Here is a 56,053-nt window from a genome sequence, read left to right as displayed (position 1 = left end):
CACGCGCTCGATCACGGTACCGCTGTCCGGTGCCGTGGCGGTGGCGCAAAAGGTGGCAGCCGGCGAGCTGACATCGCGCGTGGTGGTCGAGGGCAAGGATGAAACGAGCGCGTTGCAGCAAGCGCTCAAGGACATGAACGAGAGCCTGGTGCAGACGGTCAGCGACGTGCGCAATGGGACCGACACCATCACCGTGGCGTCGCGCGAGATCGCCAGCGGTAATGCGGACCTGTCGGCGCGCACGGAAACGCAGGCCAGTTCGCTCGAAGAGACGGCGTCGTCGATGGAAGAGCTGACGTCGACCGTGAAGCAGAACGCGGACAACGCGCGCCAGGCCAACCAGCTGGCCGTGTCGGCATCGTCGGTGGCGGAGCAGGGCGGCAAGGTGGTGGCGCAAGTGGTCGATACCATGGGTTCCATCAAGGACAGTTCGCGCAAGATCGTCGATATTATCGGTGTCATTGACGGCATTGCGTTCCAGACGAATATCCTGGCCTTGAATGCGGCCGTCGAAGCGGCGCGCGCAGGCGAACAGGGACGCGGTTTTGCGGTGGTGGCGTCCGAAGTGCGTAATCTGGCCCAAAGATCCGCTGGCGCAGCGAAAGAGATCAAGGGCCTGATCGGCGACTCGGTCGACAAGGTCGATGCCGGCAGCCGCCTGGTGGACGAGGCGGGGCAGACCATGGGCCTGATCGTCACGTCGATCCGGCAGGTGGCCGATATCATGGGCGAAATCACGGCGGCAACCCAGGAACAGAGCCATGGCATCGAGGAAGTAAACCAGGCCATCGCGCAGATGGACCAGATGACGCAGCAAAATGCGGCGCTGGTCGAGGAAGCGGCGGCGGCCGCCGAGAGCATGCAGGAGCAGGCGCAGAAACTGGCAGACGCCGTCAGCATCTTCAAGCTGGACGGCGAGAGTGCCGCGCAGGCGGCCATGCCCGCGCCCGTGCCTGTGAACGCGGCGGCACGGCCTGCGCCCGCAGTGGCGGCAACTACACGGCGGTTGGCAAAGACGGCGCAGGCCGGCGCGCCACCGCCCGCGAAAAAGCTGGCGGCGGCCGGCGGCGACGATTGGGAAGAGTTCTGACGCCAACCCGATCCCGCTAGTTATACTTGCAAAGGCATTGGTCAGAGTAGTCATAGAGAGGTAAAAACAAAATGCCGCAAACTAAAACGGATTCGGTCAAGGAATTTGATTTCACTGGCAAGGACTTCGAACGGGTCCGCGCCATGATTTACAAGCGGGCCGGCATCGCGCTGGCCGACAGCAAGCAGGAGATGGTTTACAGCCGCCTGGCCAGGCGCCTGCGCGCGACGGGCATCTCTTCGTTCGTCCGCTACCTGGACGACCTGGAGGGTGGCCGCATGGGCGACGAATGGGAAGCGTTCACGAATGCGCTGACGACCAACCTGACATCGTTCTTCCGCGAGGCGCATCACTTCCCGCTGCTGGCCGAGCATGTGAAAAAACTGAGCGGACCGATCACCATCTGGTGTTCGGCCAGTTCCACCGGCGAGGAGCCGTACTCGATCGCCATGACGGTGTGCGAGGCGTTCAATACGCTCACGCCGCCCGTCACCATCATCGCCACGGACATCGACACGAATGTGCTGGCCACGGCCGCCAATGGCGTCTACAACCTGGACCGGCTCGAGAAGATGCCGGCCGACCGTGCGCGGCGCTTTTTCTTGCGCGGCAAGGGCGACCGCGAGGGGCAGGTGCGGGTGCGCCCGGAACTGCGCCAGATGATCACCTTCAAGCCGCTCAACCTGCTGGCCGACAGCTGGCCATTGACGGGCCAGTTCGACGTCATCTTTTGCCGTAACGTGATGATTTATTTTGACAAGGCGACGCAGCGCAAGATCCTGTCGCGCTTTGTGCCGTTGATGAAGCCCGATGCCCTGCTGTTTGCGGGCCATTCGGAGAATTTCCTGTACGTGTCGGATTCATTGAAACTGCGCGGTAAAACAGTCTATGAGCTCGACCAGCCGCGGGGCGCCGCGCCCAAGGCTTCGTCGCATCGTACATGAGAGTGAAATATGAGCCTGGAATCCAAAGAGCAATTTGCCACTAACGTCTATTACGACAGGACGTTCAATTGTGACGCCGCCAAGATTTTGCCTGGTGAGTATTACTTTACCAACAAGGATATGCTGATCGTCACCGTGCTGGGCTCCTGTGTCTCGGCCTGCATCCGCGACCGTGTCACGGGCCTGGGCGGCATGAACCATTTCATGCTGCCCGACGGCGGCAGCGATCCGAATAGCCCGATTTCAGCATCGATGCGCTATGGTACTTACGCCATGGAGATCCTGATCAACGATTTGCTGAAGGCAGGCGCGCGGCGCGAGAACATGGAAGCGAAAGTGTTTGGCGGCGGCGCCGTGCTGCGCGGCTTCACGGCGATCAACGTCGGTGAACGCAATGCGGCCTTCGTCATCAATTACCTGAAGGCGGAAAAGATGCGCGTCGTGGCCGAGGACTTGAATGACATCCACCCGCGCAAGGTGTATTTTTTCCCCCGCAGCGGCAAGGTGCTGGTGAAAAAGCTGATGCAGACGCATAACGACACCCTGGTGCGCCGCGAACTCGATTACGCAAGTCGTCTCAAGGTTGCTCCCGTGGGTGGCGAGATCGAGCTGTTCTAGTAACACCAGACCAAACCTGCTGCGCGTCGTGCTTTGCGGCCTGCGACGGTTTTGATGGACGTGCTAATTTGACAAAGAATAAGGGCCGCAAGGCCTGGAAGGGTATTTTATGAAGATCAAAGTATTGATCGTGGATGATTCGGCGCTGATTCGCAGCGTCATGACGGAAATCGTGAATAGCCAGCCCGACATGGAAGTGGTGGGGGCGGCGCCCGACCCGCTGGTGGCGCGCGAGATGATCAAGCAGACCAACCCCGACGTGCTGACCCTCGATGTCGAGATGCCGAAGATGGATGGCCTCGACTTCCTGGAAAAATTGATGCGCTTGCGTCCGATGCCGGTGCTGATGGTGTCGTCGCTGACCGAGCGCGGGTCGGAAATCACCATGCGCGCGCTGGAACTGGGCGCCGTCGATTTCGTCACCAAGCCAAAGATTTCCATCCAGAGCGGCATGCGTGAGTACACCGATATGATCGCCGACAAGATTCGCGCCGCCTCGAAGGCGCGCATCCGCGCGCGCACCCTGCCGTCGGCTGGCGACAGGGTGGCCGCACCGTTGCCTGCGCTGCGCAGCCCCTTGACGTCGAGCGAAAAGCTGATCATCGTGGGTGCCTCCACGGGCGGCACGGAAGCGATCCGCGAATTTTTGATGCAGATGCCGTCCGATTGCCCCGGCATCCTGATCACGCAGCACATGCCGGAAGGCTTTACGCGCTCGTTTGCGCGTCGCCTCGATTCGCTGTGCAAAATCTCGGTGCAGGAAGCGGCAGGCGGCGAACGCGTGCTGCCCGGCCACGCCTACATCGCGCCCGGCCATTCGCACCTGACCCTGACGCGCAGCGGCGCCAACTACATGACCAAGATCGACCAGGGCGAACCGGTCAACCGCCACCGCCCTTCGGTCGATGTGCTGTTCCGTTCGGCAGCGCAATCGGCGGGCAAGAATGCCGTCGGCGTGATCCTCACCGGCATGGGCAAGGATGGCGCACAAGGCATGTTGGAGATGAAGGCCGCAGGAGCGTATAATTTTGCGCAGGATGAAGCCAGTTGCGTGGTGTTCGGCATGCCGCGCGAGGCGATTGCCGTGGGCGCGACGCATGAGGTCGGGGCGCTGACCGCCTTGCCTGGCATGGTGCTGGGCCACCTGGCTGCGCATGGCATGCGTGCTTTGCGCGTGTAAGCCACGTTTTGTATGATCTGGGGCAAGTTTGTTCGCCTAAAAGCAACGAAAATGCTATCCTACAACTTGCTGCCGTAGTGTCGACCATAATGTCGGCATTCATGTCGATATTATTAACAAACCGCTACAGAAACAACGGAGTTATTCATGGCTGATCCAAAGATGAAATTTTTAGTCGTTGACGATTTTTCGACAATGCGCCGCATTGTCCGGAATCTGTTGAAGGAACTGGGTTATGCCAACGTCGATGAGGCGGAAGACGGCGTGATGGGCCTGGCCAAGCTGCGCGCGGAATCCTATGATTTCGTCGTCTCGGACTGGAACATGCCTAACATGGACGGCCTGACGATGCTGCAGCATATCCGCGCCGATCCCGCACTGGCCAAGCTGCCCGTGCTGATGGTCACCGCCGAAGCGAAAAAAGAAAACATCATCGCCGCCGCGCAAGCTGGCGCCAGCGGTTATGTTGTCAAGCCGTTCACGGCCGCGACCCTCGATGAAAAGCTGAACAAGATTTTCGAGAAGCTGGAAAAAGCCGGCGCCTGATCACGGTTTGAACCGCTTCAAAAAAAACGCTGCCAGTGCGAACTGGCAGCGTTTTTTTTCGTCGGCTCGCACCTTGCTTACACCAGGCCGCCGTTGGCGCGTAAAGTTTGTCCATTCACCCAGCGGCCATCCGGCCCCGCCAGGAAAGCCACGGCGGCGGCGATGTCGTCTGGCGTGCCCAGACGCTCCAGGGGCGCCATCTTGCTCATGCGTTCTATCGTTTCTGCCGTCTTGCCGTTCAAGAACAGTGCCGTGGCCGTGGGGCCGGGGGCAATGGCGTTGACGGTGATGTTCTTGCCGCGCAATTCCTTGGCGAAGATATTCGTCATCGTCTCGATGGCTGCTTTGCTGGCGCCGTAGACGGAATAGCCGGGCAGGGCCAGGCCAATCACGCTGGTCGAAAAGTTGACCACGCTGCCGCCGTGGCGCAAGCGCGTCGCCGCCTGGCGCATGGTGTTGAAGCTGCCCTTGACGTTGACGGCGAACAGGCTGTCGAAGGTGGCGTCATCCGTGTCGGCCAAGGCAGGCAGCACGGGCGGCATGATGCCGGCGTTGTTGATCAGCACGTCGATGCCGCCGAAGGCCGCTTCGGCGGCATCGAACAGCGCTTGCACGTCGCGCGTATTGGCGACGTTGGCCTTGACCGCAATGGCGCTGCCGCCGTCGGCAAAAATGCTTGCCACCAACTGTTCCGCCGCCGCCTTGTCGCTGGCGTAATTGACGACGACCTGCATGCCGTCGCGCGCCAGGCGGCGGGCGATGGCCGCACCGATACCGCGCGAGGCGCCCGTGACGATGGCGACCCTGGCTGGGGTGAGTGTGGTATTCATCATGCTTCTCCTGTCGGGTGGGAGGCCCCTGCGGTGTTTCTGCGAGCCGGTATGGCGATTGTGATCTTTATTCTTGCGTGGATAAAGGTGGCTGGAATGGTTTTAGTGTGCAATCCAGATTAACAATCCTGTTCCAGCCACTGTGCCGGTGGTCTGGCAAAAGCTGCCATGCAGCCAGTTGCGAAGTGGAATGAAACATTTCCCAAAGTTAACTTTACACGTCAACTAAAGTGGCTCATGATCGCTGCACTATTACACCTCTGTCCCCGACCCCGACAAGAAGGAGCGCAACATGCGCCGAGCACCCGTATTATTCTTTGCCCTGAGCACGGCCTTGCTGGCAGCTTGCGGCGTGAGCCTTGAGCAAACCAGCGTTGCACCCCTCGTCGTCGAGGTGCAACTTGGCGACGTCCAGGAGCCTGCCATACGGCCGGCAGCCGACGGCGATGGCCGGCATGCCTATCTGCACCGCGTAGGTGGCCATGATTATGTCAGCCTGAGCCAGAATGGCCCGCAGGGCGGCTTGCCGATACTCACGGGCGCGCAGCGCGGTGAGCACGCCATCCGCCTGCTGGCAGCCGATCCGGCCCAGGCACGGGCCATCCTGCGCAGCCTGAGGCTGCCGGCGAACCAGCGCAAGCTGTGGGCGGGAGAGGAAATCGTGCTCGATGCAGCCAGCTATGACATGCTGCAAGCGGCACGCGGCCGCAACAAGCCGCTGTTTGCCGAACTCAAGCTGGTTGGAATGGAGAAGTAAGGGGAAGAAACGGGGCCGAACGGCCCCGTTGTGACAATGCTTAAATTTCCAGGTTGTCGATCAATCTGGTTTGTCCCAGCTTGGTGGCGGCCAGCACCACCAGCGGTTCCCCGGCGGCCAGTTCAGCGGCGCTTGGCGCTTGCAGGTTGGCGCGCTTGCGCACGGCGATATAGTCCGATTTCCAGCCGCGGCCATCGAGCAGCTGCATCGCTGTCTGTTCCAGTTCGCCCACGGCCAGGTTGCCCTTGCGCACTTCCTCGGCGACAAAATTGAGACCCTTGAACAGCTCCGGCGCTTCCGCCCGTTCGCTTTCCGACAGATACATATTGCGCGAGGACAAAGCCAGGCCATCGTCGGCCCGGTACGTTTCGGCGGCGATGATTTCCGTCGGCAGCGCGAATTGGCGCGCCATGTTGCGGATGATCATCAGTTGCTGGTAATCCTTCTTGCCGAACACGGCCACTCTTGGCCCCACGCAGGAAAACAGCTTGGTGACGACGGTGCACACGCCTTCGAAGAAGCCGGGGCGAAATTCCCCTTCCAGGGTATTGCCCAGGTCATCGGGCGGGCGCACGCGGTATTCCTGCGGCTCCGGATACAGTTCCTTTTCCGTCGGCGCGAACAGCACGTATACGCCTTCCTTTTCCAGCTTGGCGATGTCGGCCGCCATGGTGCGCGGATATTTTTCGAAGTCTTCGTTCGGCCCGAATTGCAGGCGGTTCACGAAGATCGAGGCGACGACGGGGTCGCCATGCTTGCGCGCCAGGCGCATCAGCGACAGATGGCCTTCGTGCAGGTTGCCCATGGTAGGGACGAACGCCGTGCGCAGCTGTCCGCTGAGCTGGTCGCGCAATTCTTCGATGTCGGAAATAATTTTCATGGATTGCTTTCGCTAAAACCCCGTTGTACGGTGGTCAGTGACAAAGGGAGGGGATCAGGCGGGCGAATACGCCAGCCGGACGTAGATGGGGGCAAACGGTTCTGCTTGCGTGATTTCGATCAGGGTTTCCTTGGCCAGTTCCAGCAGGGCCACGAAGTTGACCACCACCACGGGCACGCCGCCGGCAATGTCGAACAGCTCGCTGAACTCGACAAAGCGCGACGATTGCAAGTGGCGCAGGATGCTCGACATGTGCTCGCGCACGGACAGTTCCTGGCGGCTGATGCGGTGATGCTGGGTCAGCTTGGCGCGTTTCAGTACGTCGAGCCAGGCCTGTTGCAGGTCCACCGGCTCCACGTCGGGCCAGGTGGGCGTCAGGCTTTGCTCGATGAAAATCTGCGTGCGCACGAAATCGCGCTCGAACTGGGGAATGGCGTTCAGGTCGTAGGCGGCCAGCTTGATCTGCTCGTATTCGAGCAGGCGGCGCACCAGTTCGGCTCGCGGATCGCCGCCATCTTCCTCGACATCGCTCTTGCGCGATGGCAAGAGCATGCGCGACTTGATCTCGATCAGCATGGCCGCCATCAACAGGTACTCGGCGGCCAGTTCCAGGTTGCGCACGCGGATCTGGTCGACATATTTCAGATATTGCAGGGTCACCTGCGCCATCGGAATATCGAGAATGTTGAAGTTTTGCTTGCGGATCAGGTAGAGCAGCAAGTCGAGCGGGCCTTCGAAGGCTTCGAGGAAGATTTCCAGCGCGTCTGGCGGAATGTACAAGTCCGTCGGCATGCGCAGCATCGGCTCGCCATACAGGCGGGCGATGCCCAGCGGGTCGGCGGCGGGCGCCGTGTCCGTGCTTGCAGATGCTGCAGGGTCGCCGCTGCCGTCGCCGTCAGCGACAGGTTCGGGCGACTCGATGACTGCGCCGGCACCGGAAGCGTCGGCTTCCGGCGTGACTGCAGACTCTTCAGGCAACATCGTGCCGGTTCCAGATCTTAGTTCTTGTTCTGGTAAACGTAAGCCTGTTGCTTGACAGCCGATGCCAGCTGGCGTTCCTGCTCATCGATGCTGACGGCCGGCTTGTCCCACAGCAGGGCGCGGCCTGCTTGCTGGCCCGCTTCCATGCCAGGATTCTTGGCCTTCAGTTCGGCGATGAACAAGGTGTGGTCGGATACGTAGTTATTGTGTTTTGCAGGCAGTTTCATATTCTCTTCTGAGTGTCTTATAAGTAAGGTCAGCCGGCCGTATTTTACCGCGCCGTGCGGCTTGGCGGGTTGTCGTATCGGCAAGTCCGGGGCGAAATTGCTAAAAATCAATAACGCAACAAACGCCGCATCACCATCGGTGCTGGTTCGGCGGGGTTGGCGTGCGAATATTCCAGTTCTTCGGCCAGGTCGAATTCAAAGGCCGCATAAAAATCGATCAGTTTGCGCTGGTCGCGCCGCACGGCCAGGCGCAATTCCTCTGCCTGGCACGACAGGCCGTGGTGAATGATGGCTTCCAGCAAGTGCTGCGAGACGTGGCTGCCCCGGTAGGCGGGCAGCACGCCCATGCGTGAAATCTTCCAGATGGCGGGGTCGCTGTCGAGTGGCATCCAGCGCAGCGAGCCGGCTGGAATGTCGTCGATCAGCAACACAAAACCGCCGCCGTGGCGCAGTTGCTCTTCCACCTGCTGCGCCGTTTCGTGGTGTCCACTGGACGAGGCTGCTACCTTGCCGGCCCACGCAGCGCGGGTCAGTTCGGCCATCAGCTGTGCATCGGCATTTGTTGCTTCGCGCACCACGATATTCATCATCGGTCCTTAGCGGATGCGCATGCCAGGTTCGGCGCCCGGCCATGGGTTCAGGATGTAGATGCCCGGATTCGCCTTCTCATCGGCGGCGGACGCGGCCATGACCATGCCTTCGGAAATACCGAACTTCATCTTGCGCGGCGCCAGGTTGGCCACCAGCACCGTCAGCTTGCCGATCAGTTCTTCCGGTTGATACGCCGAACGGATGCCGGAAAACACATTGCGCAGGCGGCCTTCGCCCGCATCCAGGGTCAGGCGCAGCAGCTTGTCGGAGCCGTCCACCAGTTCGCAGTTGACGATTTTCGCGATGCGCAAGTCGACCTTGAGGAAGTCGTCGATCTTGATCTCTGGCGCCAGTTCCTCGATGGCGGCAGCGGCAATGGCTGGCGCGGCAGCGTCGTTGGCGGCATCGCCAGCCGGTGCGGCGATGGCGGCGGCAGCTTGCGGTGCGTCAAACAGCGCTTCGATCATCTTCGCATCCATGCGCGTCATCAAATGGCTGTAGGCGCCGATGGTACGGCCCAGCATGCTGTTCGAGACGGCGTCGCCGAACACTTGCGTGTCGGCCCAGGTAAATTGCTCGTCGTTGAGGAACGAGGCCACGTTCTTGGCCACGCCCGGCAGTACCGGCGACAGCAGGATCGTCAGCTGGCGGAACAGGATCAGGGCCGTGGTGCACACGTCGTGCAACTCGGCTGTCTTTTCGACGTCCTTGGCCAGGATCCACGGCTTGTTTTCATCGACATACTGGTTGGTGATGTCGGCGATTTCCATGATTTCGCGCAAGGCCTTGCCGAATTCGCGGTTCTCGAAGTGCGCGGCGATGCTGGCCTGGCGCTCGACGATGACGCCATTCATGTCCACCGTCAGTGCGCGGTTGATCCAGCTCTGCGCCCCTTCCGACAGCATTGATGCCAGCTTGCCGTCGAAACGCTTGGCGATGAAGCCGGCGCAGCGGCTGGCGATGTTCACATACTTGCCGATCAGGTCGCTGTTCACGCGGGCAACGAAGTCGTCGCCGTTGAAGTCCAGGTCTTCCACTTTCGAGTTCAGCTTGAAAGCGATGTAGTAGCGCAGCCATTCCGGGTTCATGCCCAGGTCCAGGTAGCGCAGCGGCGAGATGCCCGTGCCGCGCGACTTCGACATCTTTTCGTTGTTGACCGTCAGGAAGCCGTGGACATTGACTTTCAGTTTGTCGATGACGGGGTGGCCGGCAAATTTCAGCATGGCGGGCCAGAACAGCAAATGGAAAGAGACGATGTCCTTGCCGATGAAGTGAATTTGTTCCGTGGCAGGATCGTTCAGCAGGGCGTCGAAATCGAGGCCTTTCTTGTCGCAATAGTTTTTCAGGCTGGCCAGGTAGCCGACGGGCGCGTCCATCCACACATAGAAGAACTTGCCCGGCGCATCGGGAATCGGGATGCCGAAGTAGGGCGCGTCGCGCGAGATATCCCAGTCAGCCAGCTTTTCGCCCGCTTCGCCCAGCCATTCGCTGACCTTGTTGACCATTTCCGGCTGCAAGCGGCCTGGCGTGTTGAGCCAATCCTTGAGGAATTCGAAGCAGCGCGGGTCGGACAGCTTGAAGAAATACTGTTCCGACGGCTTCATCACGGGCGTCGCGTTGGTGAACACGGAGAATGGGTTGACCAGGTCGGTTGGCTGGTAAGCGGCGCCGCACACTTCGCAATTGTCGCCGTACTGGTTCTTGGCGCCGCATTTCGGGCATTCGCCCTTGATGTTGCGGTCGGCCAGGAACATGCCTTTCACGGGGTCGAAGAAGCGGTCGACGGTTTTCGTGACGATCAGGCCCGTATCGCGCAGCTTGCGGTAGATCGATTGCGACAGGTCGACGTTTTCCGGCGAATCGGTCGAATACCAGTTGTCAAAGGCGATATGGAAACCATCGAGGTACTGGGCGCGGCCGGCGGCGATGTTGGCGACGAATTGCTGCGGCGTGATGCCTTCCTTTTCGGCGGCAATCATGATGGGCGTGCCATGCGTATCGTCGGCGCCCACAAAGTGCACTTCACGGCCAGCTGCGCCATCGCGTTGCATTCGCTGGAACCGGACCCAGATATCAGCCTGGATGTATTCCATGATGTGGCCAATGTGAAAAGCGGCGTTTGCGTAAGGCAGGGCAGTGGTGACGAACAGCTTGCGAGTCATGATTGATGCACTTTTGGGATGGATAATAGGACATTTTAACAGCGGAAAGGCAATATGAGCAGATGCAGCGCCGTCAAGTGATGCTTTTGCCGCCATCGCGCCATGCAAATTTGCGCTAGACTGCGCGTATTGCACATATGTAGTACACACGGAGATTTACATGAGCATCACAGTAGAAGACGTCAAGGCCGCGCTGGCCCAGGTTATTGATCCAAATACACATAAAGATTTCGTTTCCAGCAAAACCGTCAAGAATCTGACAGTCGACGGCAATGATATTTCGCTCGACATCGAGCTGGGCTACCCCGCCAAAAGCCAGATCGACCTGATCCGCAAATCCGTGCTGGCCGCCCTGCGCGTGCTGCCGGGCGTGGGCAATGTCAGCGTGGGCGTCTCGTCGAAAATCATTTCGCACACGGTGCAGCGCGGCTTGAAGCCGATGAGCAACGTGAAAAACATCATTGCGGTGGCTTCCGGCAAGGGTGGCGTGGGCAAATCGACCACGGCCGTCAACCTGGCCCTGGCCCTGGCCGCCGAAGGCGCCACCGTCGGCATGTTGGATGCCGACATCTATGGCCCGTCGCAGCCGATGATGCTGGGCATCAGCGGCCAGCCGAAGACCCTGGACGGCAAAAGCATGGAGCCGATGGAAAACCACGGCCTGCAAGTGTCGTCGATCGGCTTCATGATCGATCCGGACGAACCGATGGTGTGGCGCGGCCCCATGGTTACGCAAGCGTTGCAGCAGTTGCTGGACCAGACCAACTGGCGCGACCTCGACTACCTGATCGTCGACATGCCGCCAGGCACGGGCGACATTCAATTGACCCTGTCGCAGAAAGTCCCTGTCACGGGCGCCGTGATTGTCACCACGCCGCAGGACATCGCGCTGCTGGACGCGCGCAAGGGCCTCAAAATGTTCGAGAAGGTCGGCATCCCGATCCTCGGCGTGGTGGAAAACATGAGCACGCACATCTGCTCGAACTGCGGCCATGCGGAAGAAATCTTCGGCGCGGGCGGCGGCGCGAAGATGTGCGCCGACTTTGGCGTGGAATTCCTTGGCGCCTTGCCGCTGACCATGGCGATTCGCCAGCAGACCGATTCCGGCACGCCCACCGTCGTGGCCGAGTCGGATGGCCCCGTCGCCGTCATCTACAAGCAGATCGCCCGCACCATCGCGATTAAAGTGGCGGAAAAGGCGAAGGATATGACGAGCAAGTTCCCGTCGATCGTCATCAAGAACGATTGATTTAACCCAAGGCAGAGACTGGGGTCGAACCCTCAGGGTTCGACCCCGGCCCTTCATGGCTTAATAATCCTGCGCCAGTGTCGGCAGGGGATGGTTTCATGCAGTCCGTGTTGTTATTAAACAAGAGGAGACATCATGCAATTGACCACCGTATTCCTGCGCCAAGCCGCAGCCGTGATTGTTGGCAGCCTGCTGGCCGCCAGCGCTTTCGCCCAATCCGTCTCGTTCGTGGAGCCGGCTGACGGCGCCACCGTCAGCAGCCCGTTCAAGGTCAAGTTTGCCGTCAGCGGCATGGACATCAAGCCAGCCGGCGACATGACGGCGAAGACGGGCCACCATCATCTGCTCATCAATATGGGGCCGATGAAAGCGGGCGAAATGATACCCATGGATGACAAACATTTGCATTTCGGCAAAGGCCAGACGGAAACGGACCTCACCTTGCCGCCGGGCCAGTACACGCTCACCATGCAGTTCGCCAACGGCGCGCACCAGTCTTATGGGCCGGAGTTGAGTAAAAGCATCAAGGTGACGGTCAAGTAATCGCGCATATTGATTCATGTCGGCATCAGGCCGGGTTCCAGCGAAGGTGCCCGGCCTTTTTCATGGCCGCGCTTCTTGTCATCATTGCGTCATATAGTTTGCGTATGCTGCCCGGTGGCCTAACTTTGGATGAGTGCATATGAGCAAGAATTTCTCCCTTTCCCGGCAACTGGCGCAGGCGTTGCTGCTGGTGGCCAGCGTGGCGGCGTGCCAGGCGCATGCGGCCAAGGCACTTCCTGCGGCTTCTGCCACTGCGGCGCAGCCGAAGCTGGTGGTGGTGCTGGTGGTGGACGGCTTGCCGCAAGAGCAGGTGACGCGCTACCGCGACCAGTTTGGCCAGGGCGGTTTCCGCCGCCTGCTGGAACAGGGCGCGTGGTTCAGCGACGCGCACCAGGCACATGGCATCACGGTCACGGCCATCGGCCACTCGGCCGTGCTGTCGGGCGCTTATCCGTACCAGCATGGCGTGATCGGCAATAACTGGATCGATCCCGTGACGAAAAAATCCGTGTACTGCACCGAGGATGGCAATTTCCATTACATCGGCGAAGAAACGAAACCGGACGACGGCACGGCGCCGACCAAGCTGCGCGTGAGCACCCTGGGCGACGAGTTGCGCTATTCTACGGGCGACAAGGCCAAGGTTGTCACGGTGTCGGGCAAGGACCGGGGCGCCATCCTGCTGGCGGGGAAAACGGGCACGGCCTATATGTACATGGAAAAGACGGGCAATTTCGCCAGCAGCACCTACTATATGCAGCAGCATCCGCAATGGGTGCAGCGTTACCAGGCGGCCAGGCCGCAGGACCGTTATTACGGCAAGAGCTGGACGCCGCTGCTGGCCGATTCTGCCTATGCGCGCGACGCCCGTGATGATCTGGTGCCGGCCAAGCCTGGCACGCGCAACACCTTCCCGTTTGCCTACTACAGCGACAGCGGCAAGCTCGATGGCGAGTACTACAGCCGTTTGAAGTCCGGTCCCTTCCTCGATGAATTGACGCTGGAATTCGCGCGCGCCGCCATCGATGGCGAAAACCTGGGCCGCAACCCCGCCGGCGTGCCCGACATCCTGGGCGTGAGCCTGTCCGCGCACGACTATGTGAACCACGCCTACGGCCCGGAAAGCAAGATGTCGCACGACCACCTGCAGCGCCTGGACCGCATGCTGGCCGGCTTCTTTGCCGACCTGGATAAAAAAGTCGGCATGGACAACGTGCTGGTGGTGCTGACGGCCGACCATGGCTTTGCCAACGTACCGGAATTTACGGAAGCGCGCGGCGGTTTTTCCGCCAAGCGCATCGACGGCGACAAGCTGGTCGCAAGCCTGAACCAACACCTGGCCACGACCCTGGGCATCGACAAGCTGGTGACGACGTCGTCGCTGCCGAATATCTACCTCGATTACGCGCTGGCGGAAAAGAGCGGCGTCAATCGCGCCGCCCTGGAAGACGCGGCGGCCCGCTTCCTGCTGGAGCAAGATGGCCTGGCGCAGGTCTACACGCGCACGCAGATGGAAACGGGAGCCGTCGCCACGCGCATGGACACCTTGATGCGCCGCGCCTGGAACCGCCAGGTATCGGGCGACCTGATGGTAGTTACAAAGCCGGCCTGGTACTTTGGCAAGGGCGTTGGCGGCACCTCGCATGGCACGCCGTACACGTATGACACCAACGTGCCGCTGATGGTCTTCGGCCCTCGCTGGATCAAGCCTGGCGCCTATGGCCAGTACGCGGAAGTGGTCGACATCGCACCTACGCTTGCCCATTTGCTGCGCATACGCCAGCCGTCCGCGTCGGAAGGGCGGATTTTGACGGAAACGGTGCGCTAGGTCGGTTACAGCAGCCAGTCGATCGGCAGCACCGACAGAATCGCCACTCCCATGCGCTTCCACACGCTGGTGCCCGGTTCCGTGTCGTAGCGCGTGGTGATGCCGCTGGCGTCGCGGGCGATCCAGTACAGCGCGCCGTCGTCGCCAAGCAGCACCTGGTAGGCGCGCTGCGGGATCGTGGTGCGCATGGCTAGGCCCAGCTGGCTGGCCAGCGCGGGGCTGTCGATGACCAGGCCCATTTCCGTGTTCAATGCGATCGAGCGCGGGTCGAAATTGAACGAGCCGACAAAGATGCGCTGGTCATCGACGGCAAAGGTCTTCGCATGCAGGCTCGATGCGGAACTGCCGAGGTGGCCAGGCTGCGCGCGCGCATCGTTTGCTTCCCACGAGCGGCGCGATTCATACAGCAACACGCCCGCTTCCAGCAGCGGTTTCCTCCACTTCGCATAGCCCGCATGCACGGCCGCCACGTCGGTCGCTTCCAGCGCATTCGTCAGGATGCGCACGCCCACGCCTTTTTTTGCCAGGTCGGCAAAGGCCTGCGTGCCGGCTTTGCCGGGCACGAAATACGGCGACACCAGATCCACTTCCTTTTCCGGCACGCCCAGCAGGTTTTGCAGGTTTTCCGCCACGCCCGTGCCTGGCCGTGCCTTGTCCAGTACCTTGGCCGGGTCGTCGCTGACCATGCGCGTGTTTGCCCATTCGAAGGGCAGGGTGCGTTCCATCATCTGCTTGACGAAGGGCGAGGTGCGCAGCGCCTGCACGTATTCCTCGGCTGCCTGGGTGTCGTCGATGCGGTCCGCCTCGGCGGCGATGGTGGCCGCGTCGCCGTCGACAGGGCTGGTCAGCAGCAAGCTGGCCGGGTAGGCCGAGGCGCTGTTCCAGTAGCGGTCGAATTCGTGCGAGACGTCGTCGACGACGGGGCCGACCGCCAGCACGTCAAGGTCGGCAAACAGCACGTCGCCGGCCGCGCCGAAGTATTCATCGCCCACATTGCGCCCGCCGACGATGGTGGCCTGGTTATCGGCCGTGAACGATTTGTTGTGCATGCGCCGGTTGAGGCGCGAAAAATCCATGGCAAAGGCCAGCGCGCGCGGCGCGCGGGGCACGAAGGGGTTGAACAGGCGGATTTCCAGGTTCTGCTGCTTGCCCAGCATGGTCAAGGTCTGGTCCAGGCCCGCCGTGTTGTTATCGTCGAGCAGCAGGCGCACGCGCACGCCCCGTTCAGCCGCCTGGCGCAGAGCGTCGAACAGCAGGGTGCCGGTGATGTCCTTGTGCCAGATGTAGTACTGCACGTCCAGGCTGCGCTGGGCGGCGGCGGCCAACAGGGCGCGCGCGGCAAAGGCGTCGCGCCCGTCGACCAGCGGGTAAATGCCGGACACGCCGGGATGCTGCGCCACCATGGGCGCTATGGCCGTAGCCAGTTGGGTATGCTTTGTGTCGGCGATGACGGTCGACGTGCTGCGTCCGTCCAGCGAGGGCAGCGCGGCGCAGCCGGCAAGGATGGCGGACAGCAGCAGGGGCAGCAGCAAGCTGGTGCTGCGGCGGGCAAGGGTGGTGGCGGACATGGTGCACTTTCATCGAGTTGCCCCGATGTTAGCAGATGCGCATGCCCGCACGCGGGCGCGGTTTAGAGTTGTTCCAGCGCGATCAGCTCGGCCACCGTCTGGCGGCGGCGGATCAGCCGTGAAGCATCGCCATCGACCAGGTATTCGGCTGCATGCGGGCGGCTGTTGTAGTTCGACGACATCGACGCGCCATACGCGCCCGCGCCTTCGAAGACGACATAGTCGCCCACCTGCGCTGCGGGCAACAAGCGGGTTTCCACCACGCCGCCATCGCGCTGGGTAAATACGTCGCCCGATTCGCACAGGGGACCGCCGACCACGGTGGCGCGCTGCACATCGAGAACGCGGCCGTCATGCGCAATCACCGACATTTCATGGTAGCTGCCGTACATGGCAGGGCGCATCAGTTCATTGAAGCCCGTGTCGAGCAGGGTGAAGTGGTTGCCGCCCATTTGCTTGGTGGCGCGTACTTCGGCCACCAGCAGGCCCGCGTCGGCCACCAGGAAGCGGCCCGGTTCGATTTCCAGGTGCACGGCGTGGCCCAGGTGCGCCTCGATCTGCTTGCGCGCCGCATCCCACAGCTGGAAGTAGTGGTCCGTGTCGACGGGCTGCTCGCCCTCGCGGTAGGGCACGGACAGGCCGCCGCCCGTGGAAATGGCTTCCAGGTCGTGGCCCATGTTTTTCACCAGGTCGACCATGGTGCCGCAGACGGTTTCCAGGTGGCTGTAGTCGACGCCCGAGCCGATGTGCATGTGCAGGCCCACCAGGTGCAGTCCATGTGCGCGGATGACGGCCAGTGCCTCTGGCAGCTCTTCATGCCAGATGCCGTGCTTGCTGTTTTCGCCGCCCGTATTGGTCTTGTTGCTGTGGCCATGGCCATACCCGGGATTGATGCGCAGCCAGACGCGGTGGCCGGGTGACACTGGGCCCAGCTGGCGCAGCATGTCGACGGAGCCGCAATTGACTTCGATCTTCGCCGCCGCCACGCGCGCCAGGGTGGCGCGGTCGAACAGGTCGCAGGTGAACACCAGGCCGGCGGCGCCGTTTGTTTGCGCCGGCGTAAAGCCTGCCTGCAGGGCGCGTTCGATCTCGCCCAGCGAGACGGCATCCACGTGCACGCCCGCCTCGCGCATCAGCGTGAGCAGATGGATGTTCGAATTGGCCTTTTGCGCGAAGCGCACGGTGTCGAACTGCGCCAGCTGCGCCACGCGCGCGCGGATGGTGGCCGCGTCATACACCCACAGGGGCGTGCCGTGTTCCTGGGCGAGTTGGGCGAGGGTCTGGTCGGTGACGGGCTGCATCGTGTGCTTTCGGTGAAATGAGGAGATAGCGCATGATGGCTGATTGTGCTTCGAATATAAAATATCCATTTAGGCCTACCTTATTCATTTATGATATGGCCATGACTATCTCCTTACGCCATATCGAAGTGTTTCGCGCCATCATGACGACGGGCAGCGTGACGGCCGCTGCCGCCATGCTGCACACGTCGCAGCCCACCGTCAGCCGCGAGCTGGCGCGCCTCGAGCATTTGACGGGCTTGACCCTGTTCGAACGGGAGCGGGGGCGGCTGCGCCCCACGGCCCAGGCGCTTCAGCTGTTCGAGGAAGTGCAGCGCGCGTATTTCGGCCTGGAACGCATCGTCAGCACGGCGGCGGCCTTGCGCCAGTTCGACCAGGGGCAGCTGTCGATTGCCTGCCTGCCCGTATTTTCCCAGTCGCTGCTGCCGCAGGCGTGCAAGCGCTTCGTCGCCGATTTTCCGAACGTGAGTATCAGCATCACGCCGCAGGAGTCGCCGCTGCTGGAAGAGTGGCTGTCGGCGCAGCGCCACGACATCGGCCTGACGGAAGTGGGCAATGCGCCGCCTGGCACCGCGCTCGATACCTTGATGTCCGTCGATGAAGTGTGCGTGCTGCCCGACGGCCATGCGCTCGCAAGCAAAACCGTGCTGGCGCCGGCGGACTTCGCGGGCCAGCCTTTCATCAGCCTGGCCGCCGTCGACCCCTACCGCCAGCAGATCGATGCCATCTTCGCGCAGGCCGGAGTGGAGCGGCGCATGGCGCTCGACACGCACAGCGCCGCCTCCGTGTGCGCCATGGTGCGCGAAGGCGTGGGGCTGGCCATCGTCAATCCGCTCACGGCGCTGGACTACGCGGGGCAGGGCTTGCAGATCCGCCGCTTTGCAGTGTCCTTGCCGTTCACGGTGAATCTGGTCAAGCCCCTGCACCGGCCCTTGTCGCAACTGGTCGCCCTGTTCGAGCAGGCGCTGCATGCGCAGGCGGACGAGGTGAAAAGGCGCTTGCTGCAGCTGTGACGGCGCTTGTGGAGCGGTGGCGGTCAACAGAGTAAAATGGCGTTTTACTTCAAAGCCTGATTACTTCGATGACCACAACCGCTACTCCCGTCCGTACCCGCTTCGCTCCCAGCCCGACCGGCTATCTGCACCTGGGCGGTGCCCGCACCGCTTTATATAGCTGGGCGTATGCCCGCCACTTCGGCGGCACCTTCGTGCTGCGCATCGAAGACACGGATGTGGAGCGTTCCACGCCGGAAGCCGTGCAAGCCATCATCGAAGGCATGAAGTGGCTGGGCCTGGACCACGACGAAGGCCCGTTCTACCAGATGCAGCGCATGGACCGCTACCGCGAAGTCGTGGCGCAGATGCTGGCTGAAGGCACGGCGTATCATTGCTATTCCTCGCCGGAAGAAGTCGAAGCGATGCGCGAGCGCATGCGCGCCGCCGGCGAAAAGCCGCGCTACGACGGCACCTGGCGCCCGGAGCCGGGCAAGACCCTGCCGGCCATTCCTGCCGACCGCAAGCCCGTCGTGCGCTTCAAGAATCCGCTCGATGGCGACGTGACCTGGGATGATGTGGTCAAGGGCACGATCACGATTTCCAACCGCGAACTGGACGACCTGGTGATCGCCCGCCCGGACGGCACGCCGACGTATAACTTCTGCGTGGCAGTCGATGACTGGGACATGCAGATCACGCACGTTATCCGCGGCGACGACCATGTCAACAACACCCCGCGCCAGATCAACATCCTGCGCGCCATCGGCGCACCGCTGCCGCTGTACGGTCACCTGCCGATGATTTTGGGTGCGGACGGCGAGAAGCTGTCGAAGCGCCACGGCGCCGTCAGCGTGATGGATTACCCGGCGCAGGGCTTCCTGCCGGAAGCGATGCTGAACTACCTGGCGCGCCTGGGCTGGAGCCATGGCGACGATGAAGTGTTCTCGACCGAGCAGTTCTGCGAGTGGTTTAACCTGAACCACCTGTCGAAATCGGCGGCCCAGTTCAACAATGAAAAACTGGCCTGGCTGAATAACCACTATATCAAGCAGGCCGACAATACCCGCCTGGCGGACCTGGCGCGCCCGCAAATGCTGGCCGCCGGCGCCGTCTTCGAAGGCGCGCCGGACCTGGCGCAAGTGCTGGGCATGATGAAAGAGCGCGCCAACACGGTCAACGAACTGGCTGCCGCCTCGATGCTGTTCTTCCGTGAGCCGCAGCCGGAAGCGGCACTGGTGGCGCAGCACATCACGGACGCTATCAAGCCCGTGCTGGCGCAGTTCGCCGAACGTATCGCCACGGTGGAGTGGAGCAAGGAAGCCGTGGCCGCCATGATCAAGGAAGTGCTGGCCGCCAACACCATCAAGATGCCGCTGCTGGCCATGCCTTTGCGTTTGATTTTGACGGGCCAGTTGCAGACGCCGGCCATCGATCAGGTGGTGGTGATTTTCGGCCGCGACACCGTGCTGGCGCGCCTGGCAAAGTGGCTGTAATCGCCGTGATGAAATACGCGTAGAAATACGGTGCGGAAACCGTCCCTATGAAAAGTTGCTCATAGACGAAAAAGGGTATTTGCAGAGTGAAACTTCTTTGCTATACTCTTGTTTCTGCACCAACGGGGGTATAGCTCAGCTGGGAGAGCGCTTGCATGGCATGCAAGAGGTCAGCGGTTCGATCCCGCTTACCTCCACCAGCAGCAAAATCGCAGTCAGGTTTTGTTAGTCGTTGAAGTGGTGCAGTTGTTGTTTGGAAGTTCCGCGGTCCCCATCGTCTAGAGGCCTAGGACATCACCCTTTCACGGTGAGTACAGGGGTTCGAATCCCCTTGGGGACGCCAGGTAGTTGTGGTATAGTAGTGGCAGTTGTTTGTACTGATTGTTGTAAGTTCAGGCCCGTAAAAAGCGGAATCTGGATGGAAAGCAAGTAGTGGAACAAAGTCGCCAAGTGCGGCTTTTATTATTTCTGCGCCCGGGGGGTATAGCTCAGCTGGGAGAGCGCTTGCATGGCATGCAAGAGGTCAGCGGTTCGATCCCGCTTACCTCCACCAACAGCGCAGAAGTAAAATGTAGTACCAAGGTCCCCATCGTCTAGAGGCCTAGGACATCACCCTTTCACGGTGAGTACAGGGGTTCGAATCCCCTTGGGGACGCCAGTTTAGTCTGGTGTTGTGGTTGTAAAGAAGTAGCAGTGTTTCTGCGCCCGGGGGGTATAGCTCAGCTGGGAGAGCGCTTGCATGGCATGCAAGAGGTCAGCGGTTCGATCCCGCTTACCTCCACCAATAGCGCAGAAACAGGTAGTGAATAAATCAAAGTCGCCTTGAGCGGCTTTTTTTATTTGCGTCAGCGATTTCTTCGCTCGGGGGAATATGGCTAAGCTGTTAGCGCGCTTGTATGGCATGCAAGAGGTCAGCGGTTAGCTCCCGCCAACCTCCACCAATAGCGCAGAAACAGGTAGTGAATAAATCAAAGTCGCCTTGAGCGGCTTTTTTTATTTCCGCGACACTTTCCGCCATACCCCTCGGGGGAATATGGCTAAGCTGTTAGCGCGCTTGCATGGCATGCAAGAGGTCAGCGCTTAGCTCCCGCCAACCTCCACCAATAGCGCAGAAACAGGTAGTGAATAAATCAAAGTCGCCTTGAGCGGCTTTTTTTATTTCCGCGACACTTTCCTCCATACCCCTCGAGGGAATGTGGCTAAGCTGTTAGCGCGCTTGCATGGCATGCAAGAGGTCAGCGCTTAGCTTCCGCCAACCTCCACCAATAGCGCAGAATTCACATGATAATTAAAGTCGCCTTGAGCGGCTTTTTTCTCGTCATTACTTTCTGCTTTCCTTGTTGCTTGCGCGCGGCATGTCCGCATCATTTGCGTTTCGGAATGCCATTTTTACCATTCATCGCTTTTGGGTGGAGATTGTAGTGCCGGGTGTTTAAGATTTCTGGCGTTGAAGCTGCCGATGGTCAGGTTTGCGCATGCGGCAGTTTTTGCGCCTGTCAGTTTTCATGGAATTGCTTAACTCCGGAGGTGGAATGTCCCGCTTATTTGCCAGCATTTTGTTTGCTGCTTTCGTTCCCGCTCTGGCTTTCGCTGCTGCGGCACCCGTCACTCCCTTCGATCCTGCTGCCTACAAGTTGCAATCGGGGCGTCTCAATGAGGTGATGGTGCTGGGCACGCCGCACCTGTCGCAGTTGCCGAAGTCGTTTGATCCCGCGCATCTGAGTACCTTGAACGCCCGCTTGCTGGGCTGGAAGCCGCAAGCCATTGCCATCGAGGCCTTGTCCGGTCTGCAATGTGCGTACCTGCGCAGCTACCCGCAGCGCTATGTGGACACGATCAAGTCTTATTGTTGGGACCCCGCTGCCGCGCAAGCGGCGACGGGCCTGGATGTGGTGGCGGCCACCGTGCAGGCGCAGCGCTTGCTGGCCGCTTGGCCGGCGGCGCCATCCGCCGCGCAGCGGCGCACCCTGGCGTCGCTGTTCCTGGCTGGCGGCGAGCGGGCATCCGCGCTGGTGCAATGGCTGCGCCTGCCGGAGGCGGAGCGACGGGCGGGCGACGGGCTTGATGTAAAGCTGGTGGACATGCTCAATGACCGGTTGCAGCGGCGCGGCGAGGATGTGCTGATCGCAGCCGTGGTGGCGGCGAAGAGCGGGCACGAGAAGGTGTATGCCATGGACGACCATACAGCGGACGCGCCCGCCGACAATGCGCAGGACGAAAAGGCTTCCGGCGAGGCGATCATGAAGGCGTGGGATAACCCGCATACGGCGCAGCGCAAGCGTATCAGTGCAGCGCTGGAAGCGGCATTGGCGACGCCGGCAGGCGTGCTGGCCATGTACCGTGCCTATAACGAGCCTGGGCGGGCCGAGCTAGTCTTTCGCAGCGATTTCGGCGCGGCGCTGGAGGAGTCGTCGCCACAGCATTTCGGCCGCAATTACGTGGCCTATTGGGGAGCGCGCAATTTGCGCATGGCATCGAATATCCGCGAAGTCATGATGGCGCGACCCGGCATGCGCGTCCTGGTGGTGGTGGGGGCGTCGCACAAGGCTTACCTGGAAGCCTATTTGAACCAGATGCATGACGTGCGCATCGTTGGCACGGACGTTATCCTGCACCAGGAAAACTGATCGCCCGTTTGCTTGCCTTTCTATTATCATCGCGTTCCCATGGGAGCGGGAAGTGCAATAAGAAGGAAAATAAGAGGCCAGCAGTTGATTTCGTGAATCGCTTCGTGTTAAACTTCGCGCACGCTTTTTTGAGGGGCTAAGCAAGGCCTTCAACGAAGAGTTTGCTGAGAGTAAAGCCAGCACAGGTCCCCATCGTCTAGAGGCCTAGGACATCACCCTTTCACGGTGAGTACAGGGGTTCGAATCCCCTTGGGGACGCCAGGATTCAGTTGTAAAGTAAGTGCAGCGCTGAACGGGCCTGACAAGTCAGGCTTTTTTTGTTTCTGCGATTGCTGCAGTACCGGGTCAGGATGCGAAGTAGTGCATTCAGGACAGATTTCTGTCCCCATCGTCTAGAGGCCTAGGACATCACCCTTTCACGGTGAGTACAGGGGTTCGAATCCCCTTGGGGACGCCAGATTCGCGTAGTAAAAAGGTCGGGATGCAGGGTAGCGCATCCAGGACAGATTTTCTGTCCCCATCGTCTAGAGGCCTAGGACATCACCCTTTCACGGTGAGTACAGGGGTTCGAATCCCCTTGGGGACGCCAGACCGGCTGAATCAGCCAACAAAAAAGCCGCCTGGTAACAGCGCGGCTTTTTTGTTATTTGCCGGCATGCCAACGCTTCCCCCTTCATTTTTTTGCCTGCTCATGCCATTACCTAGCGATCGTGCACCATCTCTGGCTATCTTCTGCAAAGTCGTCGACAACTACGGCGATATCGGCATTTGCTGGCGCCTGGCGCGGCAGTTGAGCGGCGAGCATGGTGTCGCTGTCACCCTGTGGGTCGACGATTTGCTGAGTTTTCAGCGCATCTGCCCCGGCATCGACGTGGCAGTGGAAACGCAGCAGGCCAGCGGCGTGACGGTGCGCCACTGGCGCGGCCAGGAGGGCGTGTTTGCACCTGCCGATATCGCCGATATCGTCATCGAGTTTTTTGCCTGCGACATTCCGCCTGACTACATCGCCGCCATGGCGCAGTGCGCGCCGCACCCGGTGTGGCTGAACCTGGAAGGCTTGACGGCGGAAGAGTGGGTCGAAGGCTGCCATGCATTGACGTCGCCGCGCCATGGCATGATCAAGCATTTCTTCTTCCCCGGTTTCACGCATAAGACGGGCGGCTTGCTGCGCGAAACGGCGCTCGACGAAAAAAGGTTGGCGTTCCAGGCCGATGCCGGTGCCATGGCGGCATTTTTGGAGCAGTTCGGCGTAACGGCGGCGGAAATGTCTGCTTTGAAAGTATCGCTGTTCTGCTACCCGTCCGCCCCCGTCGCCCAGTTGTTTGGTGTTTGGCAGGCGGGTAGCGAGCCCGTGACGTGCCTGGTGCCGGAAGGCGTCGCGTTCGATGCCGTTCAAGCGTTTATCGGCGACGATGCGGCGGTGGCTGGTGCGGTGCACACGCGCGGCGCGCTTACCGTGCGCGTGCTGCCTTTCGTGCCGCAAGACGATTACGACCGCCTGCTGTGGGCCTGCGACGTCAATCTCGTGCGCGGTGAGGATTCCTTCGTGCGCGCGCAATGGGCAGGCCGGCCATTTCTCTGGCATATCTACTTGCAAGATGAAAACTTGCATCACGTGAAATTGCGCGCCTTCTTGCAGCGCTATGCGGCGGATGCGGATGGGCCGATAGCCAGCCTGGTGCAGGCAGCGCTGGCCTGGAATGGCGCCAGCGCGGACGCCTTGCCCTGGACGCAGTTGTGGCCCGCCTTGCAGGCCGATCTGCCGCGCATCAGCGCGCGCGCGCAGGCCTGGCAGCTGCAGATGCAGTCCAATGGCGATCTGGCAAGTAACTTGCTGGCATTCGCCGGCGCGACGAGATAGGCGCTTGCCAAAAATTAAGGTAAAATGCCCGGTTATTTCTAACGTATTTTTAACCGATCAAACGCAAGCTTGCGGCGCTGATGGCGCACAGGCGGCAGATGGTCTTCATGCAACCCACTTTTTACGTACATTCCTATGAAACCCGCAAAAGAAATTCGTGTTGGCAATATCATCATGGTCGACAGCAAGCCAATGATCGTGTTGCGTTCTGATGTCAACGGTTCGAGCCGCACGGGCTTCACCTACAAATGGAAGATGAAAAATCTTCTGACGAACACCCCGATGGAAAACGTGTTCCGCGGCGACGACAAGTTTGATGTTGTTGTTCTGGATAAAAAACCAGTGACGTATTCGTACTTCGCCGACCCGCTGTTCGTCTTCATGGACACCGAGTACAACCAGTATGAAATCGAAGAAGAAAACCTGGGCGATGCACTGCATTACCTGAAGGATGGCATGGAATGCGAAGCCATTTTCTACGACGGCAAAGCCATCTCCGTTGAACTGCCTACGACCATCGCCCGTCAAGTGGTGTACTCGGAGCCTGCAGTCAAGGGCAACACTTCGGGCAACGTCCTGAAAGAAGCCAAGATCGAAAACGCCATCGACGCGCACCGCCACATCGTGCAAGTGCCGCTGTTCGTGGCACAAGACGACGTCATCGAAATCGACACCCGTACCAACGAATACAAGCGTGTCGTACGCAACTGATAGATCGTCACGCTGCGCTGCTCGCAGGGCCCGGCAAACGCCGGCCTGGCTTGCCCCAGTGCTTGACCATCAAGAAACGCTGCCTTCGGGCGGCGTTTTTTTTTGCTTAAAAAATAATTCCCTTCAACAACAATTGTGTTGCAAGGACTGCTATGCTATGGCTAGAACATTATTGCGGTAGAAACATTGAAGTTTCCTGGAGATACCATGCAGCGCAGTCAGATGTTACGCAATGGCGCGTCCCGGGGCGTGGCGCGTCCCGTATTGGCCCGTGCCACGGCGCCCGCCAGCCCCATGGCCCATCTGCTCGATGCGGGCGTCTTGCCGCAACAGCAGATGATGCAGGCAGGCAAACTCAGTTCGCATGCGCTGACATCGCAGTACCTGGGGCGCATCCGTTCCCTGTGCAGCATCGGCGCGCGTGCTTATCCCGGCATTGAAATCAATCCCGATGCGCTGAAAATTGCCCTGGAAATGGATCGCGAAAGGCAGGTGCACAAGGTGCGCGGCCCCTTGCATGGCATCCCCATCGTCTTGCGCGACAATATTGCCACGGGCGACCGCATGAAGACGCGCACGCAGGCACCCCTGGCCACGCATGCCAGCTGCGATTCTTTTGTGGCGGCGCGCTTGCGCGCGGCCGGCGCCGTCATCATCGGCAAAAGCAATTTGCGCCAGTGGGCCGCCGTCAGCGTGCCGCATGCCAGTGCCAGCTGGGCCGGCCTGACCATCCTGGCCGTGGACAGCGCTGCGGATGGATCCATTGTCGCGCCCGCATCAACGTGCGGCCTGGTTGCCATCAAGCCCACGGGCAGGGCTGCCAGCGGGCAGGGCGGCGAGTTCGCCACGGCAGGACCGATGGCGCCCAGCGTGCGCGAGGCGGCCTGGCTGCTCGCCGCCCTGACCGGCGAGCGCCTGGCCGATGGCATGGTGTTCGATGCCGCCGGTTTGCAGGGGCGCCGCATCGGCGTGGCGCGCCACCTGTTCGGCCTGTGTGCCGGGACCGATGCCGTGATCGAGCAGGCACTGCTGGTGCTGCGCGAACAGGGGGCGGAACTGATCGAGCCGCCGCCCGCGTCCGAGCCTGGCGGCATCGCAGCGTTGCTGTGCTCGCATGGGCTCGATGCGCTGGTTGGGCCCACATGCCATGGGGTAGCGCAGGCGCAGTCCGCCTTGCCCCATATCACGGTGCCGGCCGGCGTGGTAAAGGGCTTGCCCATCGGTTTGTCCTTCATCGGCCCTGCCCACGCCGAAATGCCGCTCATTGCGATGGCATATGCCTACGAGCAGGCGACGTTGCACCGGCGCACGCCCGCATTGCCATCCAGCATCACGCAGGCGCTGCGTTGACCATGATGATACTTTTCGCTTTCTTTCGATAAACTATGCTTGCAACCTTGCTGCTGAGTGCGGCCGTGGCCGCCACCCCGACTCCTTTTGATGCCGCGCAACTGTCTGGCAGCTGGTCCGACAGCGTGAATACCAGTAGTGTTTGCGAAGAAGCGCGGCACTTTACGCGCATGCAGTTGTCTGACGACCATCAGCGGCTGGCGATTTTCAACGACCGCACCTGGAAAAGCAAGCTGGGTGAAACCAACCGCTTTGCCGCGATCGTGGTGGCAGAGACGGAGCGCAGTCTGACTTTGCGCTATGACAATGAAACCCGCCTCAATGCCGCTGGCAAGCTGGTGGAATGGCAGTTGATCATCGTCGCGCCCGGCGTTTACCGCTGGCGCGAGACGGGCTGGCCCGATGGCAAGGTCAACGGGGTCGTCGGCATCCGCTGCTCTCCCTGATGCCGGTGTGCAAGCATGGCATTCTGCTATGCTGCCAGCATTAACCGATGTTTTTAGGAGATTGCATGTCCGCACGTTTGCTGTTCCCCCTGTTCCTGGCCGCCGCCGTGGCGCTGGCCGCCATGCCGGTGCAAGCGCGAACGCCCAAGCTGTCGCTCATTGAGCAAGCGCAAAGCTGCGATGGTGGCCACACCTGCCCGTATTTCCCCGACGTCTACAAGGCGGACTACGCCTTTCGCAAGGCCTTCAATGTGGGCTTGAAAAAGGCCGGCCTGAAGCGCCAACGCTGGGTGCCGGACGGCGTTGCCAGCCCGCTCAAGCCCGTCGAGATCGACGGCAAGGCGCGCCTGCTCAGCAGTGTCTGCGAACCGCACAATTGCGGCCACCACTACACCATCCTGTACGACCCGGTCGAGCGCAGCATGACGGGCGTGTATATGGGCAGCGATGCCAAGGGCGGCTTGCGCACCGTGTACTTCGGCGAGCCCAGCATCGCCGAAGCCGACCTGCTGTTCAAGAACTGATGTACGCGCCACTGCATATTTCCAGCGAGCGCGACGAACTGGACGTGCCCATGATCCACCGCTACCTGAGCGAGCAGTCGTACTGGAAGCGCGGCGTGGCGATTGAAATGGTGCGCAAGGGGATCGCCAACGCGCTGTGTTTCGGCGGCTATGTGGATGGTCAGCAAGTAGCGTTCGCCAGGGTCATCACCGATTACACGGATTTTGCCTATCTGCGCGACGTGTTCGTGCTGCCCGCTTTCCAGGGGCGCGGATATGGCAAGCAGATGGTGGCTGCCGTGCTCGGCGATGCACGCTTGCGCGATGTCGCCTGGATGCTGGGGACCGATGATGCGCATGGCCTGTATGCGGGTTTTGGTTTTGCGCCGCTGGAGGCGCCGCAAAAATACATGCGCCGCCCGGTGTTGTAAAAAATTATCAAAAAACCTTTTGATGTCAAGAGAACTATTAACATTATTGTACGCAATAATGTTGCATTGATAATGACGTCATGTCATTATGCGCGCTCTGCAGCGTGCGCAGCGGTGCGTTGCTGGTGCTGTGCTTTGCCGTCGCCTCCGGGCGCAGGCAATGGTGGTGAGCGGTCCGATCGGTCGTCCCTGGCACGTTTTCTCTTTACTTTAAAGGAATACATCATGAAACAATATGGAGCCGAGTTCCTCGGCACGTTCTGGCTGGTGCTGGGCGGTTGCGGCAGCGCCGTGCTTGCCGCTGCCTTTCCCGGTCTTGGCATCGGTTTTGCCGGCGTGGCGCTGGCGTTTGGCCTGACGGTGCTGACCATGGCCTACGTCATCGGCCACATCTCGGGTTGCCATTTGAATCCTGCCGTGTCGATCGGCCTGTGGGCCGGTGGCCGCTTTCCCGCCAATCAACTGTTGCCATACATCATCGCGCAAGTGCTGGGCGCCATCGTGGCCGGCGGCGTGCTGTACGTGATCGCCAGCGGGCAGGCCGGCTTCGATGTCAGCAAGGGCTTTGCCTCGAACGGCTATGGCGCCCATTCGCCGGGCGGCTATTCGATGCTGTCGGCGCTGGTGATTGAAATCGTGCTGACGATGTTCTTCCTGATCGTCATCCTGGGCGCCACCGACAAGCGCGCCCCGTCCGGTTTTGCCCCGCTGCCGATCGGCCTGGCGCTGACCCTGATCCACCTGATCAGCATCCCCGTCACGAATACCTCCGTCAACCCGGCCCGCAGCACGGGCGTGGCCCTGTACGTGGGCGATTGGGCTACCAGTCAGCTGTGGTTGTTCTGGCTGGCACCCATCATCGGCGCCTTGCTGGGCGCGCTGGCCTATCGCTTGATTGCGGGCGAAAAAGAGTAAGTTTGAGCATGTAGAAGAAGCAGCCTGCGGGCTGCTTTCTTCGTTTACTCGGCGGCGCGCCACTCGCTCAGGTAGTGCTGCGGCGTGCGGCCCAGGATGCGGCGGAACATGGCGCTGAAGGCGCTGGGGCTGGCGTAGCCCAGCGCATAGGCGATGGCCGCCACGCCTTCGCCCCGGTCCAGGCGGCAGAATGCCTCGGCCAGGTGGACTTGCTGCAGCCATTGGCGGTAGTGCAAGCCCGTTTCCTTGGGAAATAAACGGATCAGGGTGCGCGCGCTGGCACCCGCGTCCTGTGCCCACTCCTCGATGCTGCGCCGGCTGCCGGGCGCGCTCATGATGGCCGAGCAAACGGCCACCAGGCGGCGGTCGCGGGGCCAAGGTATGGCGATGGGCACGGTATCGGCCGCCGTCAGTTCCGACAGGATCAGGTGCGCCAGCCAGTCGCCACGCCCCGCCAGCGCATATTCGATCGGTTCGGCCAGCAAGGCCAGGATCAGCTCGCGCAGCAGCCGGCTTACTTCCAGCACCTTGCAATCTGCCCCATACGGGGCCGCCACCTGCGCATCGATGTACACGGTGCGCATGCTCAGTTCGCTCAAGATGTGGACTTCATGCACGACGCCCACGGGGATCAGCAGGGCGCGCCGGGGTGGCAAGATCCACACGCCATGTTCGGTGGAGACGCGCATCACGCCTTCCGTCGCATACAGCAGTTGCGCCCGCACATGGCTGTGCGGCGCCGTGTAGTCGCCTGCCGCATATTGCCTGGACATGGCCGTCACGGGCCGCGGCACATGCTGGTAATCGTGCGAGCTGGTGCTGCGGCTGAACGGCACGCCGTCGGGGTGGGTCTGGGCGGGGTGGTGGGTGTACATGTGGGGCGTTGGATTGTCGCTTAATTGTCACTCGGTTGTCACTTGGGCGACGATTATTGGAAGTTATCAGTTCAGTGACCATACTATACTGGCTTCTTTGCCGGGCCGCCCGCCGTGCCCGATTATTGCGGATGACACATGCACACAACCACACCTGCCCCAGCATTGGCCAAGTCCGTGCCGGCGGCCCCCTCGCTTCATAGTTCCCAACAACAACAATCTGGCCTGGCCATGCACATCCTGGGCGCCGTTGCCTTCGTGCATTTGCTCAATGACCTGATCCAGGCATTATTGCCGTCGATTTATCCGATGCTGAAAGCCGAGTTTTCACTCAGTTTTACCCAGGTCGGCCTTATAACCCTGACGTTCCAGTGCACGGCATCGTTGCTGCAACCCTGGATCGGCTTGTACACGGACCGCCGTCCGCTGCCATTCCTGCTGCCCATCGGCATGTGCTTTACCCTGGCCGGCGTGCTGATGTTGTCCATCGTCTCGACCTTCCCGACCCTCTTGATCGCCTCGGGCCTGATCGGTGTCGGTTCCTCGACTTTCCACCCGGAAGCGTCGCGCGTGGCGCGCATGGCCTCGGGCGGGCGCTACGGCTTTGCGCAATCGCTGTTCCAGGTGGGCGGCAATGTGGGTTCCGCGCTGGGGCCGCTGCTGGCGGCGGCCGTCATCGTGAACCGTGGCCAGGGCAATATCGCCTGGTTCAGTTTGCTGGCCGTGCTGGCCATCGGCGTGCTGTACAAGGTCAGCCACTGGTACAGCGGCCACCTGGCCAGCTTCAAGCCGAAAGCGGGCGGTCATGGGCCGAACTTGTCGCGCAACAAGGTGATGGGTGCGCTGGGCGTGCTGGCCCTGCTGGTATTCTCGAAGTACATCTACATGGCCAGCTTGTCGAGCTACTACACGTTTTACCTGATCGACAAGTTCCACCTGTCCATCGGCGCAGCGCAGCTGTACCTGTTCCTGTTTCTCGCCGCCGTGGCCGCCGGCACCTTCATGGGCGGCCCCATCGGTGACCGTATCGGCCGCAAGCGCGTGATCTGGATTTCCATCCTGGGCGCGGCACCGTTCACCCTGCTGCTGCCGTATGTCGACCTGTTCTGGACGGCCGTATTGACGGTCATCATCGGTTTCGTGATTTCCTCCGCTTTTTCCGCCATCGTCGTCTTTGCGCAGGAATTGGTGCCGGGCAAGGTGGGCATGATCGCGGGGATCTTCTTTGGCCTGATGTTCGGCGTGTCCGGCATCGCGGCGGCCGCCATGGGCCACCTGGCCGACGTGTCGGGCATCGCCTATGTGTATAAAATCTGCTCCTACCTGCCGTTGCTGGGCATCCTGACGGTGCTGCTGCCGCATATCGAGCAGGCGAAAAAATAAGCCAGCGTCGCGGGAGGGCTTGACGGCCCGCCCGCGCGCATGCGATATTTGTTGCATGATCAATTTCATCCTCCCTCCAGTTCTTGCATCCGGCGCCGCTGCTGCGCTGTGTCCGTGTACCTGGCTTCGTGAGGATGCGGCCCGGCGCCGTTAAACTTTTTACTCCTCATTCCGATGGCCACAGTGTTGAAAAACCTGTGGCTATTTTCTTTTTCCGCAGCGCTAATGAAAGTCCCGCATGACACTCCATTTGTACGACACGTATAGCCGCAGCCTGCGGCCGTTTGAACCCATCGCTCCGGGCCAGGCTGGCCTGTACGCCTGCGGTCCCACCGTCTACGATTACGCGCATATCGGCAATCTGCGCACCTATCTGTTCGTCGACGGCTTGCGCCGCGCGCTCGCGTTCAACGGCTTGCAGGTGCGCCATGTGATGAATATCACGGACGTGGGCCATTTGACGTCCGATGCGGACAGCGGCGACGACAAGGTCGAAGCGCGCAGCCGGCGCAGCGGCGAGTCGGCCTGGGACATCGCCGCCGCATTCACGCGCGCGTTTGAAGACGATTTGCGCCAGCTCAATATCCTGCCGCCCACGGTCTGGTGCCGCGCCACCGACCATATCGCGGAACAGATCGCGTTCATCGCCGACCTGGAGGCCAAGGGCTATACCTACCGCACCGACGACGGCATCTATTTCGACACCACGCGCCAGGACGATTATGGCAAGCTGGCGCGCCTGAAGCGCGATGGCCTGCAGGCGGGCAAGCGGGTGGATCTGGGAGAGAAGCGCGATATCTGCGACTTCGCGCTGTGGAAATTCAGCGGCGTGCCGGGCCAGCGCCAGATGGAGTGGGACAGCCCCTGGGGCCTGGGTTTTCCGGGCTGGCATATCGAATGCTCGGCCATGGCGGAAAAGCACCTGGGCACGTATTTCGACATCCATTGCGGCGGCGAAGACCACGTGGCTGTCCACCACAGCAACGAAATCGCGCAAACGCAGGCACGCCACGGCACGCGCCTGGCCAATTTCTGGCTGCATGGCGCGTTCCTCAAGACGCAGGATGCGAAGATGTCGAAATCCACGGGTGACTTTTTGCGCCTGCAAAGCCTGCTGGAGCAGGGCGTCGATCCGCTCGCCTACCGCTACCTGTGCCTGGGCGCCCATTACCGCAGCAGCCTCAATTTTACGGATGACGCCCTGCGCGCCGCCGCCAGCGGCCTGGCGCGCCTGCGCGTGGCCGTGCATGGCCTGGGTGATGCGGACGGCGATGCCGATCCCGCGTGGCTGGCGCGTTTTACGGCGTGCATCAACGATGACCTGAATTATCCGCGCGCGCTGGCCGTGGCCTGGGAACTGCTGAAAAGTGATATACCCGATAACGCCAAAAAAGCGACCTTGCTGCGCTTCGACGAGGCCTTGGGCTTGGATTTGTTGCACTGGCAGCCGGCGCAGGTGGACGTGCCGCAGCAGGTGCAGGCATGGATGGCAGAAAGGGCGGCTGCCCGCATGGGGCGGCGCTGGGCCGAGGCTGACCGTTTGCGCGCACTGGCGCGTGCGGCCGGTTATGACATCGACGATACGCCGCAGGGCCAGCAGGCGCGCGCCTTGTGAGCGCCTTATGCGAGCCGGCGGGGCATAATGTCCGCCTGATGAACGCGGGAGATGCCGTGAAGCGTAGCGTGCTGTTATTGAGTTCTTGTCTTGCCTTCTCGTCCGCGCAGGCGGCCAGCGAGTGTCCCGGCTTTCCCGTCCTGGCCATGTCGGGCGAGGCGCTGCTGGCGCAAGTGCGCGCGCTGCCGCCCGTCGGCATCGACCGCGAACGGCAGGCGTGCGCGCCGGCGACCATCATCGATTTCGCCTACAGCGGCGGCACTTTGTGCCGCTTTGGCGGCGAGGTCGATGCCGCGACGGCGGCCATCACGCGCCTGGTCGATGGCGGTGAGCTGGTCGAATATCTGTACCTGTTCCCGTATGCGCCGGACTCGCACGCGCGCCTGCTGGCGCTGCTGGCCGCGCATTTTAGCCAGGTCGACAAGGCGGCTTATCCGGCCTTCCTGCAGGCCGCCAGGCCGGGCAAGGAAACCACGGCCCTGTTTGCGTATGGCGGCTACTATATCTCGCTGGGCAAGCCCACCGAAGGCGATTCCGCCGAATGGTACTCGAATGTGATCTTTGAAAAAATGGATAAGCCTGCGCTGGGCGTGCGCAAAGTCTGCCAGGAGGGGAGCGATGGTTGAAGCCGACGCCTTTCCGGCAGCATTGGCGGACACGCTGGCCGGGCTGCTGCCCGCGCTGTCCACAGGCCAGTTGCACGCACCTTCGGTGCCGTTTGACGTGCATCAGGATGGCCGCCTGCTGCGCATTCCCATGCGCACCTATTACCACCGCGAGCAGCTGCTGGCCTGCACCCGGCTGGCGGGCGACGCGGGCGTGATCGCCCTGTGCCTTGGCACGCGCCATCATGACGGTCATCTGCGCGAAGCCTGTTCAAGACAGTTGTTGCTGCAGGAGCGGGCGTGGACGGTGCCGTTCGTCGTGCACCTGTGCGGCGAGTATGTGCTGGAGATCGTGCAGAGAATCGTAGCGGTGCTGGGGGCCTGGAATGGGGATGCGCTGGCGCGCTATCTGCGGGAGAACCCCGCGTATGTGGCCACGCTGGAGCGGCGCGCCGTCAGCTACTGGAACTGCTACTACCGCAGGCGCTTTCCCGAATGGGAAGACTATCCGGGATGCAGGGCCATGGCGGCCCTGCGTGCCTTGCAGGCGCTTACGCCTCGATAAAGCGCATCTTGAAGCTGCGGCCCTTGATGTTGCCGAAGTCGCGGCCCAAGGAGTTACCGGCGTTGAGGCGCTTGAAGGCTGCTTCTGCGACCTTGCGATCGAGTGCCACGTAGGTCATGAACTCGAAAACGTTGATCTTGCCCACTTGCTCCTTGGTCAGGCCCGCATCGCCCGTCAGCGCGCCCAGCAAGTCGCCCGGACGCAGCTTGTCCTTCTTGCCGCCCATGATGCACAGGGTGACCATCGGCGCCGGCAGCGCCTCGATCCCGTCATCTTCAGCCAGTTCTTTCAGGTCGTGCCATTCGGCGGCGCTGTTCTGGTACTGCTCGATCAGTTTGACCCATTTTTTCTCGTTTGGCGCGCACAGCGACAGGGCCAGGCCCTTCTTGCTGCCGCGGCCCGTGCGGCCGATGCGGTGGATATGCACTTCCGTGTCTTTCGAGACGTCGACGTTGATCACGGCGCCCAGGTCGGAAATATCGAGCCCGCGCGCGGCGACGTCGGTGGCGACCAGCACGGAGCAGCTGCGATTGGCAAACAGTACCAGGATTTCATCGCGCTCGCGCTGTTCCAGCTCGCCGTACAGGGCCAGCGCGGAAAAGCCTTGCTGGCGCAGTTCCTCGGCCAGTTCGCGGCAATGCACCTTGGTGTTGCAGAAGGCCAGGGTGGATTCCGGTTTGAAGTGTTTGAGCAGCTTGCCGACGGCGCCATTGCGTTCGTCAAAGCCGATTTCATAGAAACGCTGTTCGATCTTGTCGTTGTCGTGCTGTGCCTCGACCGTCACTTCCAGCGGATTGACGAGGAACGATGCCGTGGCGCGGCGGATGTCTTCCGGATACGTGGCCGAGAACAGCAGGGTCTGGCGGCGTGCGGGGCAGGCGCTGACGATGCCGGCGATTTCCTCGTAAAAGCCCATGTCCGTCATGCGGTCCGCTTCATCGAGCACCAAGGTTTGCACGTGGTTCAGGTTGATGGTGCCGCGGCCCAGATGGTCGCGCATGCGGCCGGGCGTGCCGACGACGATGTGGGCGCCATGTTCCAGCGAGGCGATCTGCGGGCGCATCGGCGCGCCGCCCGTCAGGGTCAGGATCTTGATGTTGCCGGCCGCGCGCGCCAGGCGGCGCAATTCATTGGCCACCTGGTCGGCCAGTTCGCGCGTGGGGCACAGCACCAGGCCCTGCACGGCAAACCAGGCCGGATTGAGCTTGTGCAGGATGCCGATGCCGAAGGCGGCTGTCTTGCCGCTGCCCGTCTTGGCCTGGGCGATCAGGTCGCGGCCATCGAGCACCGCCGGCAGGCTTTGCGCCTGGATGGTGGTCATCTCGTGGTAGCCGAGCGAGTCCAGATTGGCCAGGAAGGCGGGCGTCAGCGGCAGGCTGGAAAAAGAATTGGTGGTGGCGGTGGTGGTGTTCATAGGGGCGGAGCCGGTAAAAAGCGGGTGGGTGGGCACAGTCTACAGGCTTACGCCCTTGTGCGGTGGTGTGGAAGCTGGCGGCAAACGGCCGCCCGCGTGGTGTATTAATTGTCAGGCGCCCAGATGGGCAGGCCGGTCAGATCGAGGCCGGCGTCGCGTGTCCACACGGGCAGGCCCGTGGCATCGGTCGGCTCCAGCAATTCGAGCTGCACCTGCTTCAAAGCCACCTTGCGCGCACGCGCGCGGCGCTGTGGCTCCGGCGCCGGCTCTGGTGCTTCGTGCGCTGGCAGCTGGCCGAAACCGGGCAAGTCGATGGTGGCGTTGTCTTTTTTATCTCTCATTTGCTAACCTCTGTCCTTGGCCTGCGAAAGCCAAGGGGCGGGCAACGTGCCCCGCCTATGTCTATACGCTTTAACTTCATCCACAAAACAAAAGCCCGGCTACTGGAGTCGGGCTCATTGTGAATATCCTCGGCAGGAAAAGCAGACCTGCGGATTTAAGTGCGGCACGCAGTGTATCACAGGCGTGCCGCATTGTGGGAGGCTTAGCGGAAGCTCAAGGCGCCCGTCAAGTCGCCCGGCGGCAGCGCGCCGCGCGCCGCGAATGCGTCGTTGCGCACTTTCAGGCCTTCGAGCAGCGGCAGGTCGTGCAGGCGCGTGATCAGGCGCAGGATCGACGTCGTGTCGTAGAAACTGTGGTCGACGGCGCCTTTTTTCGCGTACGGCGAGATGACGATGGCGGGAATGCGCGTGCCCGGACCCCAGCGGTCGCCTTTTGGCGGTGCCACGTGGTCCCACCAGCCGCCGTTTTCGTCAAACGTGATCACCACGATCATGTCTTTCCACTGCGGCGATTCCTTCAGATGCTGGATGATGTTGGCCACGTGCTGGTCGCCCGACTCGATATCCGAGTAGCCGGCGTGCAGGTTCAGGTTCCCTTGCGGCTTGTAGAAGGTCACGGCCGGCAGCTTGCCTGCCACGGCGGCGGCGAGGAATTTGTTCGAAATCGGGCTGTCGCCCGTGCCGCCATCGCGCAGGTGCTCGGCGCGCGCGGCAGTGCCGGGGGCGAACTGCTTGAAGTAGTTCAGCGGCTGGTGGTGGAACTGGAAGTTAGGCTTGCTGCCGCCACCCTTCTGGTCGAGCGCAGCTTGCCAGCCGCCGCCATACCACGCCCAGCTGACGCCCTTGCGCGACAGCAGGTCGCCGATGGTGTCATAGGTTTGCGGCGGCAGGGTATTCGCGTCGGCCGGGTCGGCATGCAGCGGGTCGCCGTCAAAGGCGGGGCGGACATAGCTGGGCTGGTACGGCGGCGCCATGGTGTTGACGGCATAGCCGTCCGGCGTGAGGGCGCCGTCGTTCACGTACTTCGGCTTGCCATCGAGCGCGGAGGCGGGGCACTCGGGCGAGATCGCCAGGCGCACGCCTTGCGGGCCGTCGGACAGCACGGCGATCTTTTTCTTTGCTGCCGTCTTGGCCGCATTGAAATATTCGTTGGCGCGCCCCGTGACGAGGAACTGGTGGTTCATGTAGGAGCCGCCGAAGGCCGCCATGAAGAAGTTGTCGCACAAGGTGTATTGCTCGGCGATCTGCCACAGGTTCAGGTTTTTCGACGTTTCGCCGTAATGGCCCATCACCAGGCCGCCGCTGTCGGCCCACGCGGCAAAACCGTCGTTCTTGCCGCCGTTGATCTGCATCTGGTTGTTATAGAAGCGGTGCACCAGGTCGCGCGTGATGATGCTCTCGGGCAGGGGCTTGCCGGCCGCGTCGCTTAATTTGTAGGGCGCGTTGGGCAGGCCGGAAATCTGCTCTTCCTTGATCAGGTAATCGATGCCGCCGATATTTTGCTGGTTCGGCACCAGGCCGCCCCAGATCTTTGGCAGGGTGGCCAGCGGCTTGCCGTCGCGATCCAGTTGTTGCGCCTGTTCTGCCGTGACGGCGGACAGGGGCGCGCTGGTGCCGGGGAAATTGGCAAACAGGTTGTTGAAGCTGCGGTTTTCCAGGTAGATCACGACCACGTTCTTGACGTGCGCCTTGAGTTTCGCGTCGAGCGAACCTTTGGCGATGGTCTTCCTGGCTGGCGCGGCGTCGGCCAGCGCCGGCAGGCTGGCGGCCAGGCCGACTGCGGACGCGGCCTGGAAAATGCGCCGGCGCGAGGGATTGGCGGGTTGGTCGGCCGGATCGGCTGGCAGGGCGGGGGCGAGGTCCTTCACACATTCTCCTTGGGTGTCTCTATGGGCACGGGCGTTGGCGGCAATGGCCGGCAACGCCCGTGAAGCGGGAAAATTGTATCACCGGCCTTGCGCCGGTGTGAACTATTCAGCCGCTCCTAGAACTGATACCGCACGGTCAACGCCACCTTGCGCGCCGGGCCATACATGCCCGAGTACCACCAGTCCGACACGGAAGCCGTGTACTGCTTGTCGAACAGGTTGGCTACGTTCACGGTAGCAGACAGCTTGTCGTTGACGTCGTAGCGCGCCATTAGGCTGGCTACCGAGTACGCCTTCTGTTCCCAGTGCAGGGTGCTGTTGATCTGCCACGCATCGATGTCGGAATACACGCGGCTTTGCCAGTTCATGCCGCCGCCCACCGTCAGGCGATGCAGTTCGCCAGGCAGCCGATAAGTGGTCCACAGTTTCACCAGGTGGCGCGGGAAGGTGGTCTGGATCGCCTTGCCGGCATTGTTTTCCGTCTGGCTGTACGACCACGAGGCCGATATGTTCCAGCTTGTGGTGATGGCGCCCGTCGCTTCCAGGTCGAGGCCCTTGGTATCGGCGCCCTTGATGGTGCGGAACGCCGGATCGTTGGAGCCGGGCAGGGTGTGGCCGGGGTCCGATTCGGCAAGGTTTTTCTGGCGGATCAGATATAGCGCGGCGGCCGTGTTCAGGCGGCCATCGAACCAGCCGCTCTTGATGCCCGCTTCAAAAGTCTTGCCCTCGCGCGGCGCCAGCAGCTTGCCGTAGCGGTCTTGCGAGGCTTGCGGCTGGTAGATGGTGGAGTAACTGGCGTAGGCGCTGTGCGTGGCGTCGATGTCATACACCAGGCCGCCGTACGGCGTGAAGACGCTGCTGTCCGATGCCGGGGATGCGCTATAAAATGGCACGGTGGGTGCGTCCGAGATGTAATTCTCGCTGTAGCGCAGCACCTTGGCGCCGGCGATCAGTTTCAGGCGCTCTGAAAGATTGAGGCGCGTGGCGGCATACGCGCTCGCCTGGCGGCGCGTGCTGTCGTAGGTGACGAAGGTATCGCCAAACACGGGTGTTGCCATGCGATTCCAGCGGTACAGGTTGACGGGCTGGCCCTGGATGTTCTTGTCGAAGCGGCCATCTGTCGTGCTTTGAAATTCGTTGTAGTCCATGCCCAGCACCAGTTCGTGCTGGCGGCCGAATGCGCTGAACGGTCCGCGCACGTTGACGTCCACACTGTTGACCTGGAGCTGGTAATCGCGGTAGTCGGCGCTCATGCGCAGGCCATCGCCCGTGACCTGGTCGGGAAAGGCGCTACTCACGTTCATGAACGCCGAGCGTTCTTCCTGCGAGGACTGCACGCGGTTGGCCGAGATCTTCAGCTTCCAGTCGTTTGCCAACGCGTGTTCCAGGGTGGCGAAGAGGTCGGTCGAATAGCTGCCGAAGCGGTTCGACGTGGCGGCCGGGCTGAAGGAGCGCGGCAACTGCGTCATAACGCCATTGCTGTAAAAGAGGGGGAAGCCCAGGTAGGACAGCGAGCCCTTCGAACGCTTGCGCTGGTGCGTGACGCCGGCCGTCAGCTTCGTGTCGCGCGTGAGATCCGCCTCGATTACGCCATACACGACTTTTTTATCGTGGCTGTAGTTGTCGATGATGCTGTCGGCTTCTTCGTACAGCGCCACCAGGCGGCCGCGCACGGTGCCTGCCTCGTTGAGCGGGCCGGCAATGTCGGCCATGCCGCGCCGTTCGTTGCGGGAAGCCAGTTCGCCCTCGACGGACGCCTGGAACTGCGCCGTCGGCTTCTTGCGCACCATGTTGATGGCACCCGAGGCATCGCCCGCGCCCGTCATCAGGCCCGAGGCGCCGCGCAGCACTTCGATGCGGTCGTACAGCGCCATGTCGGCCAGGCTTTGCGACGGTATCGCGTTGAGGCCCAGGTTTTCCGAATGCGTGCTGACGCCGTCGAGCTGGTAATTGGTGATCGCATAGCCGCGCGAGGTAAAGCCGGAGCGCTCGCTGCCCAGCGAGAACAGGGTGATGCCCGGCGTTTGCGCCATCACTTGCGCAATCGTGTTCAAGCCCTGGTCCTGCATGCGCTGCTGCGTGATGACGCTGACCGATTGCGGCGTTTCCCGGATCGACAGGCCCAGTGGCGTGGCCGTGGCGATCGGCAGGGTGGAAACATACGCGCCAGTGCCTTCCGTCGCGTCCCGCTGCGCCTTGACCGACACTTCTGGCATCATGGACAGCGCCTCGCCGCCCGCCGCCGTATCGGCCGGTCGCAGCACATAGCTGCCGTTGGCGCTGCGCTCGGCCTTCAGGCCCGTGCCGCGCAGTACGCCGTTCAGGGCGGCCAGCACGTCGTGGCGGCCCGTGAGGCCAGAGGATGTTTTGCCGCGCGTCTGTTCCGGCGTGAAGCTGAGGATGACTCTGGACTGGCCGGCGACCTGGCGCAGCGCCGCTGCCAGGTCGCCGGCCGGCACCTGGAAGTCGAGGCTGGCCTCTGGCGCTGCCGTGCTTTCCTGTGCCAGGGCCGGCGCCTGGGCGTTCAGCAGCAGGGCCGAACCGATGAAGACGAGTTGGATGGCATACGCCATGCGCTTGATGCGTGGCCGTGACCGGGACCTGGAAGACATAGCTTGGGACATGGTTACCTTGTGGTGTAGTCGTCAAAAAGAACGTTGCCTACACAGGTCACGCGAAAAGCGAAAGCGGGTACTGTTTTTTTTGCGCTGGCGTCAAAAAAAATCTTCAGCGCTGCTGGCGCGCTTCCAGCTGCACCCAGTAGCGCGTGCGCAGGCGCACGTCCACCGGCAGGGAGTCGGGCAGCGACAGCAGCACGGCGTCGAGGTCGGCCAGCGGGAAGACGCCGGAAATGCGCAGGCCGGCGACGGCATCGTCGCAGCCCAGCAAGCCGTGGCGGTAGCGGCTCAGTTCATTCAGGAAGTCGCGCAGCGGCATGGCGTCGGCCAGCAGCAAGCCCCGGCGCCAGGCCCAGATGTCAGGGGAGACGGCGTGCGCGGGCAGGATGTGTTGCGCCGTCATGCCGCCGCCCTGGCCCGCGTGGATCACGCGGTTGCCGTCGGCATGGCGGGGCGTCAGCCGCACGGCGCCTTCCTGGACGGCGACCATGGTGTTGCCGTCCGCCTGGCGTACCGAGTAGCGCGTGCCTAGCGCCTGCGCGTGGCCGTGCACGGTCTCGACGAGGAAGGGGCGGTAGGGCAGGCCCGTTTCGCGGGCCGTGGCAATAAACACTTCGCCCCGCACCAGTTGCAGCAGGCGCTGCGTGCCGCTGTAGCGGATGTTCACGGCGCTGCCGCTATTCAGGTGCAGACGGCTGCCGTCTGGCAGGGTCAGCTCGCGGCGTTCGCCCACGCCGGTGGACAGGTCGGCCAGCGCGGCGCGGGCAAAGCCGGGCGCATATTCCGAGCGCGCGCCGAACCAGCCAGTGATGCCGATGGTCGATACCCACGCCAGCAACTGCAGGCTGTTGCGCCGCGAGATAGAACGCGAGATGGGACTCTGCAGCAGCGCCTTGCGGCTGGCCTGGGCATCGAGTTGCCGCAAGCCGCCGCTGGCGCTTTCGATGTGTTTCCACGCCCGTTCATGGTCGGGATGCGCCTGGCGCCACTCTTGCCAGGCCGTCTTTTCCGCCGCGGTCGTTTCGCCGCTCATCAGGGTGGCCAGCCATTCGGCTGCCTGCATGGCGATGGCCAGGTCGATGGGCTGGCCCTGCGCGTAGACGGTGGCGGTGCGCATCTCAGGGGCCGGCAAAATCGGGCACGGCAAAAAAGCACAGCAGGTTGGCCTTGCTCAGGTATTTTTTGACGGAATGCGTGGTGGTGCCCAGTTCGGCGGCGATCTCGGCGTAGCTCATGCCGTCCAGGTGGGCCAGCAGGAAGGCCGCCTTGGCCTTGGCGGAGAGCTGGTCCAGCGCGCGGTCGATCAGTTGCAGCGATTCGAGCAGGATGGACATCGCTTCCGGCGAGGGCGCGCAGGCTTGCGGCTGATGCCGCAGGGCGTCGAGGTAGGCCCGTTCGAGCTCTTCGCGGCGGCAGTGATTGGCCAGCAGGCGCTTGGCGATGGTGGCCAGGAAGGGGCGCGGCTGCGCGATCCCGGCACTGCTGCGTGCAACGAAGATCTTGATGAAGGTATCCTGCGCCAGGTCGCCCGCCAGCCCCGCATCGTGCAGGCGGCGCTTCAGCCAGTGCAGCAGCCAGGAATGGTGCTCGGCATACAGGGCCTGGAAGTCGGACGACGGGGAAGAGGTGGACAGCATGCGGACAGGATGGGATATCTTAATCTAAATGAGAATTGTTCTCATAATAACGCAGCGGCGCACGCCATGCAATCAGGAAAACGCGGCGTTGCTGAAATGCGACTGTGCGCCCGGGCCGCGCGCGGTGGTAGCTTTGCGCTGCCGCACGGCAGATATAAAAGTTTCCTTGGCGCAAGCTTTCATGTGAGAAAATGCGGTCTGTCGATGTGGTGCGGAGCGCAAAATGATGTGGATGGTTGGCGGTGTCCTGGTTCTTTTGGTCGCCAGATTTTTATGGTTGGCCTTTTTTCATCGGGTCAACGCGATGTCGCGCCAGGCGGAACTGATGAACTGGCTCGACATCGGCCGGGTGTCGAATGCCGATGGGGGCAAGGATATTTTGTTGGCGAGAAATGAGCGTGGCGCCCGGATCGACTGGCGCACGGGCGAGGTCTGGTTGATGAATCCCAAGGTCGCCGAGCCCTTTGCCGACTTTCTCGCCGTCGAGCGCTGGCTCACCCTGCGTGACATACCGACGGTGGACAAGCCGGCGCATGCCGCTCCTGCGCCAGCGGAGCCGGAACCGGAGGCGGCGCCTGAACCCGGACCCGTGCGCGATACGCTGCCGGCCTTCCAGCAAAAGGTTGACGATTGCCTGGTCAAGGCGCAGGGTGGCCAGGAATTGCTGGAAACGAAGCAGGCCTTCGAGGCGGGCAGCGAGCCTTACCTCGAGGCGTCGACGGAACTGAGCAAGACTGCGCTGGAGCTCGATGTCTCGCCGGCGATGGTGGCCACCTTTCATATCAGCGCGTTTGCCGCCCTGGCTGAAACGGCGGGAGCCGACAAGCTGGAAAGAGTGGCGGCCAGCCTGCATGCGGCGGCCAAGCAGATCCGGGCCAGCGTCACCGCCTAAGTGCGGGTCCGGCCCGGAATGAAAAAACCGCTGAATCCTTTGCAGGAGTCAGCGGTTTTTATGTATTGGTTGCGGGGACAGGATTTGAACCTGTGACCTTCGGGTTATGAGCCCGACGAGCTGCCAGACTGCTCCACCCCGCAGGCGAATTATATATGAGTTTGTTGCATTGCGAAAGAGCGGATGGCATTTGGTTTGCATGATGGTCGCGGGCATAGCGCGACGCAATGGAAAAAGCCGCTGATCCCTTTGCAAGAATCAGCGGCTTTCATGTATCTGGTTGCGGGGACAGGATTTGAACCTGTGACCTTCGGGTTATGAGCCCGACGAGCTGCCAGACTGCTCCACCCCGCAGGCGAATTATAGCGGGGTTTGCTGCAATGCGCAATGGCCTTGCAGCAGATATGGAATCAGGCAGCCGCGAGGCGCCACAGCGACGTGATTTCCTTCGAACGGGCCGCGTGCAGGCTGTCCGTGGCATCTTGCGCGCGCGGGTGCGTGGGTTTCACGTCCAGGCGGTCGACCACTTTCAAGCCCGCTTGCGCTATCCACTCGAGCAATTGCGCGCGCGGGCGCAGGCCCAGGTGCTCGGCCAGGTCGGACAGGATCAGCCAGCCTTCGCCGTTTGGTTCCAGATGATCGGCCAGGCCGGCGAGGAAACCGCGCAGCATGCGGCTGTCCGGATCGTAGACGGCGTATTCGATGGGCGAGCTTGGGCGGGCCGGCAGCCATGGCGGATTGCACACGACCAGCGGCGCGCGTCCCGCAGGGAACAGGTCGGCCTGCACCACGTCGACCTTGTGGAGCAAATCGAGGCGGGCCAGGTTTTCGCGCGCGCAGGACAGGGCGCGCGGGTCCTGGTCGGTCGCGACGATGCGTTGGACGCCGCGCTGGGCCAGCACGGCGGCCAGCACGCCCGTGCCGGTGCCGATGTCGAAGGCCAGGCTGGCGCGCGGGGGCAGCGGCGCGTCGGCCACCAGGCCCACGTATTCGCCGCGGATCGGCGCGAACACGCCGTAATGCGGGTGGATGCGCTGGCCCAGGGCCGGCAGTTCCACGCCCGTGCGGCGCCATTCGTGCGCGCCGATCAGGCCCAGCAGCTCGCGCAGCGAGGCGACGAACGGCTCTTCGCCGCGGCCATACGCTTCATTGCACGCCAGTTTCACGTCCGGCGCGCGGCGCAGCGGGATCGTGTAGTCGGCATCGAAGGGCAGCAGCAGCATCGCCAGGGTGCGGGCGCGTTGCGACTGGGCCTGGCGGTGCAGATGGAAGGCTTCCGTGGCGGATGGTTCGGGTTGCGCCAGCTTGGCGGCCTTGGCCTTTTTGCTGGGTTTGTCGTTTTTGTGGTCGGCGCGCCGCGCCAGCGCCTGCAGCAGCTGGCGCGCGTTCTGGAAGTCGCCGCGCCAAATCATGGCCGTGCCTTCGCAGGCCAGGCGGTAAGCCTGGTCGGCCGTCGTGCGGTCATCGGCGATGACGACGCGCTTGGGCGGCGGCATGCCGCTTTCCGAGCGCCAGCGGGCCGAATGCTCGGCGCCGTTTTCGCTCCAGTGGATCTGCGGATGAACGGTAGGTGAAGAGGTGTCGGACATGGGATTCAATCGATAGAAGGGGGCGCGCGGCATGGTCGCCTGCGCAGGCCGTCTTCCATTATACGTCCCTGGCCGTGCTGTCAGCGGTGTCCGTGCCATAGGCGATTGCCAGTGCGCGGGCGCGCGCCTGCTCTTCCGGCGTGGATTCAGCAGCTTTCTTGTCAGCTTTGGCGGCCTCGACGGTATTGTCAGGCTGCACCAGCTTGAGCAAACGCAAGCTCAGCCTGCCCGCCAGGTCGCCATCCTTGTCGCTGGCGCTGGCGCCATCGGATTGCTGATTGAAGATGCTGCTTTGCAATTGCTGGCCCAGCAGCTTGAACAGGTCGTGCAGATTGCCCGCGAAGTGCGTCGCGGGCAACTCTTTGGCGGGCAGGGCGGCGTCATCGGATGGCGCGACTTCCTGCGCATCGTCTTGCGTTTGCGTCAATGCACCCGCGCTGATGTTCGATTGATATTGCACTTCAAGTTCGAAGTCGAAAGTCTGGCCATCGGCCGTGGTGATCTTGCCCTTGCCGATGAAATGGGCGTTTTCATCGAGGCTGAAGGCGGCCGCGCTGCTGCTGCCGCCAGCGCCCGAGACGCTGGCGCTACCGCTGCTGTAGCTGGAGCCGGCCTGCAGGTCGACCGAATCGAAGGCGATGCTGGCGCCGTCGCCAAACAGCTGGCGCGTCATGTTGCCAAGAAAATCTTGCGCCACATCGACAGTGGCGTTGCCCAGCGCATCGGTCTGTTGCGAGAGTCCCTTGGCCGACAGGTCCAGGCCATTTTTCGACAGGGCCACCACGTCTTGCGCGGTACGCTGCAACAAGGGCGAAGCGGCCAACCCCGTGGCGCCGCTGCCCGTGCGGGACGGCTGCTGGCCAGCCAGCGTATTCGCTGCGGGTTGACGGCTGGCAAGGGCGGGAAGCTGGGACATGGTCGGTTCAAATGGGGAAGATATACGAATTAACGGCAATATCTCCCCGTACTTTAACCATTAGTGGTGGTGCGACCAGCTACCGTCCGCCGATGCCAGGTAGGACTGGACGGCATCGGCCTGGCCCGTGGCGTGGCGCTTGAGTTCGCCACATGCGCAAATGCCCTGGTAAGGCTGGATATGCGAGCAGGCGGAGACTTTTTGCAGATAGACCTGCATGGATTTGTGACATTTTACGCACTTGAAGGTGAGGCTGCGGGCGGCTTTCATGGGTTTCCTTGAACTGTTGCGGGGCGTAGGCGGTGCCTGCGCGAAGGCGGCGATTTTAACGCACTCCGGCCATCGTTACACGTTGTTGCATCTGCGCCACGCGCAGGTCAACTGAATCCGCGCCGTGACGTTGAGCGTATATAGGAGGTCGTCTGACCGCCGTTGAAGAGGTAGCACCATGGACAAGCATGACAAGGAAAAGCCTGTACAGCCCGCCAAGGAGCTGGTCAGGAAGTGGTTGAAAGCGGAGTTGGAACAGCGCCGGCCCCCGCCCGACCCCGAGCAGATCCGCCGCGAACTGGGCTGGGATTTGCTCAGGCTGGGCCCCGAGCCCCTGGCTCGATGATGCGCAAGCAACTGCGCTAGCGCACCGTCACCACGCTCTTGCCGCCGGACCCCGGCTGCACGAGGATACGGGTGGCGATGCGCTCCGTCATTTCCTGGACGTGCGAGATGACGCCCACCTTGCGTCCCATCGCTTGCAGGCCGTCGAGCGCATCCATGGCCACGCGCAGGGTTTCCGTGTCCAGGCTGCCGAAGCCCTCGTCGATGAACAGCGATTCCACGCGCACCCGGTTCGAGGACAGCGAGGCCAGGCCCAGCGCCAAGGCCAGCGAGACGAGGAACGATTCGCCGCCCGACAGCGAGTGCACGGAGCGCAGCTCGCCGCCCATGTCCTGGTCGCGCACCATCAGGCCCAGCGACGGATTGTTCGGGTTGTCGATGCGTTCCAGCTGATAGCGGCGCGCCAGGTGGTTCAAATGCGCGTTGGCATAGCCGAGCAGCACTTCCAGCGTGAATTGCTGCGCATAGTTGCGAAATTTCTTGCCGTCGGCCGAACCGATCAATTCATTCAGGCTGGCCCAGCGCCGCTCGATGACGGCTTGCGCCTCGATTTGCGCCAGCATCGATTGCGCGCTGTGGCGCCTGGCGTCGTCCTGCGCGATGGCCAGGCGTAACCGCGTCGCTTCCTGGTTGGCCGCCTGGCGTTCCGCGCCAAGCGCGTCGAGCGCGGCCTGCAGCGCGGCCACGTCCGTTTCCAGTGCTTCCGGTGGCCGCTCCAGGTGGTCCGCATGCTGCTGCCGTCGCTCGGCCAGTACGGAGAGCGCCGCCGTGTGGCGGTCGGCGATCACTTGCAGGGCATCCCGTTCGGCGCGCATGGCTTCCGGCGCGATGGCCAGATGCGCGCGCAAGCCGGCCATGTCGGCGGGCGCATGGACCGGATGGGCAAGCCGGAAGCGGTGCAGCCAATCCTCCAGCGCTGCCGCGGCAGCGCTGTCTTGCTGGCGCAAGGTATCCAGGCGCAGGGCCGTTTGCGCACACGCTTCATCGAGCCGCGCGCGCGCCTGGCTGGCCGATTGCGCCGCCGCTTGCTGCTGCGCCAGCTGATCTTTTGCATGTGCGACGGCGCCTGCCAGCGCAGCTTCCACCTCGGTCACGGGTTGGCCATCCCACAGCGCCGCGCGCTGCGCTTGCAGCGCCTTCAGCTGCGCGTCCAGGGCGGCGTATGCCGCATGCGCTTCCAGTGCCAGCTGCTGCGTCGTGCGCGCGGCAGCATTGGCCGCGTCCAGCTGCGCGGCCAGGGTCGCCAGCGCGTGGAGGCGGCTGTCCTGGTCCGCCTGCTGTTTCAGCCATTGCCGGCTTTCCGCTTCGCGCGCCGCGCGGAAGGCGGCAGGGCCGGCGCGCCAGCCATCCTTCCAGTCTTCGGCGCCATCCGTGTCGGCAAAGGTCGCATCGAGCTGTGTCAGCAAGCCATCGAGGGAGCTGCGCGACGTCTCCGCCTTGTCCTTGCTGGCCGCCTGCTGCGCCTGCAACTGCGCCAGCCGTGTTTGCGTTTCGGCGACGGCGGCCGTCAGGCGCGCGTGTTCGGCGCCGGCCAGTTCGTGCACCGCCTGCGCCTGCTCGCGCCGCGCGCTGGCCTGGTGCAGCGCCGCCTCCTGCTGCGCCAGCGCCTGCAAGCCGGCCGCATTGGCTGTCAATTGTTGCGTGAACCAGTCCGCGCGCTGGTTTTCCGGCGGCAGTTGCAGCTTGTCGCCATGCGGCCGCCACTGCGTCTCCAGGATGGCGATGGCGGGCGGGAGGGCCGCCAGTTCGGCTTCTATTTGTGTCTGTTCGCGCGCATAGCCGGCCAGCGCCGCCCTGTGCGTGGCCAGCTGCTCCAGATTACTGCGCGCCTGCGTGCGGCAGGCCAGCACTTCATCCTGCAAGCTGGCCAGCATCGCCTGCAAGGCGTTGTCGGCGTGGCCAGCGTGGGTATATGGGTGCTCGAGCGCGCCGCAGACGGGGCAGGGCTGCTCGTCCTGCAAGGTCGCGCGCAGCTGTTCGACGCTGGCCGCGCATGCCGCTTCCGCACCCTTCAAGGATTTTTCCGCCTGCGCCAGGCTGGCCTCCAGCAGCGCCGTCCGGGCGGCTTGCGCCGCCAGCACCGTGTTTTCCGCCAGCGCGGCCTGGGCCAGTTGCGCGGCCCGTGCTTGACCATGCGTCAGCTCCTGCTGCTTGCGCGCCAGCTCCGTCCACGTTTTTTCCGCCGCATTCAACTGGCGCGCATGCTCTTCCAGCTGGCCGCGCTGTTCCTGCAACAGCTGCCCATCGATGGCTTGCACGGCGCCAGCCGCTGCGCGCCGCTCGGCATCGCGCGCGGCCAGCGCCAATGCGGCAGCGGCCAGCGCGGCGTGCTCTTCACGCGCCGAATCGCTGGCGTGGCGTACCAGTTGCGCCGATGCGGCCACGCTGGCGTCGGCCGCATCGGCTTGCGCGGCAGCCTGGCCTGCCTGGGCAAACAGCTGGTCCGACAATTGCCACGATTGCGCCAGCGCCTGCCAGTGCTGGCGCGACGCCAGCCACAGGCGGCCCGTTTCCTGTTCCAGCTGCACGGCGTGCTGGCGCTGCTGCAGTGCCTGCAGCGCGCTGCGCGCCGACTCGTTGGCCTGGTCGGCGCCTTGCGCGGCTTGCCTTGCCTGGCCATGCGCAGGCAGTTGCGCGAGGATGCCGGCGTCGAGCGCCTTGGCGGTATCGAGCAGGGGTGCCGCATCGCGCTGCGCCGCCTCCCTGGCATGCAAGGACGCTGCCGCCAGCTGCACGGCTTGCGCCAGTTGCGCCTCGCTGGCGACGGCGTGCGCCGCCTGCACGCGCGACGCTTCCAGCGCTGCGCCGTTGCCGGCGATCTCGCCCGCCAGGCGCGCCACGTCGTCGATGAGGGGGCGCGCCGGCTGCAGCAATTCCCACTGCGCCAGCGCCGTGCGGCGTTCTTCTGCGGCGGCGCGCTCAAAGGCCGCGCTGCCCAGCGCCTCTTGCGCGGCGCTCACCTGGCTTTGCAGCTTGTGCGTCTCCTGGTGCCAGCGCTGCTGCAGTTCCAGCACCGCCTTGCGCAAGTCGATGTGTTGCAGCGTGGTCTCGGCCGCGTTGCACAGCGCCTCGGTGTCGGTGCGCTCTTGCGGCGACAAGGGCCGCTGGTCGGCCAGTTTTTCGCCCAGGCGTTCGAGGGCCTGTTTTTCCTTTTTCGCCCGCTCGAAGGCGCGCACGGAAATATCGGTATAGATGCTGCTGCCCGTCAGGGTTTCCAGCAATTCTCCCCGTTCATTGTCTTCCGTCTTGAGGAAAGTGGAAAACTCGTTTTGCGCCAGCAGCACGGCGCGCGTAAACTGGTCAAACGACAGGCCGATGCGTTTTTCGATCTCGTCCTTGACTTCCGTCTTGGTGCCGCCGATGGGTTGCAGCGCGGGCAGCTGGTGCAAGCTCATGGCGGTCGCCTGCAGCGCCCCTTCGGCACGGGTGCGCGAGCGGCGCACGCTCCAGCGCGCGCGGTAGCTTGCACCATCGTTGCCGACGAAATCGACTTGCGCGTAACCGTCCGGCGTGCCGCGGCGCAGCAGGGTGCGCGTATCCTGGGCGTTGACGGTTTCTTTGCCCACGTCGGGCAGGGCGCTGCCCCGGCCCAGCACCTTCAGCAGGCGCGGCGTGGCGTCGTACAGGGCCAGGCACAGTGCGTCGAGCAGGGTGCTCTTGCCCGCGCCCGTGGGGCCGCTGATGGCAAACAGGCCGGCGGACGCCAGCGGCTCCTGCTGGAAGTCGACTTCAAATTCGCCGGCCAGCGAGGCCAGGTTCTTACCGCTGATTTTCAGGATTTTCATGCTGTTCTTTTATGCTGATGCAGTCGCCCGGCAGGTGCGCTTACAGATCTTTTTTTGCCTTGGCTTCTTGGGCAGCGCTCTTTTCGGCAGATGCTGCCGCTATGGCGGCTTCGCGTTTGGTTTCAAGACCGGCATCGACCAGCGTCAATTTGGTGGTGTAGAACAGGGCTCTCGCAGACCATAATTTATTGATCATCTCTGTGTCATGCGGAGAGAGGGAATGAATGCGCAATATTTGATCGGCATGATACACAATGCAGTTTTCATCGACGATTCTCAAGTTGTCGAGCGTGGGGAGGCGGCGGTACGCCCGGTTGCAGCTGAATGTGACGGGATGGCCTTCCTCCTTGCTGTATTTCTCCTCAAGTTCTTTTTTGAGCGGGTTTAAGTCCGATCCTTCCAGCAAGACCGCGATGGCCGTGACTGTACCGTCAGCCAATTGCTCGGTTGTGACGACGCGCGGCTTGCCAAAGTAGCTCCATTTACCCAGATAGCCATCGGCGACCGATTTCCCCGCCTTGATGCCGGTGCTTAGATCCTTGAGCATGATGGGTTTCGACAGTTGCGACGCCGCTGTCTTTTCGGCAGGCGCCGGTGCCGGGTACTCCGCGCTTGGGCCACAGCCCGCAAGCGATAGCAACAATGAAACGCCCAACAGGGGGAAATGGCGGATTTTCTTCATAAAACCTTTCAAGTGGCACTGGGGGAGAATGGATGTTTGGAGCAATTACCCTGGACTTCAGGCGCCGGGCAGCAGCAGTTCGGCCAGCGCCGACAGTTGCTCGGGCGGTGCGGGCCGGCCGTATTTTTGCAGGTACAGGCGGCGGAAGATATCGTCCGGCTGCAGCTGGCCCAATTGGTCGAGCGTCATGTTCTCGGGCGCGCTGCTGCGCGCGGCGCTCGACGTTTCGATCTTCGCCAGGCGCACGCTCTTGCCGTCTAGCGCCGTCTCAATGCGCGTGCGCAGGCCCGGCTCGGGCGCGTCCAGGCGCACGCGCACTTCCAGGAATGGCTGCGTTTCCGGTGGCGCTGTGGGCAGGTCGAGGGCTGCCAGCTGCGCCAGCACTTCGTCTATCGGCGCCGGCGCTGCGGGCACGCGCAAGAGGGGCACGGCGCGTGGCACCTCGATGGCGCGCACCGACTGCAGCGTTTCGCCTTCGATGTCGAGGCACAGCACCTGGTGGCGGTAGTTCACTTCGGCGAACGACAGGGGAATCGGGCTGCCGCAGTAGCGGATGTGTTCCTGGCCGCCCACGGCTTGCGCCTTGTGCAGGTGGCCCAGCGCAGCGTAGACGATGGCGGTATCAAAAATCCCCGACGGCAGCATCTCGGTGCCGCCGATGACGATGCGCCGTTCGGAGTCGTTCGACATTTCGCCGCCCACCATGTGGCAATGGCCCATGGCGATGATGGCTTGTCCGGGCTGGCGGCGCGCCAGCGCCAGGTCCGTCAACTGGCGATACAGCAGGGCGATGCCGCCCAGGTAGGCATCCTGGCTATCGCCGGATGGCAGCTTCGGCACGTCGCCGGGGCGCAGGAAAGGCACGGCCAGGCACCAGGCCTGCACCTGCCCATCGGCGCCCGACAAGGGCAGCAGCAGGCGTTCCAGGTCGATGTGGCCATCCTCGCCGCGCAGCAAATGGCCGATGACGTGCGTGCCATGCGCGGCCAGCAGGGGGCCGGGTGCTTCGAGCCGTCCGGCCGAATCGTGGTTGCCGGCGACGACGACGAGCTGCAGCGCGGGCAGGCGCGCGCGCGCCTGCTGCAGGAACACGTACAACTGCTTTTGCGAGGCGGCCGACGGGTTGGCGTTGTCGAACACGTCGCCCGCCACCAGCAGCACGTCGACGTGTTCAGCCACGAGCGTGTCGAGCAGCCAGTCGAGGAAGCGCTGGTGTTCGTAACCCCTTTCAAAATTGTGCAGGGTCTGGCCCAGATGCCAGTCGGAAGTGTGCAGCAGGCGCATGGTGTGGCAAGGGTAGGGAAGACAGGCGCCAATATAGCAGGAATGATAGGGGTCAGACCCGTTGGGGGCAAGTTTCCTGGTAGGGAACTTGCCGATCGCGAAGCGACTGACCCCAGCCTTCAGTTGGGTCTGCCTTCAACCATCAAACGACAGTCGCGCCGGCCCTGTAGGTATTGCGCCCATCCTGCTTGGCCTGATACAGCAGCACGTCGGCGCGCTGCAGCAGCACGGCAGGGGGGATGTCTTCGTCGCGGTAGAAGGCCAGGCCGATGCTGGCGGAAATGTGCACGGTGATGCCATCGAGTTCGAACGGCTGCTGCATGGCGGCGACGATCTTTTCCGCCAGCACGGCCGCGTCGTCGGGCCTGGTGATCTGTTCCATGATGATGGTGAATTCGTCGCCGCCCAGGCGGGCGATGATGTCGGTGACGCGCATGGTCTGCGTCAGGCGCTGGGCGAAGGCGCGCAGCAGGGCGTCGCCGGTGCCGTGGCCATGCGTGTCGTTGACGGGCTTGAAGCGGTCGATATCCATGTACATGACGGCCATGAGGTGCTGTTGCTGGCGGCTGGCGTGCATGGCGTCGCTGAGTTTTTGCTGGAAGCCGGCACGGTTCGACAATCCCGTCAACACATCGACCTGGGCCAGCTTCAGCAGGCGCTGTTTCTCGCGCTTTTGCACGGTGATATCCTGGCGCATCACGTGAAAACCCACCACCTGCAGCTTGTCTTCGCCGATCTGCGGGATGTAGATCACTTCCATGCAGCGCTCGATGCCTTCCTTTTCATCTTCCTCTTCAAAGCTCAGGGTTTCGCCGGCCAGCACGCGCTCGATATACGGCGCCACCGTGCGGTAGCGCGCTTCGCCCACCGTATCGCGCACGCTGCTGCCCAGCGCCTGCCGGCCCGTCAGGCCGAATTCGCGTTCATAGGCGATGTTCAGGAAGCGGTAGACCTGGTCGGCGTCGATGTACGCGATCATGGCCGGCAAGGTGTCGGCGATGGTGCGCAGGCGCGCTTCGCTTTCCAGCAGCGCCACTTCCGATTCGCGCAAGGTGGTGATGTCGTCCAGACTGCCCACGTAGCCTTCGATCTGGCCGTCGATGAGGATGGGGGCGATCTTCACGGAGACCCAGACCAGCCTGCCGTCGCGTTGCAGACAGCGCAAGGTGGACTGGAACGGCGCGTGGCTGCGCGTGAGCTGTTCCAGCGCCACGTGCATCAGCGGATAGTCGTCCGGGTGCAGGGCGCTGGTCCAGCCGGCGCCCAGGGCTGCGGCGCGCGGCAGGCCCGTGATCGATTCGAAGGTGCGGTTGACGTAGGTGCAGCGGCGCTGGCGGTCTAGGCGCACCAGCCCGAGCGGCGAGGCGTCGTTGACGGCGGCCAGTTCGGCCTGTTTCTGGCGCAGTTCCAGTTCCTGCTGGCGGCGCTGCGAGATATCCTCGGCGATGCACAGGATATGTTCGATCTGCTGGCGCTCGTCGAATACGGGCACGGAGACGGCGCGCAGGTAGCGCAGGCTGCCATCACGCAGGCGCAAGGGCTTTTCCGTATGGTCGATGACGCCGCGCTCGGCCAGGATGGCGCGGTCGTCTTCGGCATCGTGCAGGCCGAAGCCGGGCGGGAAGGCCTGGCAATCGGTCTTGCCGATGACGTCGGCGGCCAGGTGGCCGGTGATATCCTCGGCCGCCTTGTTCCACACTTCCATCTGGCCGAAGTTTTCGGGGCGTGCGCTTTTCACGTAGACCAGCACGGGCAAATGGTCGATCAGCGACTGCAGGAAGCTGCGGTTATCCTGCAGCGCCAGTTCGTCGTGCTTGCGCGCGCTGATGTCGCGCGAGGTGACGGCCACGCCATCGGTGATCGGCACCACCTGGTGGCGCAGCCAGCGCGTGCCGCCCGAGGCCAGTGTCAGCTCGAATTCGTCTTCCAGCGGTTGGCCCGTTTCCATCACCAGCACGAAGCGCTTGAAAAAACGCTCGCCGCGCAGCAGCGGCACCTGCGGCAGCACGCGCTGGCCCAGCAGTTCGGAGCGTCGCTTGCCCAGCATGTCGGCGGCCCGCTCGTTGACATCGGCGAAAATGAAATCTTCCACCGGCTTGCCCGGCGCGGGACGCCAGGCTTTCAGCAGCAGCACGGCATCGAGGCTGCCCTGGTGCGCCGCGCGCAGCAGCGCTTGCGTTTCCGTGGCCTGGCGGATGCTGCGGCGCAGGCGCGCGCTCTGGCGCATCAGCAGCGCAGTAAAGCCGGCAATGAGCACGCTGGCGGCGAGCAGCGCGCCGACATACGCCAGGCGCCGTTGTTCGAAGCGCGTCAGGGCGGCAGCGCGGCTCACGCCTACCACGGCCAGCAGCGGGTAGCGCGGCAGTTCGCGGTAGCTGTAGATGCGCGCCGTCGCGTCGACGGGCGGCTCGATCAGCAGTTCTTCCGGCGCATGCTGCGGCGGTCCCGGCATGCGGAAATCGATGCGGTCGCTGAGGATCAATTGCTCGCCGATGCGCCCCGCCGTCAGGCCGCTGTCGCGCGCCACCAGCATCAGCGCGCCCTGTGCATCGAGGTTCAGGCGGTCGTAATCGTCGACAAAATACGTGGGGTCGACGAGGATGATGATGGCGCCGGCAAAGCGGCCCTGCGCATCGTTCAGGCGGCGCGCCAGGCGGATGGTCCAGTGCTTGCTTCCGGTGTCGAGCATGGGCGTGTCGACCAGGGCCGTATCGGACGCATTGGCGGCTAGCGCCCTGAAAAATGCCTGCTTGGCCAGGTTTTCCGGCAAATACGCGTTGGCGCTGTCGATCACATTGCCCTGCGCGTCGATGAGGGCGATCGGCAGTTCCAGTTTCGATGGCAGCACGCTGTCGAGCAGGCCCTGGCGGCGCGTGAATTCATTCAGGCGCAGGCTGCCGCTTGACTCCTCGTATTTGAGCTTGAACAACTGGGTGGCGTGATCGGTCTGGCGCAGGGTGAAACTGGTATGGTCGGCCAGCGTTCGCGCCAGCGACTGGCTGACGGCCACGGCGTCGCGCACGGCGCTGGCCCGTTCCTGGCCAACCTGGTAGTAAACGGCCGCCCAGAGCGCCAGCAGCAAGATGAGCGCGAACAGGGGCACCAGGCTGAGGCGGTACAGGCGGCGGGCAAGGCGTTGCAGGGGTCTTGTTATCGCTATCACGGGCGCTTGCAGGCTATATTCATGGAAAAGGGGAGGGGCGGCGTGGCGCGCATGATAGCCGATTCGGCTGCCTTGCGCGTAACCCTGTTGCCGCCGCTCCTATCGTCTGTTCGCGGTCTGTCGCTGGTCCTATTCTGCGTTAAATCAAACATGCGTGGCGCTGCGCGTACTAAAAAAGGTGCCGCCGTGGTGGCACGGGCATGGGAAGTGGCAGAAAAAGTACAATTCGGCCCGTATCGTCATTAAAATGGTGACTTCTTCCTCCCATATCGAAAGTTGTCATGCAGAGTAAAAAGCCCGACGCGGCAAGACTGGACAAGATCGTGGCCGAAGCGCGCCGCGCCGCCGACCAGCGCGAGAGCGGCTACCGCGAGCGCTCGCTGAAGATGTATCCGTGGGTGTGCGGCCGCTGCATGCGCGAATTTACGCGTGCCAACGTGCAGCAACTGACGGTGCACCACCGCGACCATAACCATGACAACAATCCGCCGGATGGCAGCAACTGGGAATTGCTGTGTCTGTATTGCCACGACAATGAACACTCGCGCTACCTGGAAGCGGACCGTGGCGCCGGCCTGCTGTCGGCCGAGGTGGCGCCTGCCACGCACAATCCGTTCGCCGCGCTGGCCGGCCTGATCAAAAAGAAGGACTGAGCGGGCCGCGCCGCTTCCCCCATGCGCATCTTGCTGACCGAAGACGATCCGCAACTGGGTCGCGCCACGCAGATCGGCCTGGAACAGGGCGGCTATGCCGTCGACTGGGTCACCAGCGCTGAACAGGCGCACACGGCCGTGCGTCTGCACGACTATGGCTGCATCCTGCTCGACCTGGGCTTGCCGGGGCAGGACGGCATGCAAGCGCTGGGCGTGCTGCGCGACCATGGCTACAGCGGCGCCGTGCTGATCGTCACGGCGCGCGACAAGGTGGGCGAGCGCATCGCCGGCCTGGACGCGGGCGCCGACGATTTTCTGGTGAAACCGTTTGACCTCGACGAGCTGGCCGCGCGCATCCGCAGCGCCTGCCGGCGCGCCGCCGGCCGCCTGCGCGAAAACCTCGTGCACGGCGACCTGGTGCTCGATATCGCTCACCGGCACGTGACGCAAGGGGGCTTGCCCGTGGCCTTGACGGTGAAGGAGTTCCGCATCCTGCAACTGCTGCTGGAACACGGTGGCCGGGTGCTGAGCCGGGAACAGCTGGAGAAAAACCTGTACAGCTGGGGCGATGAAGTGGAAAGCAATGCCGTGCAAGTGCATATCCACCATCTGCGCAAGAAGCTGGGGCGGGACTTGATACGCACCGTGCATGCGATCGGCTATTGCATTGATAAAGCGCAAGCCGCCTGACAAAAAAACGGGCGGCCCGCAGGCCGCCCGCTAGATCAGAAATCGACAGTCGCCGACAGCCACAGACGGCGTCCGTCCAGGCTGTTGACATAGCGGTTGGCGTAGGTCAACGTCGGCGCCGATGAGCCACGGTAAGGCTGGTAGTCGATGAAGTCCTTGTTGAGCAGGTTGTACACGGCCGCGTTCAGGGTGACGCGCTGGTTCAGCTGGTAGCTGCTGCCCAGGTGCAGCATGGT

The 56,053-nt window shown here is 62.7% G+C and carries 50 protein-coding genes and 10 tRNA genes (2 of these 60 only partly in view); 35 read left to right on the top strand and 25 right to left on the bottom strand.

From position 1 onward, the window contains the following. The 5 genes from ACQ4W0_RS14295 to cheY form a co-directional block, all read left to right on the top strand. Positions 1-1,090: the 3' portion of a methyl-accepting chemotaxis protein gene (locus ACQ4W0_RS14295; RefSeq protein ID WP_436577305.1), read on the top strand. 629 nt of this gene lie to the left of the window's left edge; only the last 1,090 of its 1,719 coding nucleotides appear in the window; the start codon falls outside the window, past its left edge; its stop codon occupies positions 1,088-1,090. A 71-nt stretch (positions 1,091-1,161) separates the two neighbouring features. Next, positions 1,162-2,034 carry a CheR family methyltransferase gene (locus ACQ4W0_RS14290; RefSeq protein WP_436577304.1) on the top strand — a complete coding sequence of 291 codons (873 nt, stop codon included), beginning with the start codon at positions 1,162-1,164 and terminating at the stop codon, positions 2,032-2,034. Between the two features lie 9 nt (positions 2,035-2,043). After that, a complete protein-coding gene (cheD, locus tag ACQ4W0_RS14285) occupies positions 2,044-2,652 on the top strand; it encodes a chemoreceptor glutamine deamidase CheD (protein WP_071078257.1) in 609 nt (202 codons plus the stop codon). Between the two features lie 109 nt (positions 2,653-2,761). Further along, positions 2,762-3,832, top strand: a complete 1,071-nt coding sequence (locus ACQ4W0_RS14280) for a protein-glutamate methylesterase/protein-glutamine glutaminase (protein ID WP_100876375.1) — start codon at positions 2,762-2,764, stop codon at positions 3,830-3,832. Positions 3,833-3,979: 147 nt separating this feature from the next. After that, on the top strand, positions 3,980-4,378 hold the full coding sequence (gene cheY, locus ACQ4W0_RS14275; RefSeq protein WP_010396677.1) for a chemotaxis response regulator CheY: 399 nt from the start codon (positions 3,980-3,982) through the stop codon (positions 4,376-4,378). A gap of 77 nt (positions 4,379-4,455) precedes the next feature. Here the strand turns inward: cheY and ACQ4W0_RS14270 are convergent, their stop codons facing one another. Continuing rightward, a complete protein-coding gene (locus tag ACQ4W0_RS14270; RefSeq protein ID WP_436577303.1) occupies positions 4,456-5,211 on the bottom strand; it encodes an SDR family oxidoreductase in 756 nt (251 codons plus the stop codon). Between the two features lie 289 nt (positions 5,212-5,500). Between ACQ4W0_RS14270 and ACQ4W0_RS14265 the strand changes: the two genes are divergently transcribed. Next, the gene (locus ACQ4W0_RS14265) at positions 5,501-5,965 is read left to right on the top strand and encodes a hypothetical protein (protein WP_436577302.1); all 465 of its coding nucleotides are present in this window, start codon (positions 5,501-5,503) and stop codon (positions 5,963-5,965) included. A gap of 40 nt (positions 5,966-6,005) precedes the next feature. Here ACQ4W0_RS14265 and panC read toward each other — a convergent pair whose 3' ends face one another. The 5 genes from panC to metG form a co-directional block, all read right to left on the bottom strand. Continuing rightward, positions 6,006-6,845: a pantoate--beta-alanine ligase gene (gene panC, locus ACQ4W0_RS14260; protein ID WP_436577301.1), complete on the bottom strand. Its 840-nt coding sequence runs from the start codon at positions 6,843-6,845 to the stop codon at positions 6,006-6,008. Positions 6,846-6,899: 54 nt separating this feature from the next. Continuing rightward, the gene (locus tag ACQ4W0_RS14255; RefSeq protein ID WP_436577300.1) at positions 6,900-7,826 is read right to left on the bottom strand and encodes a segregation and condensation protein A; all 927 of its coding nucleotides are present in this window, start codon (positions 7,824-7,826) and stop codon (positions 6,900-6,902) included. A 17-nt stretch (positions 7,827-7,843) separates the two neighbouring features. Next, positions 7,844-8,053 (bottom strand): DUF3460 family protein, encoded by a 210-nt coding sequence (locus ACQ4W0_RS14250; protein ID WP_034778041.1) that lies wholly within the window; start codon positions 8,051-8,053, stop codon positions 7,844-7,846. Between the two features lie 107 nt (positions 8,054-8,160). Next, positions 8,161-8,640 (bottom strand): GNAT family N-acetyltransferase, encoded by a 480-nt coding sequence (locus ACQ4W0_RS14245; protein ID WP_353658000.1) that lies wholly within the window; start codon positions 8,638-8,640, stop codon positions 8,161-8,163. Between the two features lie 9 nt (positions 8,641-8,649). Continuing rightward, entirely contained in the window at positions 8,650-10,806 is a 2,157-nt protein-coding gene (gene metG, locus ACQ4W0_RS14240) for a methionine--tRNA ligase (protein ID WP_436577299.1), read from the bottom strand. Positions 10,807-10,966: 160 nt separating this feature from the next. Here metG and apbC point away from each other — a divergent pair, with 160 nt between their 5' ends. The 3 genes from apbC (at position 10,967) to ACQ4W0_RS14225 (ending at position 14,426) form a co-directional block, all read left to right on the top strand. After that, positions 10,967-12,055, top strand: coding sequence for an iron-sulfur cluster carrier protein ApbC (gene apbC, locus ACQ4W0_RS14235; RefSeq protein ID WP_436577298.1), 1,089 nt, complete (start codon positions 10,967-10,969; stop codon positions 12,053-12,055). 135 nt (positions 12,056-12,190) lie between these two features. Next, positions 12,191-12,598, top strand: coding sequence for a DUF4399 domain-containing protein (locus ACQ4W0_RS14230; protein ID WP_436577297.1), 408 nt, complete (start codon positions 12,191-12,193; stop codon positions 12,596-12,598). Between the two features lie 139 nt (positions 12,599-12,737). After that, positions 12,738-14,426 (top strand): alkaline phosphatase family protein, encoded by a 1,689-nt coding sequence (locus ACQ4W0_RS14225; protein ID WP_436577296.1) that lies wholly within the window; start codon positions 12,738-12,740, stop codon positions 14,424-14,426. Positions 14,427-14,431: 5 nt separating this feature from the next. On the opposite strand, the gene ACQ4W0_RS14220 is transcribed toward ACQ4W0_RS14225, so the two are convergent. Beyond that, positions 14,432-15,994: a phospholipase D family protein gene (locus ACQ4W0_RS14220; RefSeq protein ID WP_436577295.1), complete on the bottom strand. Its 1,563-nt coding sequence runs from the start codon at positions 15,992-15,994 to the stop codon at positions 14,432-14,434. Positions 15,995-16,056: 62 nt separating this feature from the next. Beyond that, positions 16,057-17,295: a diaminopimelate decarboxylase gene (gene lysA / locus ACQ4W0_RS14215; RefSeq protein ID WP_436577294.1), complete on the bottom strand. Its 1,239-nt coding sequence runs from the start codon at positions 17,293-17,295 to the stop codon at positions 16,057-16,059. Between the two features lie 101 nt (positions 17,296-17,396). Between lysA and ACQ4W0_RS14210 the strand changes: the two genes are divergently transcribed. The 18 genes from ACQ4W0_RS14210 to aqpZ all read left to right on the top strand — a co-directional run bounded on the left by ACQ4W0_RS14210 (position 17,397) and on the right by aqpZ (position 28,627). After that, on the top strand, positions 17,397-18,308 hold the full coding sequence (locus ACQ4W0_RS14210; RefSeq protein ID WP_436577293.1) for a LysR family transcriptional regulator: 912 nt from the start codon (positions 17,397-17,399) through the stop codon (positions 18,306-18,308). A 68-nt stretch (positions 18,309-18,376) separates the two neighbouring features. After that, positions 18,377-19,783 (top strand): glutamate--tRNA ligase, encoded by a 1,407-nt coding sequence (gene gltX / locus ACQ4W0_RS14205; protein WP_436577292.1) that lies wholly within the window; start codon positions 18,377-18,379, stop codon positions 19,781-19,783. Between the two features lie 124 nt (positions 19,784-19,907). Beyond that, a tRNA-Ala gene (locus tag ACQ4W0_RS14200) sits at positions 19,908-19,983 on the top strand. A 67-nt stretch (positions 19,984-20,050) separates the two neighbouring features. Next, a tRNA-Glu gene (locus tag ACQ4W0_RS14195) sits at positions 20,051-20,126 on the top strand. A gap of 134 nt (positions 20,127-20,260) precedes the next feature. After that, positions 20,261-20,336 (top strand) — tRNA-Ala (locus tag ACQ4W0_RS14190). A gap of 29 nt (positions 20,337-20,365) precedes the next feature. Further along, positions 20,366-20,441, top strand: a tRNA-Glu gene (locus ACQ4W0_RS14185). 50 nt (positions 20,442-20,491) lie between these two features. Further along, positions 20,492-20,567, top strand: a tRNA-Ala gene (locus ACQ4W0_RS14180). A gap of 748 nt (positions 20,568-21,315) precedes the next feature. Beyond that, positions 21,316-22,410: a DUF5694 domain-containing protein gene (locus ACQ4W0_RS14175; protein ID WP_436577291.1), complete on the top strand. Its 1,095-nt coding sequence runs from the start codon at positions 21,316-21,318 to the stop codon at positions 22,408-22,410. A gap of 185 nt (positions 22,411-22,595) precedes the next feature. Beyond that, positions 22,596-22,671: transfer RNA gene (locus tag ACQ4W0_RS14170), tRNA-Glu, on the top strand. 120 nt (positions 22,672-22,791) lie between these two features. After that, a tRNA-Glu gene (locus ACQ4W0_RS14165) sits at positions 22,792-22,867 on the top strand. A 56-nt stretch (positions 22,868-22,923) separates the two neighbouring features. Then, positions 22,924-22,999: transfer RNA gene (locus ACQ4W0_RS14160), tRNA-Glu, on the top strand. A 102-nt stretch (positions 23,000-23,101) separates the two neighbouring features. Continuing rightward, positions 23,102-24,271, top strand: a complete 1,170-nt coding sequence (gene earP / locus ACQ4W0_RS14155) for an elongation factor P maturation arginine rhamnosyltransferase EarP (protein WP_436577290.1) — start codon at positions 23,102-23,104, stop codon at positions 24,269-24,271. A gap of 135 nt (positions 24,272-24,406) precedes the next feature. Then, complete coding sequence (locus ACQ4W0_RS14150) at positions 24,407-24,982, top strand: elongation factor P (protein WP_100876390.1); 576 nt, start codon at positions 24,407-24,409, stop codon at positions 24,980-24,982. Positions 24,983-25,189: 207 nt separating this feature from the next. After that, positions 25,190-26,332: an amidase family protein gene (locus tag ACQ4W0_RS14145; protein WP_436577289.1), complete on the top strand. Its 1,143-nt coding sequence runs from the start codon at positions 25,190-25,192 to the stop codon at positions 26,330-26,332. A gap of 35 nt (positions 26,333-26,367) precedes the next feature. Next, on the top strand, positions 26,368-26,778 hold the full coding sequence (locus ACQ4W0_RS14140) for a hypothetical protein (RefSeq protein ID WP_436577288.1): 411 nt from the start codon (positions 26,368-26,370) through the stop codon (positions 26,776-26,778). Positions 26,779-26,843: 65 nt separating this feature from the next. Next, positions 26,844-27,302 carry an Ivy family c-type lysozyme inhibitor gene (locus tag ACQ4W0_RS14135; protein WP_436577287.1) on the top strand — a complete coding sequence of 153 codons (459 nt, stop codon included), beginning with the start codon at positions 26,844-26,846 and terminating at the stop codon, positions 27,300-27,302. Beyond that, on the top strand, positions 27,302-27,712 hold the full coding sequence (locus ACQ4W0_RS14130; RefSeq protein WP_436577286.1) for a GNAT family N-acetyltransferase: 411 nt from the start codon (positions 27,302-27,304) through the stop codon (positions 27,710-27,712). Before ACQ4W0_RS14135 ends, ACQ4W0_RS14130 begins: the two co-directional genes overlap by 1 nt. Before the next feature lie 225 nt (positions 27,713-27,937). Then, positions 27,938-28,627 carry an aquaporin Z gene (gene aqpZ, locus ACQ4W0_RS14125; RefSeq protein ID WP_436577285.1) on the top strand — a complete coding sequence of 230 codons (690 nt, stop codon included), beginning with the start codon at positions 27,938-27,940 and terminating at the stop codon, positions 28,625-28,627. Between the two features lie 44 nt (positions 28,628-28,671). On the opposite strand, the gene ACQ4W0_RS14120 is transcribed toward aqpZ, so the two are convergent. Further along, positions 28,672-29,502, bottom strand: a complete 831-nt coding sequence (locus ACQ4W0_RS14120) for an AraC family transcriptional regulator (protein WP_436577284.1) — start codon at positions 29,500-29,502, stop codon at positions 28,672-28,674. Between the two features lie 231 nt (positions 29,503-29,733). Between ACQ4W0_RS14120 and ACQ4W0_RS14115 the strand changes: the two genes are divergently transcribed. The 4 genes from ACQ4W0_RS14115 to ACQ4W0_RS14100 all read left to right on the top strand — a co-directional run bounded on the left by ACQ4W0_RS14115 (position 29,734) and on the right by ACQ4W0_RS14100 (position 33,670). Beyond that, positions 29,734-30,885 (top strand): MFS transporter, encoded by a 1,152-nt coding sequence (locus ACQ4W0_RS14115; RefSeq protein WP_436577356.1) that lies wholly within the window; start codon positions 29,734-29,736, stop codon positions 30,883-30,885. Positions 30,886-31,123: 238 nt separating this feature from the next. Beyond that, positions 31,124-32,500, top strand: coding sequence for a cysteine--tRNA ligase (gene cysS / locus ACQ4W0_RS14110; protein ID WP_436577283.1), 1,377 nt, complete (start codon positions 31,124-31,126; stop codon positions 32,498-32,500). Continuing rightward, positions 32,497-33,126: a hypothetical protein gene (locus ACQ4W0_RS14105; protein ID WP_436577282.1), complete on the top strand. Its 630-nt coding sequence runs from the start codon at positions 32,497-32,499 to the stop codon at positions 33,124-33,126. Before cysS ends, ACQ4W0_RS14105 begins: the two co-directional genes overlap by 4 nt. Beyond that, positions 33,119-33,670 carry a hypothetical protein gene (locus tag ACQ4W0_RS14100; RefSeq protein ID WP_436577281.1) on the top strand — a complete coding sequence of 184 codons (552 nt, stop codon included), beginning with the start codon at positions 33,119-33,121 and terminating at the stop codon, positions 33,668-33,670. Before ACQ4W0_RS14105 ends, ACQ4W0_RS14100 begins: the two co-directional genes overlap by 8 nt. Here the strand turns inward: ACQ4W0_RS14100 and dbpA are convergent. From dbpA to ACQ4W0_RS14070, 6 genes are all read right to left on the bottom strand, one after another. Continuing rightward, positions 33,657-35,084, bottom strand: a complete 1,428-nt coding sequence (gene dbpA, locus ACQ4W0_RS14095; RefSeq protein ID WP_071078231.1) for an ATP-dependent RNA helicase DbpA — start codon at positions 35,082-35,084, stop codon at positions 33,657-33,659. The two genes, ACQ4W0_RS14100 and dbpA, sit on opposite strands and share 14 nt — an antisense overlap. A 104-nt stretch (positions 35,085-35,188) precedes the next feature. After that, positions 35,189-35,425: a hypothetical protein gene (locus tag ACQ4W0_RS14090; RefSeq protein ID WP_102121041.1), complete on the bottom strand. Its 237-nt coding sequence runs from the start codon at positions 35,423-35,425 to the stop codon at positions 35,189-35,191. Between the two features lie 203 nt (positions 35,426-35,628). After that, positions 35,629-37,293 (bottom strand): acid phosphatase, encoded by a 1,665-nt coding sequence (locus tag ACQ4W0_RS14085; RefSeq protein ID WP_436577280.1) that lies wholly within the window; start codon positions 37,291-37,293, stop codon positions 35,629-35,631. 116 nt (positions 37,294-37,409) lie between these two features. Continuing rightward, positions 37,410-39,866 (bottom strand): TonB-dependent siderophore receptor, encoded by a 2,457-nt coding sequence (locus ACQ4W0_RS14080; RefSeq protein WP_436577279.1) that lies wholly within the window; start codon positions 39,864-39,866, stop codon positions 37,410-37,412. Between the two features lie 154 nt (positions 39,867-40,020). After that, positions 40,021-41,028, bottom strand: coding sequence for a FecR domain-containing protein (locus tag ACQ4W0_RS14075; RefSeq protein ID WP_436577278.1), 1,008 nt, complete (start codon positions 41,026-41,028; stop codon positions 40,021-40,023). 1 nt (position 41,029) lies between these two features. After that, complete coding sequence (locus ACQ4W0_RS14070) at positions 41,030-41,548, bottom strand: sigma-70 family RNA polymerase sigma factor (protein WP_436577277.1); 519 nt, start codon at positions 41,546-41,548, stop codon at positions 41,030-41,032. Positions 41,549-41,873: 325 nt separating this feature from the next. Between ACQ4W0_RS14070 and ACQ4W0_RS14065 the strand changes: the two genes are divergently transcribed. Further along, a complete protein-coding gene (locus tag ACQ4W0_RS14065; protein WP_436577276.1) occupies positions 41,874-42,440 on the top strand; it encodes a hypothetical protein in 567 nt (188 codons plus the stop codon). A 66-nt stretch (positions 42,441-42,506) separates the two neighbouring features. On the opposite strand, the gene ACQ4W0_RS14060 is transcribed toward ACQ4W0_RS14065, so the two are convergent. From ACQ4W0_RS14060 to ACQ4W0_RS14040, 5 genes are all read right to left on the bottom strand, one after another. Next, a tRNA-Met gene (locus ACQ4W0_RS14060) sits at positions 42,507-42,583 on the bottom strand. Between the two features lie 134 nt (positions 42,584-42,717). Then, positions 42,718-42,794 (bottom strand) — tRNA-Met (locus ACQ4W0_RS14055). Positions 42,795-42,850: 56 nt separating this feature from the next. After that, a complete protein-coding gene (locus ACQ4W0_RS14050; RefSeq protein ID WP_436577275.1) occupies positions 42,851-44,029 on the bottom strand; it encodes a methyltransferase in 1,179 nt (392 codons plus the stop codon). 58 nt (positions 44,030-44,087) lie between these two features. Then, on the bottom strand, positions 44,088-44,945 hold the full coding sequence (locus ACQ4W0_RS14045; protein WP_436577274.1) for a hypothetical protein: 858 nt from the start codon (positions 44,943-44,945) through the stop codon (positions 44,088-44,090). Positions 44,946-45,005: 60 nt separating this feature from the next. Continuing rightward, complete coding sequence (locus ACQ4W0_RS14040; RefSeq protein ID WP_436523437.1) at positions 45,006-45,215, bottom strand: hypothetical protein; 210 nt, start codon at positions 45,213-45,215, stop codon at positions 45,006-45,008. A 178-nt stretch (positions 45,216-45,393) separates the two neighbouring features. Between ACQ4W0_RS14040 and ACQ4W0_RS14035 the strand changes: the two genes are divergently transcribed. Beyond that, positions 45,394-45,561, top strand: coding sequence for a hypothetical protein (locus ACQ4W0_RS14035; RefSeq protein WP_436577273.1), 168 nt, complete (start codon positions 45,394-45,396; stop codon positions 45,559-45,561). 16 nt (positions 45,562-45,577) lie between these two features. On the opposite strand, the gene ACQ4W0_RS14030 is transcribed toward ACQ4W0_RS14035, so the two are convergent. From ACQ4W0_RS14030 to ACQ4W0_RS14015, 4 genes are all read right to left on the bottom strand, one after another. Beyond that, positions 45,578-49,345: an AAA family ATPase gene (locus ACQ4W0_RS14030; protein WP_436577272.1), complete on the bottom strand. Its 3,768-nt coding sequence runs from the start codon at positions 49,343-49,345 to the stop codon at positions 45,578-45,580. Positions 49,346-49,385: 40 nt separating this feature from the next. Next, the gene (locus tag ACQ4W0_RS14025; RefSeq protein ID WP_436577271.1) at positions 49,386-50,027 is read right to left on the bottom strand and encodes a hypothetical protein; all 642 of its coding nucleotides are present in this window, start codon (positions 50,025-50,027) and stop codon (positions 49,386-49,388) included. Between the two features lie 57 nt (positions 50,028-50,084). Continuing rightward, positions 50,085-51,311 carry an exonuclease SbcCD subunit D C-terminal domain-containing protein gene (locus ACQ4W0_RS14020; RefSeq protein ID WP_436577270.1) on the bottom strand — a complete coding sequence of 409 codons (1,227 nt, stop codon included), beginning with the start codon at positions 51,309-51,311 and terminating at the stop codon, positions 50,085-50,087. A 142-nt stretch (positions 51,312-51,453) separates the two neighbouring features. After that, positions 51,454-54,474 (bottom strand): PAS domain-containing protein, encoded by a 3,021-nt coding sequence (locus ACQ4W0_RS14015; protein ID WP_436577269.1) that lies wholly within the window; start codon positions 54,472-54,474, stop codon positions 51,454-51,456. Between the two features lie 281 nt (positions 54,475-54,755). Between ACQ4W0_RS14015 and ACQ4W0_RS14010 the strand changes: the two genes are divergently transcribed. Then, positions 54,756-55,127: a YajD family HNH nuclease gene (locus ACQ4W0_RS14010; protein ID WP_034755042.1), complete on the top strand. Its 372-nt coding sequence runs from the start codon at positions 54,756-54,758 to the stop codon at positions 55,125-55,127. Positions 55,128-55,148: 21 nt separating this feature from the next. Then, positions 55,149-55,817, top strand: coding sequence for a response regulator (locus ACQ4W0_RS14005; RefSeq protein ID WP_436577268.1), 669 nt, complete (start codon positions 55,149-55,151; stop codon positions 55,815-55,817). 35 nt (positions 55,818-55,852) lie between these two features. Here ACQ4W0_RS14005 and ACQ4W0_RS14000 read toward each other — a convergent pair whose 3' ends face one another. Then, positions 55,853-56,053 carry the 3' portion of a TonB-dependent receptor domain-containing protein gene (locus tag ACQ4W0_RS14000; protein ID WP_436577267.1) on the bottom strand. Its footprint extends 1,953 nt past the window's final position, so only the last 201 of its 2,154 coding nucleotides appear in the window; the start codon falls outside the window, past its right edge; the stop codon is at positions 55,853-55,855.

This window comes from Janthinobacterium breve, assembly GCF_051380895.1.
In the GTDB taxonomy this organism is placed as follows: domain Bacteria; phylum Pseudomonadota; class Gammaproteobacteria; order Burkholderiales; family Burkholderiaceae_D; genus Janthinobacterium.
Note: the sequence above shows the minus strand (reverse complement) of the source record. Positions and strands in the feature narration are given on the sequence as shown.

Bases quoted from the DNA above. Each gene is read 5' to 3' on its own strand.
- ACQ4W0_RS14265 (WP_436577302.1), top strand. From the start codon at position 5,501: ATGCGCCGAGCACCCGTATTATTCTTTGCCCTGAGCACGGCCTTGCTG.
- ACQ4W0_RS14075 (WP_436577278.1), bottom strand. From the start codon at position 41,028: ATGCGCACCGCCACCGTCTACGCGCAGGGCCAGCCCATCGACCTGGCC.
- ACQ4W0_RS14250 (WP_034778041.1), bottom strand. From the start codon at position 8,053: ATGAAACTGCCTGCAAAACACAATAACTACGTATCCGACCACACCTTG.
- ACQ4W0_RS14070 (WP_436577277.1), bottom strand. From the start codon at position 41,548: ATGCTGTCCACCTCTTCCCCGTCGTCCGACTTCCAGGCCCTGTATGCC.
- ACQ4W0_RS14120 (WP_436577284.1), bottom strand. From the start codon at position 29,502: ATGTACACCCACCACCCCGCCCAGACCCACCCCGACGGCGTGCCGTTC.
- ACQ4W0_RS14065 (WP_436577276.1), top strand. From the start codon at position 41,874: ATGAACTGGCTCGACATCGGCCGGGTGTCGAATGCCGATGGGGGCAAG.
- metG (WP_436577299.1), bottom strand. From the start codon at position 10,806: ATGACTCGCAAGCTGTTCGTCACCACTGCCCTGCCTTACGCAAACGCC.
- ACQ4W0_RS14090 (WP_102121041.1), bottom strand. From the start codon at position 35,425: ATGAGAGATAAAAAAGACAACGCCACCATCGACTTGCCCGGTTTCGGC.
- cysS (WP_436577283.1), top strand. From the start codon at position 31,124: ATGACACTCCATTTGTACGACACGTATAGCCGCAGCCTGCGGCCGTTT.
- ACQ4W0_RS14030 (WP_436577272.1), bottom strand. From the start codon at position 49,345: ATGAAAATCCTGAAAATCAGCGGTAAGAACCTGGCCTCGCTGGCCGGC.
- ACQ4W0_RS14010 (WP_034755042.1), top strand. From the start codon at position 54,756: ATGCAGAGTAAAAAGCCCGACGCGGCAAGACTGGACAAGATCGTGGCC.
- ACQ4W0_RS14045 (WP_436577274.1), bottom strand. From the start codon at position 44,945: ATGTCCCAGCTTCCCGCCCTTGCCAGCCGTCAACCCGCAGCGAATACG.
- panC (WP_436577301.1), bottom strand. From the start codon at position 6,845: ATGAAAATTATTTCCGACATCGAAGAATTGCGCGACCAGCTCAGCGGA.
- ACQ4W0_RS14175 (WP_436577291.1), top strand. From the start codon at position 21,316: ATGTCCCGCTTATTTGCCAGCATTTTGTTTGCTGCTTTCGTTCCCGCT.
- ACQ4W0_RS14130 (WP_436577286.1), top strand. From the start codon at position 27,302: ATGTACGCGCCACTGCATATTTCCAGCGAGCGCGACGAACTGGACGTG.
- ACQ4W0_RS14050 (WP_436577275.1), bottom strand. From the start codon at position 44,029: ATGTCCGACACCTCTTCACCTACCGTTCATCCGCAGATCCACTGGAGC.
- ACQ4W0_RS14135 (WP_436577287.1), top strand. From the start codon at position 26,844: ATGTCCGCACGTTTGCTGTTCCCCCTGTTCCTGGCCGCCGCCGTGGCG.
- ACQ4W0_RS14145 (WP_436577289.1), top strand. From the start codon at position 25,190: ATGCAGCGCAGTCAGATGTTACGCAATGGCGCGTCCCGGGGCGTGGCG.
- aqpZ (WP_436577285.1), top strand. From the start codon at position 27,938: ATGAAACAATATGGAGCCGAGTTCCTCGGCACGTTCTGGCTGGTGCTG.
- ACQ4W0_RS14270 (WP_436577303.1), bottom strand. From the start codon at position 5,211: ATGATGAATACCACACTCACCCCAGCCAGGGTCGCCATCGTCACGGGC.
- ACQ4W0_RS14100 (WP_436577281.1), top strand. From the start codon at position 33,119: ATGGTTGAAGCCGACGCCTTTCCGGCAGCATTGGCGGACACGCTGGCC.
- ACQ4W0_RS14040 (WP_436523437.1), bottom strand. From the start codon at position 45,215: ATGAAAGCCGCCCGCAGCCTCACCTTCAAGTGCGTAAAATGTCACAAA.
- ACQ4W0_RS14005 (WP_436577268.1), top strand. From the start codon at position 55,149: ATGCGCATCTTGCTGACCGAAGACGATCCGCAACTGGGTCGCGCCACG.
- ACQ4W0_RS14035 (WP_436577273.1), top strand. From the start codon at position 45,394: ATGGACAAGCATGACAAGGAAAAGCCTGTACAGCCCGCCAAGGAGCTG.
- apbC (WP_436577298.1), top strand. From the start codon at position 10,967: ATGAGCATCACAGTAGAAGACGTCAAGGCCGCGCTGGCCCAGGTTATT.
- cheD (WP_071078257.1), top strand. From the start codon at position 2,044: ATGAGCCTGGAATCCAAAGAGCAATTTGCCACTAACGTCTATTACGAC.
- ACQ4W0_RS14245 (WP_353658000.1), bottom strand. From the start codon at position 8,640: ATGAATATCGTGGTGCGCGAAGCAACAAATGCCGATGCACAGCTGATG.
- ACQ4W0_RS14210 (WP_436577293.1), top strand. From the start codon at position 17,397: ATGACTATCTCCTTACGCCATATCGAAGTGTTTCGCGCCATCATGACG.
- dbpA (WP_071078231.1), bottom strand. From the start codon at position 35,084: ATGAACACCACCACCGCCACCACCAATTCTTTTTCCAGCCTGCCGCTG.
- ACQ4W0_RS14255 (WP_436577300.1), bottom strand. From the start codon at position 7,826: ATGTTGCCTGAAGAGTCTGCAGTCACGCCGGAAGCCGACGCTTCCGGT.
- ACQ4W0_RS14020 (WP_436577270.1), bottom strand. From the start codon at position 51,311: ATGCGCCTGCTGCACACTTCCGACTGGCATCTGGGCCAGACCCTGCAC.
- gltX (WP_436577292.1), top strand. From the start codon at position 18,377: ATGACCACAACCGCTACTCCCGTCCGTACCCGCTTCGCTCCCAGCCCG.
- ACQ4W0_RS14230 (WP_436577297.1), top strand. From the start codon at position 12,191: ATGCAATTGACCACCGTATTCCTGCGCCAAGCCGCAGCCGTGATTGTT.
- cheY (WP_010396677.1), top strand. From the start codon at position 3,980: ATGGCTGATCCAAAGATGAAATTTTTAGTCGTTGACGATTTTTCGACA.
- ACQ4W0_RS14225 (WP_436577296.1), top strand. From the start codon at position 12,738: ATGAGCAAGAATTTCTCCCTTTCCCGGCAACTGGCGCAGGCGTTGCTG.
- lysA (WP_436577294.1), bottom strand. From the start codon at position 17,295: ATGCAGCCCGTCACCGACCAGACCCTCGCCCAACTCGCCCAGGAACAC.
- ACQ4W0_RS14140 (WP_436577288.1), top strand. From the start codon at position 26,368: ATGCTTGCAACCTTGCTGCTGAGTGCGGCCGTGGCCGCCACCCCGACT.
- ACQ4W0_RS14280 (WP_100876375.1), top strand. From the start codon at position 2,762: ATGAAGATCAAAGTATTGATCGTGGATGATTCGGCGCTGATTCGCAGC.
- ACQ4W0_RS14025 (WP_436577271.1), bottom strand. From the start codon at position 50,027: ATGAAGAAAATCCGCCATTTCCCCCTGTTGGGCGTTTCATTGTTGCTA.
- earP (WP_436577290.1), top strand. From the start codon at position 23,102: ATGCCATTACCTAGCGATCGTGCACCATCTCTGGCTATCTTCTGCAAA.
- ACQ4W0_RS14150 (WP_100876390.1), top strand. From the start codon at position 24,407: ATGAAACCCGCAAAAGAAATTCGTGTTGGCAATATCATCATGGTCGAC.
- ACQ4W0_RS14220 (WP_436577295.1), bottom strand. From the start codon at position 15,994: ATGTCCGCCACCACCCTTGCCCGCCGCAGCACCAGCTTGCTGCTGCCC.
- ACQ4W0_RS14080 (WP_436577279.1), bottom strand. From the start codon at position 39,866: ATGGCGTATGCCATCCAACTCGTCTTCATCGGTTCGGCCCTGCTGCTG.
- ACQ4W0_RS14290 (WP_436577304.1), top strand. From the start codon at position 1,162: ATGCCGCAAACTAAAACGGATTCGGTCAAGGAATTTGATTTCACTGGC.
- ACQ4W0_RS14115 (WP_436577356.1), top strand. From the start codon at position 29,734: ATGCACATCCTGGGCGCCGTTGCCTTCGTGCATTTGCTCAATGACCTG.